The 57,247-nt window shown below is 69.3% G+C and carries 50 protein-coding genes and 2 pseudogenes (1 of these 52 cut by a window edge); 39 read left to right on the top strand and 13 right to left on the bottom strand.

Features of this window, described 5'->3' with window-relative positions; all coding sequences use genetic code 11:
* A protein-coding gene (locus IE260_RS37270; protein ID WP_189880229.1) for an MFS transporter crosses the window boundary here: on the bottom strand, window positions 1-1,173 show its 5' portion. 171 nt of this gene lie to the left of the window's left edge; the window shows 1,173 of its 1,344 coding nt (coding positions 1-1,173); its start codon is at window positions 1,171-1,173; its stop codon lies beyond the left edge, outside the window.
* A gap of 179 nt (window positions 1,174-1,352) precedes the next feature.
* On the opposite strand from IE260_RS37270, the gene IE260_RS37265 reads away from it, so the two are divergent.
* Window positions 1,353-2,114, top strand: coding sequence for a nitroreductase (locus tag IE260_RS37265; protein WP_229881698.1), 762 nt, complete (start codon window positions 1,353-1,355; stop codon window positions 2,112-2,114).
* A 114-nt stretch (window positions 2,115-2,228) separates the two neighbouring features.
* On the top strand, window positions 2,229-3,659 hold the full coding sequence (locus IE260_RS37260; protein ID WP_189880227.1) for an MmgE/PrpD family protein: 1,431 nt from the start codon (window positions 2,229-2,231) through the stop codon (window positions 3,657-3,659).
* Between the two features lie 89 nt (window positions 3,660-3,748).
* On the opposite strand, the gene IE260_RS37255 is transcribed toward IE260_RS37260, so the two are convergent.
* Window positions 3,749-4,738 carry an AraC family transcriptional regulator gene (locus tag IE260_RS37255; protein ID WP_229881697.1) on the bottom strand — a complete coding sequence of 330 codons (990 nt, stop codon included), beginning with the start codon at window positions 4,736-4,738 and terminating at the stop codon, window positions 3,749-3,751.
* A 206-nt stretch (window positions 4,739-4,944) separates the two neighbouring features.
* Here IE260_RS37255 and IE260_RS37250 point away from each other — a divergent pair, with 206 nt between their 5' ends.
* From IE260_RS37250 to IE260_RS37205, 11 genes are all read left to right on the top strand, one after another.
* Window positions 4,945-6,411 (top strand): aldehyde dehydrogenase, encoded by a 1,467-nt coding sequence (locus IE260_RS37250; RefSeq protein WP_189880225.1) that lies wholly within the window; start codon window positions 4,945-4,947, stop codon window positions 6,409-6,411.
* Between the two features lie 45 nt (window positions 6,412-6,456).
* Window positions 6,457-7,506, top strand: a complete 1,050-nt coding sequence (locus IE260_RS37245) for a zinc-dependent alcohol dehydrogenase family protein (protein WP_189880223.1) — start codon at window positions 6,457-6,459, stop codon at window positions 7,504-7,506.
* 111 nt (window positions 7,507-7,617) lie between these two features.
* Window positions 7,618-8,628, top strand: coding sequence for an ABC transporter permease (locus tag IE260_RS37240; protein ID WP_189880221.1), 1,011 nt, complete (start codon window positions 7,618-7,620; stop codon window positions 8,626-8,628).
* 68 nt (window positions 8,629-8,696) lie between these two features.
* A complete protein-coding gene (locus IE260_RS37235; protein WP_189880219.1) occupies window positions 8,697-9,773 on the top strand; it encodes a sugar ABC transporter substrate-binding protein in 1,077 nt (358 codons plus the stop codon).
* A gap of 11 nt (window positions 9,774-9,784) precedes the next feature.
* Complete coding sequence (locus IE260_RS37230; protein WP_189880217.1) at window positions 9,785-11,950, top strand: ABC transporter permease; 2,166 nt, start codon at window positions 9,785-9,787, stop codon at window positions 11,948-11,950.
* Window positions 11,947-13,047, top strand: a complete 1,101-nt coding sequence (locus IE260_RS42245) for a hypothetical protein (protein WP_229881696.1) — start codon at window positions 11,947-11,949, stop codon at window positions 13,045-13,047. Before IE260_RS37230 ends, IE260_RS42245 begins: the two co-directional genes overlap by 4 nt.
* An 8-nt stretch (window positions 13,048-13,055) precedes the next feature.
* Window positions 13,056-14,573, top strand: coding sequence for a sugar ABC transporter ATP-binding protein (locus tag IE260_RS37225; protein ID WP_229881695.1), 1,518 nt, complete (start codon window positions 13,056-13,058; stop codon window positions 14,571-14,573).
* A gap of 79 nt (window positions 14,574-14,652) precedes the next feature.
* Window positions 14,653-15,849 carry an acetyl-CoA C-acetyltransferase gene (locus tag IE260_RS37220; protein ID WP_189880213.1) on the top strand — a complete coding sequence of 399 codons (1,197 nt, stop codon included), beginning with the start codon at window positions 14,653-14,655 and terminating at the stop codon, window positions 15,847-15,849.
* A 28-nt stretch (window positions 15,850-15,877) separates the two neighbouring features.
* Complete coding sequence (locus IE260_RS37215) at window positions 15,878-16,333, top strand: MaoC family dehydratase (protein ID WP_189880211.1); 456 nt, start codon at window positions 15,878-15,880, stop codon at window positions 16,331-16,333.
* Window positions 16,334-16,374: 41 nt separating this feature from the next.
* Window positions 16,375-17,145, top strand: a complete 771-nt coding sequence (fabG, locus tag IE260_RS37210; RefSeq protein WP_189880209.1) for a 3-oxoacyl-ACP reductase FabG — start codon at window positions 16,375-16,377, stop codon at window positions 17,143-17,145.
* 54 nt (window positions 17,146-17,199) lie between these two features.
* Window positions 17,200-18,237: an MBL fold metallo-hydrolase gene (locus IE260_RS37205; protein ID WP_189880207.1), complete on the top strand. Its 1,038-nt coding sequence runs from the start codon at window positions 17,200-17,202 to the stop codon at window positions 18,235-18,237.
* A 31-nt stretch (window positions 18,238-18,268) separates the two neighbouring features.
* Here IE260_RS37205 and IE260_RS37200 read toward each other — a convergent pair whose 3' ends face one another.
* Window positions 18,269-18,610: a nuclear transport factor 2-like protein gene (locus tag IE260_RS37200; RefSeq protein WP_189880205.1), complete on the bottom strand. Its 342-nt coding sequence runs from the start codon at window positions 18,608-18,610 to the stop codon at window positions 18,269-18,271.
* A 172-nt stretch (window positions 18,611-18,782) separates the two neighbouring features.
* Between IE260_RS37200 and IE260_RS37195 the strand changes: the two genes are divergently transcribed.
* A complete protein-coding gene (locus IE260_RS37195; protein WP_189880245.1) occupies window positions 18,783-21,182 on the top strand; it encodes a SpoIIE family protein phosphatase in 2,400 nt (799 codons plus the stop codon).
* 328 nt (window positions 21,183-21,510) lie between these two features.
* On the opposite strand, the gene IE260_RS37190 is transcribed toward IE260_RS37195, so the two are convergent.
* Window positions 21,511-22,380 carry a helix-turn-helix domain-containing protein gene (locus IE260_RS37190; protein ID WP_189880203.1) on the bottom strand — a complete coding sequence of 290 codons (870 nt, stop codon included), beginning with the start codon at window positions 22,378-22,380 and terminating at the stop codon, window positions 21,511-21,513.
* A 230-nt stretch (window positions 22,381-22,610) separates the two neighbouring features.
* On the opposite strand from IE260_RS37190, the gene IE260_RS37185 reads away from it, so the two are divergent.
* Window positions 22,611-23,525: an alpha/beta hydrolase gene (locus IE260_RS37185; RefSeq protein ID WP_189880201.1), complete on the top strand. Its 915-nt coding sequence runs from the start codon at window positions 22,611-22,613 to the stop codon at window positions 23,523-23,525.
* Window positions 23,526-23,549: 24 nt separating this feature from the next.
* Here the strand turns inward: IE260_RS37185 and IE260_RS37180 are convergent, their stop codons facing one another.
* Window positions 23,550-24,536 (bottom strand): AraC family transcriptional regulator, encoded by a 987-nt coding sequence (locus IE260_RS37180; RefSeq protein ID WP_189880198.1) that lies wholly within the window; start codon window positions 24,534-24,536, stop codon window positions 23,550-23,552.
* Between the two features lie 248 nt (window positions 24,537-24,784).
* On the opposite strand from IE260_RS37180, the gene IE260_RS37175 reads away from it, so the two are divergent.
* The 5 genes from IE260_RS37175 to IE260_RS37155 all read left to right on the top strand — a co-directional run bounded on the left by IE260_RS37175 (window position 24,785) and on the right by IE260_RS37155 (window position 32,083).
* On the top strand, window positions 24,785-25,006 hold the full coding sequence (locus tag IE260_RS37175; RefSeq protein WP_189880196.1) for a hypothetical protein: 222 nt from the start codon (window positions 24,785-24,787) through the stop codon (window positions 25,004-25,006).
* 13 nt (window positions 25,007-25,019) lie between these two features.
* Entirely contained in the window at window positions 25,020-27,065 is a 2,046-nt protein-coding gene (locus tag IE260_RS37170) for a hydantoinase/oxoprolinase family protein (RefSeq protein WP_189880194.1), read from the top strand.
* Window positions 27,066-27,070: 5 nt separating this feature from the next.
* Window positions 27,071-29,029, top strand: coding sequence for a hydantoinase B/oxoprolinase family protein (locus IE260_RS37165; RefSeq protein WP_229881694.1), 1,959 nt, complete (start codon window positions 27,071-27,073; stop codon window positions 29,027-29,029).
* Window positions 29,030-29,130: 101 nt separating this feature from the next.
* Window positions 29,131-30,525 (top strand): MmgE/PrpD family protein, encoded by a 1,395-nt coding sequence (locus IE260_RS37160; RefSeq protein WP_189880190.1) that lies wholly within the window; start codon window positions 29,131-29,133, stop codon window positions 30,523-30,525.
* Window positions 30,526-30,595: 70 nt separating this feature from the next.
* Window positions 30,596-32,083: an aldehyde dehydrogenase family protein gene (locus IE260_RS37155; protein ID WP_189880188.1), complete on the top strand. Its 1,488-nt coding sequence runs from the start codon at window positions 30,596-30,598 to the stop codon at window positions 32,081-32,083.
* Between the two features lie 19 nt (window positions 32,084-32,102).
* Here IE260_RS37155 and IE260_RS37150 read toward each other — a convergent pair whose 3' ends face one another.
* Window positions 32,103-32,750 carry a TetR/AcrR family transcriptional regulator gene (locus tag IE260_RS37150; RefSeq protein WP_189880186.1) on the bottom strand — a complete coding sequence of 216 codons (648 nt, stop codon included), beginning with the start codon at window positions 32,748-32,750 and terminating at the stop codon, window positions 32,103-32,105.
* Window positions 32,751-32,777: 27 nt separating this feature from the next.
* The gene (locus IE260_RS37145; RefSeq protein ID WP_229881693.1) at window positions 32,778-34,247 is read right to left on the bottom strand and encodes an MFS transporter; all 1,470 of its coding nucleotides are present in this window, start codon (window positions 34,245-34,247) and stop codon (window positions 32,778-32,780) included.
* A gap of 174 nt (window positions 34,248-34,421) precedes the next feature.
* Here IE260_RS37145 and IE260_RS37140 point away from each other — a divergent pair, with 174 nt between their 5' ends.
* Window positions 34,422-35,408 (top strand): quinone oxidoreductase family protein, encoded by a 987-nt coding sequence (locus IE260_RS37140; protein ID WP_189880182.1) that lies wholly within the window; start codon window positions 34,422-34,424, stop codon window positions 35,406-35,408.
* A gap of 16 nt (window positions 35,409-35,424) precedes the next feature.
* Here IE260_RS37140 and IE260_RS37135 read toward each other — a convergent pair whose 3' ends face one another.
* The gene (locus IE260_RS37135) at window positions 35,425-36,813 is read right to left on the bottom strand and encodes an MFS transporter (protein WP_189880180.1); all 1,389 of its coding nucleotides are present in this window, start codon (window positions 36,811-36,813) and stop codon (window positions 35,425-35,427) included.
* 177 nt (window positions 36,814-36,990) lie between these two features.
* Here IE260_RS37135 and IE260_RS37130 point away from each other — a divergent pair, with 177 nt between their 5' ends.
* Window positions 36,991-37,518 carry a cupin domain-containing protein gene (locus IE260_RS37130; RefSeq protein WP_189880178.1) on the top strand — a complete coding sequence of 176 codons (528 nt, stop codon included), beginning with the start codon at window positions 36,991-36,993 and terminating at the stop codon, window positions 37,516-37,518.
* Window positions 37,519-37,534: 16 nt separating this feature from the next.
* Window positions 37,535-38,302 carry an SDR family NAD(P)-dependent oxidoreductase gene (locus tag IE260_RS37125; protein WP_189880175.1) on the top strand — a complete coding sequence of 256 codons (768 nt, stop codon included), beginning with the start codon at window positions 37,535-37,537 and terminating at the stop codon, window positions 38,300-38,302.
* A 71-nt stretch (window positions 38,303-38,373) separates the two neighbouring features.
* Here the strand turns inward: IE260_RS37125 and IE260_RS37120 are convergent, their stop codons facing one another.
* Window positions 38,374-39,297 carry an alpha/beta hydrolase gene (locus IE260_RS37120; protein ID WP_189880173.1) on the bottom strand — a complete coding sequence of 308 codons (924 nt, stop codon included), beginning with the start codon at window positions 39,295-39,297 and terminating at the stop codon, window positions 38,374-38,376.
* Between the two features lie 227 nt (window positions 39,298-39,524).
* Here IE260_RS37120 and IE260_RS43265 point away from each other — a divergent pair.
* Window positions 39,525-39,848, top strand: a pseudogene (locus IE260_RS43265) (SDR family oxidoreductase); the annotation flags it as partial.
* Window positions 39,849-39,859: 11 nt separating this feature from the next.
* On the opposite strand, the gene IE260_RS37110 reads toward IE260_RS43265, so the two are convergent.
* The 3 genes from IE260_RS37110 to IE260_RS37100 form a co-directional block, all read right to left on the bottom strand.
* A complete protein-coding gene (locus tag IE260_RS37110; protein WP_189880171.1) occupies window positions 39,860-41,482 on the bottom strand; it encodes an AMP-binding protein in 1,623 nt (540 codons plus the stop codon).
* A 206-nt stretch (window positions 41,483-41,688) separates the two neighbouring features.
* Window positions 41,689-42,825: an LLM class flavin-dependent oxidoreductase gene (locus IE260_RS37105; protein WP_189880169.1), complete on the bottom strand. Its 1,137-nt coding sequence runs from the start codon at window positions 42,823-42,825 to the stop codon at window positions 41,689-41,691.
* A 210-nt stretch (window positions 42,826-43,035) separates the two neighbouring features.
* On the bottom strand, window positions 43,036-43,419 hold the full coding sequence (locus tag IE260_RS37100; RefSeq protein WP_189880167.1) for a RidA family protein: 384 nt from the start codon (window positions 43,417-43,419) through the stop codon (window positions 43,036-43,038).
* Between the two features lie 200 nt (window positions 43,420-43,619).
* On the opposite strand from IE260_RS37100, the gene IE260_RS42240 reads away from it, so the two are divergent.
* The 15 genes from IE260_RS42240 to IE260_RS37025 all read left to right on the top strand — a co-directional run bounded on the left by IE260_RS42240 (window position 43,620) and on the right by IE260_RS37025 (window position 57,134).
* On the top strand, window positions 43,620-44,786 hold the full coding sequence (locus IE260_RS42240) for a flavin reductase family protein (protein ID WP_229881692.1): 1,167 nt from the start codon (window positions 43,620-43,622) through the stop codon (window positions 44,784-44,786).
* A gap of 105 nt (window positions 44,787-44,891) precedes the next feature.
* Window positions 44,892-45,224 (top strand): RidA family protein, encoded by a 333-nt coding sequence (locus tag IE260_RS37090; RefSeq protein WP_189880165.1) that lies wholly within the window; start codon window positions 44,892-44,894, stop codon window positions 45,222-45,224.
* A gap of 95 nt (window positions 45,225-45,319) precedes the next feature.
* Complete coding sequence (locus IE260_RS37085; protein ID WP_229881691.1) at window positions 45,320-45,763, top strand: NUDIX domain-containing protein; 444 nt, start codon at window positions 45,320-45,322, stop codon at window positions 45,761-45,763.
* A gap of 125 nt (window positions 45,764-45,888) precedes the next feature.
* Window positions 45,889-47,007 carry an LLM class flavin-dependent oxidoreductase gene (locus IE260_RS37080; protein ID WP_189880161.1) on the top strand — a complete coding sequence of 373 codons (1,119 nt, stop codon included), beginning with the start codon at window positions 45,889-45,891 and terminating at the stop codon, window positions 47,005-47,007.
* Between the two features lie 70 nt (window positions 47,008-47,077).
* Window positions 47,078-48,538, top strand: a complete 1,461-nt coding sequence (gene mmsA / locus IE260_RS37075) for a CoA-acylating methylmalonate-semialdehyde dehydrogenase (protein WP_189880159.1) — start codon at window positions 47,078-47,080, stop codon at window positions 48,536-48,538.
* A gap of 71 nt (window positions 48,539-48,609) precedes the next feature.
* Window positions 48,610-48,996, top strand: a complete 387-nt coding sequence (locus IE260_RS37070; protein WP_189880151.1) for a RidA family protein — start codon at window positions 48,610-48,612, stop codon at window positions 48,994-48,996.
* A 13-nt stretch (window positions 48,997-49,009) separates the two neighbouring features.
* Window positions 49,010-49,462 carry a MaoC/PaaZ C-terminal domain-containing protein gene (locus IE260_RS37065; RefSeq protein ID WP_189880149.1) on the top strand — a complete coding sequence of 151 codons (453 nt, stop codon included), beginning with the start codon at window positions 49,010-49,012 and terminating at the stop codon, window positions 49,460-49,462.
* A complete protein-coding gene (locus IE260_RS37060) occupies window positions 49,459-49,908 on the top strand; it encodes a hypothetical protein (RefSeq protein ID WP_189880147.1) in 450 nt (149 codons plus the stop codon). Before IE260_RS37065 ends, IE260_RS37060 begins: the two co-directional genes overlap by 4 nt.
* Window positions 49,905-50,603, top strand: coding sequence for an SDR family oxidoreductase (locus IE260_RS37055; protein ID WP_189880145.1), 699 nt, complete (start codon window positions 49,905-49,907; stop codon window positions 50,601-50,603). Before IE260_RS37060 ends, IE260_RS37055 begins: the two co-directional genes overlap by 4 nt.
* Window positions 50,604-50,689: 86 nt before the next feature.
* Window positions 50,690-51,454 carry an alpha/beta fold hydrolase gene (locus tag IE260_RS37050; RefSeq protein WP_189880143.1) on the top strand — a complete coding sequence of 255 codons (765 nt, stop codon included), beginning with the start codon at window positions 50,690-50,692 and terminating at the stop codon, window positions 51,452-51,454.
* Window positions 51,455-51,574: 120 nt separating this feature from the next.
* Entirely contained in the window at window positions 51,575-52,318 is a 744-nt protein-coding gene (locus IE260_RS37045) for an enoyl-CoA hydratase-related protein (RefSeq protein WP_189880141.1), read from the top strand.
* A gap of 131 nt (window positions 52,319-52,449) precedes the next feature.
* A complete protein-coding gene (locus IE260_RS37040; protein WP_189880139.1) occupies window positions 52,450-53,715 on the top strand; it encodes an LLM class flavin-dependent oxidoreductase in 1,266 nt (421 codons plus the stop codon).
* 242 nt (window positions 53,716-53,957) lie between these two features.
* Entirely contained in the window at window positions 53,958-54,548 is a 591-nt protein-coding gene (locus IE260_RS37035) for a TetR/AcrR family transcriptional regulator (protein ID WP_229881689.1), read from the top strand.
* A gap of 191 nt (window positions 54,549-54,739) precedes the next feature.
* The gene (locus IE260_RS37030) at window positions 54,740-55,900 is read left to right on the top strand and encodes an LLM class flavin-dependent oxidoreductase (protein ID WP_189880137.1); all 1,161 of its coding nucleotides are present in this window, start codon (window positions 54,740-54,742) and stop codon (window positions 55,898-55,900) included.
* A 49-nt stretch (window positions 55,901-55,949) separates the two neighbouring features.
* Window positions 55,950-57,134, top strand: coding sequence for a thiolase family protein (locus tag IE260_RS37025; RefSeq protein WP_189880135.1), 1,185 nt, complete (start codon window positions 55,950-55,952; stop codon window positions 57,132-57,134).
* Window positions 57,135-57,140: 6 nt separating this feature from the next.
* On the opposite strand, the pseudogene IE260_RS37020 reads toward IE260_RS37025, so the two are convergent.
* Window positions 57,141-57,247 (bottom strand): annotated as a pseudogene (locus IE260_RS37020) (IS5/IS1182 family transposase); the annotation flags it as partial.

The following is a 57,247-nucleotide window of genomic DNA, read 5'->3' as shown; positions in this document are numbered from 1 at the left end:
GAGGATGTTCGCGAGCTGGTTCCCGAGCGAGGATCCGGAATAGCGCATACCGGCAGGGAAGGCTTCGGCCAGCAGTGCGGTCCCGGGCCCGAACATGCCTCCGCATGCGAGCAGCCCGACGGACGCGCTGACCAGGATCAGCGGGAAACTGCGAGTCTCCACCAGCGGGAACATGGCGAAGGCCCACGCGCCGAAGAAGAGGGCGTTGCCCGCGTAGACCTTCCGGCGATCCAGAACATCGGACAGCCACGCGAAACCGATCGTGCCCGCCGTGAACGCGATCATCGAGAGCATGACCACCGTGAGCATCGTGTCCTTGGAGATCTTCAGATCGTCCGTCGCGTAGTGGAGGAGGCCTGCGACGATGCCGTAGAAGGAGATCGTGGCCGGAAGGAAGGTGAAGGCGACCAGCAGGAGCTGCTTGGGGCGGCGCAGTACCTGCAGCACGGACGATCGGGGCACGGAGCCCTTGCGGGCCGACGCGTTGGCCTCGGCCTGGTGGTACTCCTGTGTGTCCTCGACGTAGCGGTGCACGAAGTAGGCGACCGGGAACATCACGATGCTGAGCAGGAACGGGATCCGCCAGCCCCATGACGAGAACTGGTCGTCCGTGGTGAGGCTGCTGACGAGCAGGAAGACGAGGGTGCCGGTGATCATGCCGACGGCCACTCCGATCTGGGGCAGCGCGCCGAAGAGACCGCGCCGGTTCGGCGGCGCGCTCTCCAGCGCCAGCAGTGTGGCACCGCCGAAGTGCCCGCCCACCGAGATCCCCTGGGCGATGCGCAGCACCACCAGGAGGATCGGTGCCCCCATGCCGATGGTTCCGTAGGTGGGCAGCAGGCCGATGAGCGTCGAGGACACGGCCATCAACAGCATGGCCGCCAGCAGTGCGGGCTTGCGGCCGAACTTGTCGCCGAAGTGGCCGAAGAGCGCGGCACCGATCGGCCGGCCGGCGAAGCCGACCGCGAACGTGGCGAACGAGGCGAGGGTGCTGGCCAGTGTGCTTTCAGAAGGGAAGAAGAGGGTGTTGAGGATCAGCGAAGCAGCCGTGCCGTAGATCAGGAAGTCGTAGTACTCGATCGACTGGGCGGCGACGGCGGCGAAGAGGACGCGGCCTCGACGCGCGGTGGCCGCCGGCGTGGCGGTCGCCTGAGTACCTGTTTCTGTGCTCATTTGTTCCTCGTTCTGCATCAGCGTTGCGGGTATGCGTTGTGCGGCGTGTCGCCATGAGGAGTCGGGTCGTCGCACGCCGTGATCGGAGAGGTGCAACCGAGCGCAGGATTGTATATAAAATTTGATATGTCTAGGGTGTAGGCAAGTTCATTTCACCGTCGTCGGAGCGGAGGCCTCCTGTGAGCACGCCAGAAGCCCCTGAGAGTCAGGTGCGCAATGTGGATGACCGTGCAGGTCGTCCCCTGAAGACGGGGGTGCCCGTCGGCTTCGAGAGGCTGATCGGCGAACGGTGGAGCTGTCGCGCCTATCTCCCGGACCAGGTTCCCGATGACGTGATCGCGGAGATGTTCGCGATCGCCCAGCGGACCGCATCCTGGTGCAACACCCAGCCGTGGCAGGTCTACCTGACGAAGGGCGAGGCGACTCGGCGGTTCGCCGAGAGTCTGACCGGTCACGCGCGTACCCACGATCAGGTGTCCGACTTCGAGATGCCCGCGGAGTACCGCGGTGTCTACAAGGAGCGCCGGCGTGGGGCGGGGCACGCGCTCTACGCGAGTCTGGGGATCGCGCGGGAGGACTGGGAGGCTCGCGAGGAGCAGCGCCTGAAGAACTTCGACTTCTTCGGCGCTCCTCATGTCGCCGTCGTCACCACCGACCGCGGCCAGGGTGTGTACGGTGCGGTCGACTGCGGCGGGTACGTCGCGAACCTCATCAACGCCGCGTCGTCGCTGGGTGTCGCGACGATTCCGCAGGCGGCGATCGCCATGCACTCGGACCACGTTCGTGAGTACTTCCGGATCCCGCCGGACCGGCTCGTCGTGTGCGCGGTCTCCTTCGGTTATGCCGATAACGCGCACCCGGTCAACCGGTTCCGCACCACGCGCGCGGACGTGGGGGACGCGGTGGTGGTGTTCGGCGGTCGGGGTGATCGGGTTTGGTGACTCCGCGGATTGTCACGGACTGGTGTCGTTGGTCATGACACATTGCCGACAAGTAAATATTATCCATCATGCATGAATCCCTGTGCTCCGATCGTCGTCCGAGAGGACTGTGCAATGACCGAGAAGACCCTCGTCGAGCAGTTGGCGGGCTTCACCCTCGACAGCGAGTTCGACCAGCTTCCCCCCGACGTGGTCGACGAGTGCAAGCGGATCGTGCTGGACTCGATCGGCTGCGCCCTAGGGGCCATCAACGAGCCGAAGGGCCGCATAGGCATCGAGTACGGGCGCATGACCGGCGGATCGGGCGGCGACGCGACGATCATCGGCACCGGTGACCGGGTGTCGGTTTTCGGTGCCGCGTTCGCCAACGGCGAGCTGATCAACACGCTCGACGCCGACGCGGTGCTGCCGCCGGGGCACGTCACACCGTACGTGCTGCCGGGCGCGCTGGCCGTCGGCGAGAGCATGGGCGCTTCGGGCAAGGAACTCATCACCGCGGTGGCCGTCGCCCATGAGATGTCTTACCGGATCGGCAAGGCCATGGACTACCTGAGGGACGTGAAGGACGGCAAGGTGTCCCCGCCACCGGTCTACGGGTACAGCAGTACCGTCTTCGGCGCCACTGCGGCCGTCGCTCGGGTGAAGGGGCTCAACAAGAGCGTTCTGTCCCATGCGCTGGGCATCGCCGGCAGCATCGCGCCGGTCAACTCCTTCCGTTCCTGGAGCGAGCACGCCCCGACCTCCACGATCAAGTACCTGATGGCCGGCGCCCTGACCCAGGCGGCGCTGACGGCGGCGCACATGGGCGAGTTGGGCCACCGCGGTGACCTGCGGGTGCTGGACGACCGGGAGTACGGGTTCCCGCGCTTCATAGGGACGCGCCGGTGGGAGCCGGAGGTCATCACCGACGGGCTCGGGAGCGACTGGCGGTTCCCCGCCGAGCAGTCCTACAAGCCGTACCCGCACTGCCGCATTCTCCACGCGCTGCTCGACTCCCTGACGGAGATCGTGGAGGCGAACGACATCAAGCCGACGGAGATCGACGGCATCAAGGCGTGGGTCGAAGGCTTCGTGGAGCAGCCCCTCTGGGTCAATCGCCGCATCGAACATGTCCACGACGCGCAGTTCAGCATCGCCCACGGTCTCGCGGTCGGGGCGCACCGGGTGCCGCCCACCAAGGCGTGGCAGGACCCCGATCTCGTTTTCGGAGACTCGGTCATGGGCCTCATGGACCGAGTGACGTACGAGGTCCACCCCGACTACGTGGAGCTGATCTCCGGCCACGCGGCCAGCCGTCCCGCCAAGATCGAGGTCTCGGCGCGGGGCAGGACCTTCGTCGGAGAGCGGCGGTACCCCAAGGGCAGCAAGTCGCCGGAGCCCGAGACCACCATGACGACGGACGAACTGGTCGCCAAGTTCCGCGGGCACGCCGAAGGCGTCATCTCGGCCTCGGACATCGACCACGTGGTGGACGCCGTCCTGAAACTCGAAACGGTCGACGACCTCGGCACCATCATGAGCCGGCTGGGCAGGTCGGACGGCTGAAAAGTGCCCATACCGCGCTGACCGGGGTGTCGGCACGCGCCATGGCCCGGTCCATGCCTCGCAAGGGCGGGGACCGGGCCATGCAGCCTTCATGACCGTGTGCCGCGGGCCGTCTCGGAGGGGAGGAGGCCGAATCGCTGCCGGTACTGGCGGGCGAAGCGGCTGGGATGGAAGAAGCCCCACCGTGCGGCCACTTCCGTCACCGAGCCGCCGGTGCCCAACGAGAGTTCCAGGTGGGCCCGGTCGAGCCGGACCCCGCGCAGGTAGGCGGTCGGGGACATGCCCACGGCCTCCTGAAAACCCAGCTGCAGGGCGCGTGCGCTGACCCCCACCATGGCCGCGAGATCCGCCGTGCTCGTCGCCGCCGCCGGGTGCTCGTCGATGAACTCCATGACCGCGCGGATCTTCGAACGCCTGGTGGGCGCCGGACTGCCGTACAGCACGGGGCTCAACTGGTTCGGTACGGCCATGAGCAACTGCGTCATGAGGAGTGCCTCCAGTTCCCGGCAGGCGGTGGGCATGGCGGCGAGCCCGCCAGGCCGGGTCAGTTCGGCGTACATGAACCCGGCGGTGGCGACGAGCGCCTGCCCCGGTCCGCCCCTGAGGTCGAAGGTCAGGTCGAACCGGATCCCCTCGCTGGAACGCAGCCCGGCGAGCTTCGCCGCGTGGGACTCCAGCAGCTCCCTGGGAAACCTGATCACGTACTGCCGCGCGTCCTGGCTCCAGCGGACCCGCAGCGGAACGTCCGGCAGGAAGGCGACACCGGCCGTGCCCGCGCCCGAGTCGCCGCGGGTGCCGTTCTGCTCGACGGAACTCCTCCCGCTCAGGGGGAGGTTCACGTGGTAGCACAGCCGCATGGGCGGCACGATGAGCCTCGCGTCGGCCCCGTAGCTCAACCGGCCCAGTGTGACGCGTGGTGACGGGGCGAGGTCGAGCCGGAAATCGAGCTCGTGGCCGAGCGCCAGTTGCATGTCGTGCTCCGCGAAGCTCCTGCTGCCCTGCTCGCGCGCGACGTCCAGATCGCGGGTGCTGATGTGCAGCGGACGCCCGGCCGCGGTCCGGTCCTGGTTCTCGGGCAACTGTGCCTCCTCGCACCCTCGTCGCCGACTACCTGAGCGCGGGATGACCCGCTGGCAAATATTAAATATCCGAGCGTCGGCTCCCGAAAGACTCGTGGGGCTGAAAGCTCCTTCGCTTTCCGGCTGTTTCCGCGCGGCCGACGGATAGTGACCGGCCTCATGCCGGCCCTACCGTCCCGGTCGACATCAGCGGAAGGAGCAATGCCATGGTCTGGCAAGGCAACTACTCGAAGCTCTACATCGGTGGTCGATGGGTGAGTCCCGCCACCGACGAAACGATCGACGTCGTGTCGCCTTTCACCGAGCAGGCAGTGGCGCGCGTACCCGCCGCGTCCAGGGCGGACGTCGACCAGGCGGTGGCGGCCGCGCGGGAGGCGTTCGAGCACGGTCCCTGGCCGCGGATGCAGCTTCAGGAGCGGCTGGAGGTCCTGCGCCGGCTCAGTGTGGCGCTGGGGGACCGGCACGAGCAGACGGCGACCCTCGTCTCTCAGGAGATGGGGTGCCCGATCTCGCTGTCGCGGACGATGCAGACCACCGGCGCCCGGTTGCTGCTCGACAGCTTCCTCGACCTCGCGCCGCAGTACCCGTGGAGTACGGTGCGCCGCTCGAACACCGGCAACGCGCTCGTGACCCGTGAACCGGTCGGCGTGGTGGCGGCCGTCGTGCCCTGGAATGCGCCGCTGCTGGTGACGATGCTCAAGTTGGCGCCGGCGCTCCTGACCGGATGCACGGTGATCCTCAAGCCCTCACCCGAAGCCCCCCTGAACTCCTACTTGTTCGCCGAGATGCTGCAGGACGCCGGTCTGCCCGGGGGCGTGGTCAACATCGTTCCCGCACACCGGGACGTCAGCGAGTACCTCGTGACCCACCGGGACGTGGACAAGGTGTCGTTCACCGGCTCCACGGCGGCCGGCCGGCGCATCGCCTCCCTGTGCGGTCAGGACCTGCGACGGGTGACGCTGGAGCTCGGCGGCAAGTCCGCGGCCGTCATCCTCGACGACGCCGACCTCGACGTGGCCGTCGAATCGATCCGGGCGCTGTCGCTTCGCAACAACGGCCAGGCGTGCAGCAACAAGACGAGGATCGTCGTGTCGCGGACACGACACGCCGAACTACTCGACCGGCTGACCGCGATGGTGGGGTCCATGCCGGTCGGGGACCCCGCCGACCCGGCCACGCAGGTCGGCCCCGTGGTGAGTGCACCCCAGCGCGAGCGCGTGGAGGGCTACATCGACCTGGGCCGCAAGGAGGGGGCCAAGGTCCTGGTGGGCGGTGGCCGCCCCGCCGGGCTCGAACACGGGTGGTTCGTCGAGCCGACGGTCTTCACCGACGTCCAGCCGTCCATGCGCATCGCACAGGAGGAGATCTTCGGTCCGGTCCTCGCCGTCCTCGCCTTCGACGACGAGGAGCAGGCGGTGGCCATCGCGAACGACTCCGACTACGGGCTCAACGGCTCGGTGTTCACCTCGGACCCGGAGCACGCCCTGGCCGTCGCCCGCCGCATCCGCACCGGCACCGTCGAACTCAACGGTCATGGGGTGGGCTTCCACGCCCCGATCGGCGGGTTCAAGTGCAGCGGCATAGGCCGGGAGGCCGGCCTGGAGGGCTTCGACTCCTACGTGGAGCTCAAGTCGTACGGCCTCCCGGCAGCCCTGGCCGACGCCCTGTCCTGACAGCCGATCGAGCGCCCGGTCGCGGACCGGGACCAAGGAGGAAAGATGCGAGGAGTCGTGTTCCACGGGGACCGCGAGCTGGAGATCGTCGCCTTCGACGATCCGGCTCCCGGACCCGATGACGTCGTCCTCGAAGTCAGGGCCTCGGGCATGTGCGGCAGCGACCTCCGCTTCTACCGTGCACCGGCCGGCGAAGCCCTCGCGGCGTTCGGGCTCAAGGGCGACGACAGCGGCATCATCGCCGGACACGAACCGTGCGGGGTCGTCGCGGCCGTCGGCAGCAACGTGGACGAACGCTCCGTGCGGGTCGGCGACCGGGTCATGGTCCACCACTACGACGGGTGCGGGTTCTGTCACCTGTGCCGTACGGGCTGGACGCAGATGTGCGAGCGGGGCGCGACCATCTTCGGCGCCACCGCACACGGCGGCCACGCCGACTACCTGAAGGTGCCGGCCAGGACCCTCGTCCCCCTGCCGGACGAGGTCTCCTTCGCCGCCGGTGCGGCGATCTCCTGCGGCACCGGAACGGCCTTCGGCGCGCTGGTGCGGCTGGACCTGACCGCCCGGGACACGATCGCGGTGTTCGGCCTCGGGCCGGTCGGACAGTCGGCGGTGCAGCTCGCCTCGGCGATGGGAGCCGAAGTGATCGCCGTCGACGTCGCGAGCGAACGGATCGCACGGGCCGAAGAGTTCGGCGCGGCCCACGCGATCGACGCGGGCACGACCGACCCGGTCGAGGCGATCCGCGAACTGACCGGCGGAAGGGGAGCGACCCGGGCGCTGGACTGCTCCGGCGCCTCCGCCGCGCGGCTCGCTGCTGTCCGCGGCAGCGCGTCGTGGGGCACGGTCGCGTTCGTGGGCGAAGGCGGTGACGTCACCGTGGACGTCAGTCCGGACGTCATCCGCAAGCAGCTGACCATCCTCGGCTCGTACACCTTCTCCGTCTCCGGCCAGGCGGACTGTGCGAGCTTCGTCGCACGACATGGCGTCGACGTCGACAGGCTGTTCACCCACCGCTGGACCCTGGACGACGCCGAGCAGGCCTACCGGGAGTTCGACAAGCAGACCGGCGGCAAGGCCGTCATCGAGTTCTGAAACACCGCCACGGCGCGCCGCCCGCCACCGACTCCTGGCGTGGAGCCGCGGTGCGCCGTGGAGTTCGAGAAGCACACCCGACCCACTGGATTGGCGGTAACACTCATGGGAGTGGCTGCTGTGGACGCGAGGCCGGACCTCTCCCCACGCGACCGACTCGCCCGCGTCGAACAGGGCTTCTTCGTCCTGGGCATCACCGCCCTGCTGTGCCTGGCCGGTGCCGTGACGACGGACGGATTCCTCACCGGCGGCAACGTGGAGAACCTGCTGCGGCTGTCGGCCGCGTTCGGGATCCTCGCCGTCGGCGAGGCCGTCGTCATCCTCGCCAAGGGCATCGACCTCTCCGTCGCCGGAGTCGCGCTCGGCTGCGCGCAGGCCACGTTGGCGTTCATGGCGGACGGCATGTCGGAATGGCAGGCCATCGCCCTGCTCGCGGGCGTGGCCCTGGTCGTCGGAGTCGTGAACGGCATACTCGTGGCGTATCTCGAAGTGCCGGCGCTGTTCGCGACGCTCGCCACGGGCCTGCTGACCATCGGCGGCATCGACATCCTGCTGCTGGACCAGAACTTCTACTCCCTGCCCGCCTCGTCGGCCATCTCGGAGCTGAGCAGCGGTTCGGTCCTGGGCGTGCCCAGGGCGATCTTCGTCGCGGGAGCCGTCTTCGTGCTCGCCTGGCTGTTCGTTTCGTACACGGTGGCCGGTCGGCTCACCCGGGCCATGGGGGACAACTTCGACACCGCGCGATCCAGCGGGGCGCCGGTCCGGCCGCTCCAGGTCCTCGGCTACGTCGTCTCCGCGCTGCTGGCCCTGCTGGCCGGCTACATGACGGTCTCCGTCCAAGGCAGCGTCCAGACGACGGTGACGTCCTTCGACCCCCTGCTGTTCACGGCGCTGACCGTCACGGTGATCGGCGGAGTCTCGCTGTCCGGCGGGCGCGGCACGATCCTCGGCGTCCTCGCCGGAGCGCTGTTCGTGGGCGTACTCAACAACCTGCTGATCCTGCGCGGGCTGAGCTCGCCCCTGCAGGACCTGGTACGCGGCGGTGTGCTCATCGCGGCGATCGCACTCGACGCGTGGCTGCACCCACGGGACGAGGAGACGGCCAGGTCGGACGAGCTATGAGCACAGCTCACCCGGCGGGCGGGACGCCCGCGCGCCGGCCAACTCACGCGGACGAAGGAATCTCAGCGATGAAGAAGAAGCTCACTGCCCTGCTCACGGCGGCAGCGACCGCCATGACCCTTGCCGGCTGCACGGTGGACAGGGGCGGCTCGTCCGCGGGCGGCGGGGCCGGCGGCGGCAAGCAGACGTTCGGTCGGAACGTCCAGCTTTTCGACGCGCACAAGAAGACCCACGAGGCCATGAAGGGCAAGCGCATCGCGTTCGTCCCGATCCTCTACAAGGGATACAACCTGACCCTGAACTGGGGCAGCACGATGGAGCGGGCCTTCGGGAACCTGGGAGCGGACTTCCGGGTCTACGACCCCAACTTCGACACCGACAAGATGGTCAAGATCATCAACGATCTCGTCGCCCGGCGCGCCGTCGACGTGCTGATCCTGCACAACCCTGACGTCGGCGTCCTGACCAAGCAGATCGACGCCGCCGAGCGGGCGGGGATCCACACCGTCGTCGTGAACATGGTCTCCAGCCGGCTCGGCGACGCGTTCATCGGTGTCGACTCCGTGCACGCCGCCGAGGACATCACCAGGCGGGCCGTTCAGGACTGCGAGAAGCGAGGCGCGCCCAAGCGCATGGCGATCATCGACGGGCCGGGCAACGACGCCGCTTCGCTGATGTGGTCCAAGGGCGTGCACCACGTGCTGGATCCGGCGGGGTACGAGGTCGTCACCACCGCGCACACCCAGTGGCAGAACGCGTTGGCGCAGCAGGCGGCGGCCTCGATCACCCAGCAGCAGAAGAACAACATCTGCGCGTACATGGTGGCCTACGACCTCAACGCGATCGCCGTCGGCGACGCGGTCGCGGACGCGGCCGAGCGCGGCGTGATCCGGCCGGACTCCATCGGCGTCTACACGATGGCTGCCGACACCCGCTGGTGCGACGCGCTGCGGGCCGGCAAGGTCACGGCCTCGGCTGCCTACGACGTGCAGGGCGTGGGGGAGGCGGCGGTCGTCACGGCGCAGCAGCTCGTCCAGGGCGGTGCTCCCGCCGGCAGCACGCACACCGTCGCCTATGTCTCCCACACGGTGGTGGACCGGTCCAACGTGGACGACACCACCATCGCCTGCTACAAGGGCCGGTGAGGACCATGCCGATGAAGACGAAGGCGTTCTCCCGGGAGATCGACGCATTCCCCCTGACCGGCGGAAGCAGGCGGGACCGGCTGGCTCCCTTCCGTACCCTCTCCGAGCTGTTCGGGCAGCGATGGATGGAGGGAGCGGTCCCTCTCGGGCTGGCCGTACTGCTCAGTGTGCTCGTCACGGCCACGACCCCCGTGGGCCCGGGTGATGCTCCGCTCATCCTCGACGAGGCGACCGAGAAGGGCCTCCTCGCCATCGGACTGACCGTCGTGCTCGTGGGCGGCGGCATCGACCTGTCCATTGGCTCAATCGTGGGCCTGGCGTCCCTGGGCGCCATGGTGGCCTCACGGGCCTGGAACTGGCCGATGGCCCTCGTCGTCCCCGCGGCGATCCTCGCCGGATCCGCCCTCGGCGCCGTGAACGGGTTCCTGATCGCGCGGGTCAACATGCGGCCCTTCATCACCACGCTGGTCACTCTCGTGGCCTTCGGCGGTGCCGCAGCGGCGCTGCAGAGTGCCTACAGCTTCCAACTCGGCGTCCCCGAGCAGGACATCGTGTGGGACTTCCTCGGCGCCGGAGCGGTGGCCGGCGTGCCCACGGGGTGGGTCGTCTTCGCGGTCGTACTGATCGTCGTCCACGTGGGGCTGACCCGGTCCAGATGGGGGTGGTGGATCGCGGCCGTGGGCTCCGACCGGCGGTCGGCGCGCCGCAACGGAATCCCGGTCGCCCGGGTGGTCTTCTGCACCTACGTCCTGTCCGGTGCCCTCGCCGGCACGGCCGGGCTGCTCACCGCCGCGCGGTTGGGCCGCACCGACCCGGACGTCGGACAGGGCTGGGAACTGGTGGCGCTGACCGCGGTGGTCCTGGGCGGGGTCAGCCTCAAGGGCGGACGCGGATCGGTGCTGCGGGCGACCGTCGGCATCGTCGTGGTCCAGGTGATCCAGCAGGGCACGATCGCCACGGGTGCTGAGGGGTCCTCCTACACGGTCATCCTCGCGGCGGCCCTGCTGCTGTTCGCCGTCCTGGACCTCAAGTGGGGCAAGTACCGGCAGCGCACGGCGGAGAAGCTCAGGATCGACCCCGGCCGCATCACACTCGGCCCCCTCGTGGACGTCACCGAGCCGGGAACGGTCTGGACGGTCAACGACCGGCTGACCGACGCGTCCCCGATCGGCCTCGGCAAGATCGAGGGCGCCGAGGACTGCGCGGTGGATCGCGAGGGCAACATGTACTGCGGTGACCGGCGCGGCTGGGTGTGGCGGTTCGCCGGGCCGGACGACACCGAAGGAGAGATCTTCGCCAGGACCGGTGGCCTTCCCCTGGGACACGCCTGGGACCACGAGCGCCGGCTCCTCGTGGCGGTCGGCGGCATGGGCGTCTACCGGATCCACGCCGACGGCGAGCCGGAACTCGTCGCCGACAAGGTGAGGCGCAGCCCGTTCTCACTGCACGACGACTCAGGACTGCGTGCCGTCGACGACCTCGACGTCACTCCCGACGGCGCGATCTTCGTGTCGGACTTCTCCACCCGCACCAACGCCGCCGAATACATGGTGGAACTGGTCGAGTCCAGGCCGAACGGCCGTGTGGTAAGGGTGGATCCCGACGGCAGCACCGAGGTCGTCATCTCACACCATGTCTTTCCCAACGGCATCTGCACGGCACACGACGGCCGGTCGATCCTGGTCGCGAGTACCGGCCTGTGCCGGGTCGACCGCCTGTGGATCGCCGGACCCAAGCAGGGGCAGCTGGAGCCGGTACTGGAGAACCTGCCGGGCCACCCGGACAACATCAACCGCTCTTCCGACGGCAACTACTGGCTGCCGTTCGTGTCCATGCGGACACCGATGTCGGACCTGCTGACCAAGTACCCGGCCGTGCGGCGGCGGATGACGCAGGAGGTGCCGTTGGACAGCTGGGTCGTTCCGCAGCTCAACGTCTCGTGCGTGATGAAGTTCAACGACCGTGGGGAGGTGCTGGGCGTCATGTGGGACGCGACGCTGAGGAACCATCCGATGGTGACCGCAGTGAAGGAGCACGCCGGCCACCTGTACCTGTGCGGCGTCAGCAACAACCGCGTCGGCCGGCTGCGGCTCGAATCCGACGAGGTCGGCCCGATCGACCCGGCAAGCGTGCCCGGCACGACCACCGCGCCCTCACTGGCGGTGGTGGACCGATGAACCGCACGCTCGCGGTGATCAGGGAGTGGATCAATCCCGACTGGGCGCGCCACCGCACCGTCCCGCCCATGGAGGCGGGCCTGCGCCCCAATCGCCGTCTCGACGAGGCCCACGTGCTGCTCCCGGCTGAGGCCTACACACCCGATGACCTGGTGCTGACGGAATCGGGAACCGTCATGTTCTCCAGCGAAGAGTCGATCTTCGAGCTGCGCGGCGACGAGGTCCGCGTCGTCGCCGCGCTGGGGGGCAAGGTCGGTGTCCTGGTTCCGTCCGGCAGCGGCGTCGTCGCGGCGGTCGAGGGCGTGGGACTGGTCTCGGTCGGCGCCTCCGGCGAGACCGAGGAGCTCTGCGCGGACCGGGCCGTGTCCTCGTGCGTCACGGACGCGGCCCGGCTTCCCGACGGTTCGCTGCTCGTGACGATCGGCTCGTCGCACGAGTCTCCGGGCGGTTGGGCCCGTGCGCTGCTGCGCGGCGACCGGTCGGGACGCATCGTACGGGTGGACGGTCCGCGCGTCCGCATCGAGGCCGAAGGACTGGGATGGCCGGCCGGCATCGAGGTGGCCTCCGACACCGACGTACTGGTGTCGCTCAGTTGCGATCACCGGATCGAGCGGCGGATGACGGCCTCCCTGGGCAAGCCGTCTGCGCGCCTCGCCGCGAACCTGCCTGTCTACCCCGGGCGCATTGCCGCGACGGACGACGGCTGGTGGTTCGTGGCCCCGTACCCCCGCAACCGCTTCACCGAACTCCTCCTCGACGAACCGCAGCTGGCGTCGGAGATGATGCGGACCATCGCTCCCGAGGACTGGTTCGTCCCGCGCCTGCGCTGTACGACCCCCTACACCGACACCCTGCAGATGGGGCAGCTGCGGGTGCTCGGCGTGATCAAACCCTGGGCACCGGCGAGGTCCTACGGCCTCGCGTTCCGGCTGGACGGTTCGGGGCGTGTCGCCGAAAGCCTCCACTCCCGCGTCGACGGCGAGCGCCACGGAATTACGGGAGTGGCCGTGCGTGGTGGTCGCGTTGTGGTTGCCGCGCAGGGGTATCGGAATCTGTTGCAGCCGCAGGTTGCGAACGAGAAGGCGGTGACACAGTGAGGACACGCGTGCCGAAGGAAAGCCAAAGCCCTGCCACCGCCCGGCCGATCATCCGGCTCGACGGCGTCAGCAAGCGGTACAGCGGCACCTACGCCCTTCGGGAGATCGACTTCGATGTCCGACCCGGGGAGATCCACGCGCTCCTGGGCGAGAACGGCGCCGGCAAGTCCACTCTCGTCAAGATCGTCGCCGGCGCCGTCACGCATGACAGCGGCACACTCACCGTCGATGGCCGGGAGCGCGTGTTCTCGGCACCGAAGGAGTCCACCGAAGCCGGCATCGCGATGGTGTACCAGGAGGGTTCCCTGGTCGAGTCGATGACGGTCGCGCAGAACCTCTTCCTGGGCAACGAAAAGGCGTTCAACAACCTCTCGCACCTCAACATCGCGGCGCGTGAGCTGCTCGAATCGCACAACTTCCACATCCGGCCCGAGGCCCCCGCGGGAGCGCTGGGCATCGCCCAGAAGCAGATGGTGGAGATCGCCCGTGCGGTGCGCCGGCAGGCCAGACTCGTCATCTTGGACGAACCGACCTCATCGGTCACCCCGGAGGAGCGGTTGCAGCTGTTCCTGTCGATGCGCAGACTCAAACGCGAGGGTATCGGGGTCGTCTTCATCACCCACATGCTCGACGAGGCCCTCACCGAGGCCGACCGCATCACGGTGCTCCGGGACGGCGAAGTGCAGGGCACACTGACCAGACCGCAGTTCGACCGTGACGACGTGGTGCGGATGATGGTCGGGCGCAGCGTCGAGTACGGGCGCGTACCGCCCGGGCGGGCGCCGGACCCCGTGCCGGTACTGGAGGTCGAGGACCTGACGTTGCTGCCCGCCGTGCGCAACATGTCGTTCACCGCCCGCCCCGGCGAGATCGTCGGCATCTACGGACTCGTGGGCGCGGGCCGCAGCGAGACCGCGATGATCATCAGTGGAGTCACCAAACGGCGTCGGCTGCGCGGGGGGAAGATCCGCTTGAACGGACGCGAAGTACGCTTCCGCACTCCGCGCCATGCGCGCAGGGCCGGCGTCGTCCACATCACAGAGGACCGCAAGGCATCGGGCTTCTTCAGCCACTTCACCATCGCCGACAACATCCACCTCGGCCACATCTGCGCCGCTCCGCGACTGCCGCTCCTGGTACGGTCCAGGGAGCGCACGTCGGTGGCGCAGCGTCTCGTCGAGCGCTTCCAGGTACGCACGCTGCAGCCGCACCGGGCCAAGCTGGTCGAGCTCAGCGGCGGAAACCAGCAGAAGGTCGTCCTCGCGAAGGGACTGACCAGAAAGCCGCTGGTGGCCATCATCGATGAGCCCACCCGGGGGGTGGACCTCGGGACCATCGTGGAGATCCACGCGATGATCCGCGCACTCGCCGACGAGGGCGTCGCCGTGGTGGTCATCTCCTCGTACCTGCCGGAGATCCGGGCGCTGTCGGACCGCATTCTGGTGGCGAAGCAAGGCACCATCGCCGCCGAGTTCGACCCCGAGGAGGCGGATGAGGAGGCGTTGTTGTTCGCCGCCGTGCACTGATGCCGCCCAAGCACTCTCTTGTCCATGACCTCTACATCAGATATTTTATTTTAAGTTTTCTTAGAGGGGACATGAAGCCATGCGACGAGCAGCCATCGTCAGTCCGGTACGCACACCCGTGGGCGCTTTCGGCGGAGCCCTGCGGACGGTGCCGGTCGAGGACCTAGCCGCCACCGTCATCAAGGCGGTGGTCGAGCGGACCGGCATCGATCCGGAGCGGATCGACGACGTCGCCATGGCGCAGTCCTACGCCAATTCCGAGACACCCTGCATCGGACGCTGGGCGGCGCTGCACGCGGGGCTGCCGATCGGGGTACCGGGTTTCCAGACCGACCGCCGGTGTGGCGGGGGACTGCAGGCGCTGGTGACGGCGGCGATGATGGTGCAGACGGGCGCCTGTGACGTGGTGCTCGCCGGTGGCGTGGAGAGCATGTCGAACATCGAGCACTACACCACCTCGATGCGGTGGGGGCGGCGCGCGGGCAACGTGGAACTGTACGACCGGCTCGACCGGGGCCGGGAGCGGTCGCAGCCCGAGCATCGCTTCGGGAAGATCTCCGGCATGGTCGAGACGGCGGAGAACCTGGCGGAGCGCTACGGCATCTCCCGCGAGGCCGCTGACCGGTTCGCCGTCACCAGCCATCTGAAGGCCGCGGCGGCCTGGGAATCCGGGGTCTTCAAGGACGAGGTGGTGCCGGTCACCGTGCCGCAACGGCGTGGGGAGCCGGTCGTCGTCGACCGGGACGAGGGCGTGCGCCCGGACTCCAACGCCGAGGTCCTCGGCCGACTGCGCACCGTGATGCCCGGCGGCACCGTCACGGCCGGCAACGCCAGCCAGCAGAACGACGCCGCCGCCGCGTGCCTGATCGTCGCCGAAGACCGGCTGGAGGCCCTGGGTCTGGAGCCCATCGGCTTCCTGGAGGGTTGGGCGGCCGCGGGCTGCGACCCGGCAGTCATGGGCATCGGCCCGGTCCCGGCCGTGGCCAAGCTGTTCGCCCGCACGGGCAAGTCCTTCGACGATCTGGACCTCGTGGAGATCAACGAGGCGTTCGCCGTCCAGGTCCTCGCGGTACTGGCCGAGTGGGGCTGGCACGACCCCGACCGCATCAACGTCAACGGCTCGGGCATCTCGCTCGGCCACCCGATCGGGGCGACCGGCGTGCGGATCATGACCACGATGCTCCACGAGCTGCGGCGCCGGGGCGGCCGGTACGCGCTGGAGACCATGTGCATCGGCGGCGGCCAGGGCATGGCCGCCCTCTTCTCCGCCGCGTGAGCCCCACCCGAAAGGCGACAGACTCCCGATGACCAAGGTTTTCCCTTCCCCTGCCGCGCTGGCCGCGGCCGTAGGCACCCATGTCGGAACCAGTGAGTGGATCTCCGTCGACCAGGGCCGCATCGACCTGTTCGCCGACGCGACCGGCGACCATCAGTGGATCCACGTCGATGCCGAGCGCGCCGCGTCCGGCCCGTTCGGTGCCACGATCGCGCACGGTTTCCTGACGCTGTCCCTGATCCCCGTGCTGGTCAAAGAGGTCTACCGGACCGAGGGCGTGAAGATGGCCGTCAACTACGGCCTGAACAAGGTGCGTTTCATGAACCCGGTCCGCGTCGGCTCCAAGGTCAGGGCCTCGGTGGACGTCGTCGCGGCCGACGAGGTCCCCGGTGGCCATCAGGTGGTCCTCAAGGTGACCGTCGAGACCGAGGGCGCCGACAAGCCGGCCTGCGTCGCGGAGACGGTCACCCGCCTCTACAGCTGATCGTCCCCCTTCCTCTTCCCCTGCTGTCAAGGAGTACGAGCGTGTCCGAACCCACCGCCACCGCCCAGCGCGTCGCCGTCGTCACCGGTGCCGCCCGCGGTATCGGCGCCGCTACCGCCCGGCGTCTGGCCCGTGACGGCTTCGCCGTCGCCGTCCTCGACCTCGACGAGACGGCGTGCGCCGACACCGTCGCCGCCATCGAGAAAGAGGGCGGGCGCGCCCTCGCCGTCGGCGTCGACGTGGCCGACGCCGCACGCGTCGAGTCGGCCGTCGCGCGCGTGGCGGCCGAACTCGGCCCGCCCCTGGTGCTGGTGAACAACGCCGGCATCACGCGGGACAACCTGCTGTTCAAGATGGACGAGGCAGACTGGGACGCGGTCATCGGCGTGCACCTGCGCGGCGCATTCCTCATGAGCAAGGCCGCCCAGGCGCACATGACCAAGGCCGGCTGGGGCCGCATCATCAACCTCTCGTCCGTCTCCGCGCTCGGCAATCGCGGCCAGGTCAACTACTCCGCCGCCAAGGCAGGCATGCAGGGCTTCACCAAGACCCTCGCCATCGAACTCGGTAAGTTCGGTGTCACCGCCAACGCCGTCGCCCCCGGTTTCATCGTCACGGAGATGACCGCCGCCACCGCCGAGCGGCTCGGCGTTCCCTTCGAGGAGTTCAAGGCCAAGCGCGCGGCCGTCACCCCCGTGCCCCGGGTGGGCGAACCCGACGACATCGCCCACGCGGTCTCCTTCTTCGCCAGCGAGGGCGCCGGCTTCGTGACCGGGCAGGTTCTCTACGTCGCCGGCGGCCCGCGAGGCTGACCGCGCAGGCGTCCGGCCAGTTCCACCACGCACCACCAGCAGCAAGGGAGAGTCATGACCAAGCGGTTCGACCAGGGTTCCTGGGCAACACCGGGCGTACAGACCGTTCAGCCCGGAGTGCACCGCGTGCCGCTGCCCCTCCCGAACGACGGTCTGCACGCCGTGAACGTCTATCTGCTGGAGGACCTGGCCGAGGACGGCGGCCTGGTGATGATCGACGGCGGCTGGGCCATCCCCGAGGCACGCAAGACCCTGGAGGAGGCCCTGTCCGCCATCGGCCGCGACCTCGCGGACATCAGCCACATCCTGGTCACGCACGTCCACCGCGACCACTACACGCAGGCCGTGGAACTGCGCCGGCTGCTCGGCTCCCGCGTCTACCTCGGTGCCGGGGAACGCCGCGGCCTGGAACTGCTCAACGAGCTGCGTGGCGGACTGACCTGCTCCCTGCGCATTCTGCGACAGGCAGGCGCCGACAAACTCGCCGACCACGTACAGGCGACGTACCCCGACCTCTATCAGCCCGAGGACTGGGAGACCCCGGACCGCTGGCTGGGCGCCGAGACCCTGCGCTTCGGCGGCAGTGAACTCCAGGTCATCCCGACGCCGGGGCACACCCAGGGACACGTCGTCTTCCTGGACGAGCAGCGCGGGCTGATGTTCTCCGGCGACCACGTCCTGCCGCGCATCACGCCCTCCATCGGTTTCGAGGCGGCGGACCCCGGCGGCCGGCCGCTGGCCGCCTACCTGGACTCACTGCACCTGATGACCCAGTACGCCGACGCCCGCCTGCTGCCGGCGCACGGCCCCGTCACCGACAGCACCCACACCCGGGTCGCCGAACTGGTCGCCCACCACGACGACCGGCTGGCCAAGACCCTCGCCACCCTCGGGGACGGCACGCACGACGCCTTCAGGGTCGCCCGCGCCCTCGCCTGGACCCGCCGCGAGGTTCCGTTCGGCGAGCTCAGCGCCCTCAACCAGATGCTCGCGGTCAACGAGACGGTCGCCCACCTCGACGTCCTCGTCCTGCGGGGCCAGGCCACCGTGTCGGGCGCCGACGGAGTGAACCGGTACACGCGGCTGCGGTGAAACCACAGCCGCGTGCCGTCTGCCCTGCGTCCTAGACCGCGATGTCCATCTCGGGGCCGATGTACTCCTCCGCCGAGACGACCTTGCCGTCCTTCACCACGGCGACCTGGACGATGTGCACATTCGTACCGTCGAGTGTCGTCGACGTCTGCATGATGAAGCCCTTGTCGGTCAACGTGTAACGAGAGTTGCGGAACGGCGGCAGGCCCCCACGGCTGTGCACGGCGTCGATGGCCTCCTTGACGGTCATCCACTTGTCGTCGGAGCTGTGCCAGACCTTGCAGTCAGGCGCACAGAACTCGTAGAACACATCCACGTCGGTGAGGGCACGCAACCAGTGCTTCGCGATTTCCTCGTTCGTCTTCTCTGCCATTGGCCTCGATGCCTTCCTACTGGTGAGTAAGGGAGTGTGATCGCCTGTCAGAGACAGGTAATCACGCATCATATAAAAAATTCGTCAGCTCGGAGGGCTATAGGAAAGCGCGCACCCTCGCCTGGTGGACGTACCGTGAGGACAGGTGGCGATACCGAACCTGAGGAGTGAGATGGGCGGGTCCGCCGCTGGCGACGCGAGAGAGGTGTTTCCGTTCCCGGCTGTGGCTACAGCCGTGCTGGACGACCGTGGCACCGTGCTGCGCTGGTCCCGGGATGCGGCCGAGCTGCTGGGCCGTACCGCCGAGGAGGTCTGCGGTCGTCCGGTCCGCTCACTGCTCCACGACGGTGGCGTGGGTACGACCGACGACGCCGGCATTCCGACCGGGGGCCGGGCGCTCATGCTGCAGCGAACCGGCCGCCCGATCGATGTCAGTCTCCGCGTTCTGAGGCTGGAACCCTCCGCCGAGCTCCTCATGTTCGTCATGCCCAGCGAGCACGCGACGGAGTGGCGGCAGGGCGTGGGCACCCTTCGCGCACTGCTTGCGCAGGACCGCATCGGGGTCACTCTGCACGGTCCGGACCTGACCGTCGTACGGAGCAACCATGCCTCCGAGGTGTTCGCCGGCCCGGCACCGCCACCGGGCAGCCGCCTGCGTGACCTGCTCTCCCCACGGGACGCCAGGGTCGCCGAGGCCGCACTGCGCCGAGTTCTGGAGAAGGGCGCACCGCTGCTCGGCAGGGACCTGCAGGTGAGAGTGGGGCGGCCCCCGGAGGAGCGGCGGGTGTCGATGTCCGCCTTCCGCATGGACGACACAGAGGGGGCACCGCAGGGCCTCGTCGTGTTGTACACCGAAACCTTCGCGCAGACGCGGTCCCGTCGTGAGCGGGACCTGCTGCACGAGGCCGCCGTCCGGATCGGCGGCTCGCTCGACGCGGCACGCACCGCCCAGGCCCTCGTGGACGTCCTCGTCCCCGCCCTCGGAGACCTGGCCACCGTCGAACTCGCCGACGGAGTGCTCGACGGTGACGACCCCCCGAGAATCCACGGCGGGGGAGACCTGCACCTGCGCCGGGCCGCCGCCGCCTCGGCCACCGGCACCTGGCCGGACTACCTGCTGCAGCCGGGCCAGGCCATCCCCCCGGTGCTGAACACGGCCGACCTGTGGGAGGTGCAGCGCGGCCGGGCCGTTGTCCTCGACAGGCCGGGGGTGATCGCTCTCTTCGAAAAGGCGGGATGGCACCGGCTGGCCATACCGGAGCGCGGCCACTCGGCCATGTGGGCCCCGTTGTACGCGCGCGGTCTGGTCCTCGGCACCGTGGCCGTCTGGCGCACGGACCGACCCGAACCGTTCGACGAGGAGGACGTCGACCTGCTGACCGAGATCGCCTCCCGGGCCGCACTGAGTGTGGACAACGCCCGTCGCTACACCCGTGAGCACCGTTCCGTCCTCGCCCTCCAGCAGCGTCTGCTTCCCGAGCCCACGACCGACACACCCGCGGCCGAGACCGCCGGCCTGTACCTGCCCACCCGCAGTGGGGCCGGCATCAGCGGGGACTGGTACGACGTCATTCCGCTCCCCTCCTTCCGGGTCGCCTTCGTCGTCGGGGACGTGGCCGGACACGGCCTGTACGCCACCGCCACCATGGGCCGGCTGCGCACGGCAGTGCGCACGCTGGCCGACCTGGAACTGGATCCGACGGAACTCCTCACGCACCTGGACGACCGGGTACAGCAGCTCAGCAGGGAGGCGGACCCGGCAAGCCCAGTCGTCGCCACCTGCCTGTACGTCGTCTACGACCCCGTCGCCCGACGCTGTGCCCTGGCCAGCGCCGGTCATCCGCCGCCCGTCCTGATCAGGCCCGACGGCACCACGGAGGTGATCGGCGTTTCCCCCGGACCGCCCCTCGGCGTGGGCAGCATGCCGTTCGAGACAACCGTCGTCGACCTCGAACCCGGCAGCGTCCTGGCCCTCTACACCGACGGTCTGGTCGAGCACCGTGCCGACGACGCCGACGGCGGATGGAGCTGGCTCCAGGAGAGCCTTTCCGCGTCCTGCGACCCCGACCGCCCTCTGGGCGAATCAGGCCGCGCGCTGCTGGCCGACCTCGGCAGTGCCCCGGCTCGGGACGACATCGCGCTGCTGCTGGCCCGCACTCGGGCCGTGCCGCCGGACCACACCGTGTGCTGGGAGTTCGCCGCGGATCCGACGGTCGTGGCCACCGCGCGCCAGGCGGTGACCCGGCAACTCGCCGCCTGGGGCCTGGAGGACGTGGCCTTCACCACGGAACTCATCGTCAGCGAGCTGATCACCAACGCCGTCCGATACGCGGGCGGCCCGGTCGGACTCCGGCTGATCCGCGAGAACGCGCTCGTCTGCGAGGTCACCGACCCGAGCAACACCCAGCCGCGCCTGCGCCGGGCCCGCTGGAGCGACGAGGGAGGCCGTGGCCTGTTCCTGGTCGCTCAGCTCACCAGCCGGTGGGGGAGCCGTTACGGCCGGCAGGGAAAGACCATTTGGGCCGAGCAGCCTCTCGTGCCGACGGAAGTCGACGTCACGGCGTTCCTGTGAGCCGCGCGCCCGGGGAAGGCTGGTCGTCCGCCGGGCGCGTCGGTGTGTTCCCCGGGTCAGCCCTTGATCTTCCACCCCGGAGTGGAGGGCAAGGTGGCCGCCCCGCGCGTCCGGGAGACCGCCGTTCTGTGGGCGCTTCGCCTCGTGAGCGGCCACCACTCGCGTGGAGCGGGGGCGACCGTGAGAGGAGAACCGAGTCCAAACTTTGCCGCCAACCGCCAACCGCCAACCGCCGACCGTCTCGCGGCCGGAATGCTGGCAGGGGTACGGCGGCAACCGGGGCCCGGCTCAAGGCGGTCCGTCAACGGGGCCCAGGGAGCTCTGATCGTCAGTGTGTGGTCTCGGCCTCCGAGCCCACGCCGCTCGCGGCCCAGGAGGAGAGGAACCGCAAGCCGTCGTGGGAGGGGGTGCCCGGTTCGGCGGTCCAGGTGACGAGCTGCTGATCGGGATTGGTGGCGCAGGTGAGCGTGTCCCAGTCGAGGGTGAGGTCGCCGGCCACCGGGTGGCGGAACACCTTGGTACCCATGCCCCGGATCGCGACATGATGCGCGCCCCACCACCGGCGGAAGTCCTCGTCCCGCACCGACAGCTCGCCCACGAGGGCGGTCAGCCGCGGATCCTTGGGGTCGCGGGCCGCCTCCATGCGCAGTTGGGCCACGCAGGTGTGGGCGACGCTCTCCCATTCCGGGTACAGAGCCCGCACGGCAGGGTCGGTGAACACCAGGCGCACGTAGTTGCGCTGCTTCTCAGGGATCCGCGCAAAGTCCGTCACCAGGGCAGCGGCCATCGGATTCCATGCCAGGACGTCCATGCGGCGGCCCAGGACCATGGCGGGCACCGCGACCAGCTCGTCCAGCAGCCGTTGCAGCTGGGGATGCACCCTCTGCGTCACCCGCCGGCGAGGCCGGGTGGCCTCCTTGCCGGCCAGTTCGAACATGTATGCACGCTCGTCGTCGTCGAGCTGGAGGATCCGGGCGAGGCTGTCCAGCACCGGTTGCGATGCCTGTCGGCGGCCCTGTTCCAGGCGGGTGTAGTAGTCCGTGCTGATGGACGCGAGCAGGGCCACCTCCTCGCGTCGCAGCCCCTTCACCCGGCGCCTGCCCCCGGTGTCGGGCAGTCCGACGGCGGAGGGGCTGAGTTCCATGCGGCGGGCCTTGAGGAAGGCACCGAGTTCACTGTGGTGCGCATGACGATCCATGCCACCCAGTCTGGCAGCGCATGGGGTGTTCGTGAGGGGGCCAGTCCTGGCCCAGGACACTAGTGTCCTGGGCTGGTTCCTGCCCCTTTTTCCCAGGGACGGAGCGTGTGAATCTCAAATAGGTGGCCGCCCGGGCCGCCCGCCAGGGCCGACACCCCCCGGGCCTGGACGGCCACGACCCAGCACATCAGCGCAAAGCGCCGCTCAACCCAAGGACGCACACCCAGCACATGAAGACGAACGTCACCTTCCCCAGCGCCGGTCTCTCCCTCGCCGGCATCCTGTTCACCCCGGACTCCCACACCGGCGCACCCCTGCCGGCCGTGGTGGTCTCCCACCCGGGCGGCGGTGTGAAGGAACAGACAGCCAGCATCTACGCCGAGCGCCTGGCCCGCGAGGGCTTCGCCGCGCTCGTCTTCGACGCCGCCTACCAGGGCGAGTCCGAGGGCAGCCCGCGCGGGCTGGAGAACCCCTTCCAGCGCGCCGAGGACGTCCGCGCCGCGGTCACCTACCTCACCACCCGCAACGACATCGACCCGAACCGCATCGGCGCGCTCGGCATCTGCGCCTCCGGCGGCTACGTGCCGTTCGCCGCGCAGACCGACCACCGCATCAATGCCGTGGCCGCCGTCAGCGCCGTGGACATCCGTAGTCTGCTGGTCGACGGCCTGGGCCGCACTCAGGGCCCCGAGGTCCTGCAGGCCCTGCTCGACCAGGCGGGCGCGCTGCGCACCGCGGAGGCCAAGGGCGAGGCCCCGGCCACGCTCAACTGGGCGCCCGAGAGCCCCGAGGGCCTGGAGGAGGCGCCCACCCTGTACCGGGAGGCGCAGGACTACTACCGCACTCCGCGGGGCGGGCACTGCAACTCCACCAACGAGTGGCCGCTGCGCAGCATCGACCAGATCGCCCAGTTCGACCCCTACGCCATGGTCGAGCTGATCTCCCCGCGTCCGCTGCTGATGATCGTCGGTTCCGACTCGGACACCGCCTACTTCAGCCGTGAGGCCATTGAAAAGGCGAAGGAGCCCAAGGAACTGTTCGTCGTCGACGGCGCCACCCACATCTCGCTGTACGACAAGGACGAGCACGTCACCCCGGCGGTCGCCAAGCTCACCGACTTCTTCGGCAAGCACCTGGCTGCCTGACCGGCGACCGGTGCGCCCGGCCCGTCACCGGGCCGAGCGCACCGTGTCCGACGGAAGGACCCCGAACCGGTCCCGGTACTGCTGCGCGAACCGTCCCGGGTGGAAGAATCCCCAGCGGGCCGCGACGTCGGTGACCGATTCGGGCGTCCCCGTACTCAGCTCCAGATGGACCCGGTCGAGCCGGACCACGCGCACGTAGGCGCGGGGCGACATCCCCACCAGGTCACGGAAACCGGCCTGCAGGGACCGTTCACCGATTCCGGCCACGGCGGCGAGGTCGGCCGTGCTCAGCTCCAGGTGGGGATGTTCGTCGATGTACTCCACGACCTGCATGATCCTCGTCCGTCGGCTGTGCGCGGGCTTGCCGTGGAGGGTCTCGCTGAGCTGGCTGGGGATGGTCATGAGCAGCTGGGTCATCAGCGCCGACTCGAGTTCGTGCCGGACGGTGGGCATGGTGGCGAGGCCGTCCGGCCGGAGCAGCTCCGCGTAGAGGAAGCTCACCGTCGCATTGAGCATCTGGCCCGGTGCACTGCTGAGATCGAACTCCAGGGCGAACCGGATGCCGCCGTCGACGGGGCGGCCGGTGAGCTTCGCGGCATGGGCCTCCAGCAGCTCCTTGGGGAGCTTGATGGCGTACTGCACGCCGTCCGGGCTCCACCACATGGTCACGGGACCGTTCGGCAGCATGGCGATGCCGCTGCGGCCAGCCGTCGAGGTGCGGGTCGTGCCGTTCTGCTGGACCGTGCTGGCGCCGGAGACGGGCAGGTTGACGTGGTAGACGGACCTCATCGGAGGACCGAAGATCGTGACGTCGGTGCCGTATCCGAGCCGCGCGAGCGTCAGCCGGCCCGACGGCGTCAGATCGAGACGGCAGTCCAACGTTGCCCTGTCGCCGACCGACATGTCGTGCTCGGCGAACGTCTTCGTGACCTGTGTACGGGCGATGTCGAGATCAGTGGTGCGAAAGCGCAGCCGGGGCCCCGGCTGCGCCGTCTGCCGATCGGTACTCATTTTCCCTCGCGTGTTCCGTGCCGGCCTCCGAAGCCACTGACGGCGAGAAGTGCAAACACAATATTGGATATGCCGACCATCGGAAAGGGTGCCCGAAGGCTGGGTCACGACCGCCCAAAGCGCGGTTTCGGTTTGCGGATGCCCGCCTGCGGTCCGCGGATGGTGACGCGATTCTGCCGCGACCTAGCGTCTGCCCTCGACGCGCAGCACCTGCGCCGTCCTTGAGCCGAACAGTGGAGTCGTGCGACATGAGCGAGGAATCGCGCACCACGAACCGGCCGCTCCCCGTCGAGCGGCATCCGATGCAGGGCACCTGCCCCCGTTGCGCCGCCGAAGAGCTGCGCGGCTATCCCGTCAACTCCGAGGGAGGCTGGTTCGACGTCGTCAAGTGCCAGAGCTGCCTGCTGTCGGTCAGTCGTGACCGCGGACCGCGCCTCGGACCCATCCGGCTCCTCTCCGACCTGCTGTAGCGAAGGATCAACGATGATCGCAGTGGACGTAGGAGGCACCTTCACCGACGTGGTCGCCCTTCGGGACGGGGCCATCCACACGGCGAAGGTGTCCACGGACTACACCGACGTGACGAAGCCGGTACTTCAGGGCGCGGCCGCGCTGGGGGTCGAGGGATCCCGCGTCTTCAACCACGCCAGTACCCACGGACTCAACGCGGTGATCACCCGCCGGCTCCCGAAGATCGGGTTCCTGGCCACCGAGGGGCACCGCGACATCCTCGACATGGGCCGCGTGTGGCGGCCCGCCGAGGCGATGCTGGATCCGCACTGGCGGCGCAGCTTCGGCGACGCCTCGCGCCCGCTGGTGCCGCGCTACCTGCGGCGCGGGATCCGGGAGCGGATCACGGCCGACAGCGGAGTGCTGTTCCCCCTCGACGAGGCGCAGGCCCGGGCGGAACTGGAGGTCCTGCGCGGCTGCGGGGTCGCCGGAGTGGCGATCTGCCTGATCAACGCCTACGTCAACCGGGCCCACGAGGAGCGGCTCCGCGAGCTGGTGCACGAGGTGCTCGGCGACGTCCCATGTTCCATCTCCAGCGAGGTCTCCCCGCTCGCCAAGGAGTACACCCGCGCCTCGACGACGGTGGTCGACGCGCTGATGAAACTGATCTACGCCGACTACACCGCCACCCTCGAGAAGGGCCTCGCGGACATCGGCTTCACCGGGCAGCTCAATTTTGCGGACTGCGCGGCCACCTTGGTGCCGTCGAACCGGGCCATGGAGCAGCCGTTCAGGATCGTGTTCTCGGGTCCGGCCGCGGGCACGGTCGCGAGCGCCCACTTCGGCTCCCTCATCGGCGAACCGGAGCTGCTCTGTGCCGACGTCGGGGGCACGTCCTGCGACATCAGCGTCGTCACCGGAGGCGAGCCGTACGTCGCCACGACCTTCGAGCTGGAACACGACCTGGTCGTCAATGCGCTTGCCAACGAGGTCACCGCCATCGGTGCCGGAGGCGGGAGCCTCGTGACGATCGGGCAGTCGGGTGAGATCCAGGTGGGGCCGGGCAGCGCCGGTTCCACGCCCGGACCGGCCTGCTACGGCCGCGGCGGGACCCAGCCGACGACGACTGACACGTGTCTGATGATCGGCATCATCGATCCGGACACCTTCGCCGGCGGGAAACTGCACCTCGACGCCGAGCGGGCGCGCGCGGCCTTCGAGAACCTGCGCACGGAGTTCACGCTCGCGCAGCGGGTCCGCTACGCGTACGAGATGGCGGTGCACAACATCGCCGAGGGCGTCTTCAACGTGGCGATCAAGAACGGTGTCGACCCCCGGGACTACACCCTCATCGCCTACGGCGCGGCGGGCCCGATGCTGCTGCCTGCCGCGATGGACGCCGTGCACTGCAAGCAGGTCGTCGTCCCGCCCAACCCCGGACTGTTCTCGGCACTGGGTCTGCTGTCGGCCGACCAGGTGTTCACCGCGAACCGCAGCGCCTACACCGTCCTCACCCCCGAGGCGGCCCCGCGGATCGACGAGCTCTTCACGGACATGGAGACACAGTTGCGGGAGCGCATCGCCTCCGACGCGACCGTCACGTTCGAGCGCAGCTACGACGGCCATCTGGTCGGCCAGAGCTGGGAGACCCCGTTCGTGCCGGTCCCGGGCGGTGCCGTCGACGCCGATGCCGTCGCCGCGATGATCGCCTCGTTCCACGACACGTACCAGGAGCGCTCGGGCAACCGCTTCGACACCATGCCCGTCGAGGGCGTCACCTTCCGGGTCCGCGCCGTGCTGGACACCGAGAAGGTCGAGTATCCCGAGCTCCCGCGTCGCGGCGCGGACGAGCCGCTCACCCCGACCCGGATCGTCACGCTCCGCTACCTCGGCGACCTGGACGCGATCGACGACGAGGCCGGCCAGGAGGCCGCCGTCTACGACCGGGACGCGCTGCGCGCCGGCGACGAGATCGAGGGCCCGGTCATCGTCAACGAGGGTCTGTCGACCACCCATGTCGGTACCGGCCAGCGCCTCGTCGTCGGCCGGTACGGCGAACTCGTCATCCGGAGGAAGTGAGCAGCGTGAGCAACCTCGGCATCCCCGCCACCGCACCGACGCGCATCCGGGACCTGACCGACGAAGCCTTCAGGGCGGCGTACGGCTGCGACCGCTTCACCGCGTCCGTCATCGTGAACCGGCTGAAATACGCGGTCGGCCACATGAGCACCGCGTTCCTCCGGGAGGCGTTCTCGCCGATCATCCGGGACTGGTACGACTTCGCCTGCACGATCAGCGGACCCCCGGAGCAGGACTACCGGACGGCCGTGGTCAGCAACAGCCTCACCCCCTTCCTCGGCACCATGCCGGACGCCGTGCGCAACACCGTCGAGGAGTTCGGACCGACGGGCCTCGCCCCGGGCGACGTACTGATCTGCAACGACCCCTACCGCGGCGGCACCCACGTCAACGACGTCCTGTTCACCAGGCCCGTCTTCGTCGACGGGCGGATCGTGTCCTTCGTGAGCATGCGCGCCCACCAGCTCGACATGGGCGGCACCGTGCCCGGCGGCTTCTCGGCCACGAAGCGGGACGTCTACGAGAACGGCGTGGTCATCCCGCCCGTCCTGCTGTGGTCGAAGGACCAGCCGGTGCGCTCGACCTTCAGCCTCATCTTCGACAACACGCGCTGGGGCGCGATGCTCCTGCCCGACTTCAAGAGCATCCACCAGCAACTGCAGCTCGGCGAGCGGCTCGTGCGGGAGAACATCGAGCGCTACGGACCGGACGCCCACCTCGGCGCACTCGCCTACGCCTGCGACACCTCGGCCGAGCTGATGCGCGAGGCCGTCGCGCGCGTCCCGGACGGCGACTACACGGGAGCCGCGAGGATCGACGCGGACGGAATGGACGACACGGTCGACTACACCGTCCACGTCACGCTGCGCAAGCGCGACCACGACATCGAGGCCGATCTGTCGGGGACGTCGGCGCAGGCCAGGACCTGCATCAACTGCGGCATCTCCGACGCGAAGACCGCTCTGGGTGTCGCCCTGACGATGCTCCTCGACCCGGCGATCCCGTTCACCTCCGGCACTTGGCGCCATCTCGACCTGGTGGCGCCCCCGGGGACGCTGCTCACGGCATTGCCTCCCCAGGGAGCGCCCATGATGTTCTGGGAGGCCTCCGGGGCCCTGATCGCGGCGGTCTTCGACGCGCTGAACCCGGTCCTCGGCGAGAACGCGGTGGGCGGCGACTACGGCTCCACCAACACCCACAACGCGAACGGCGTGCGACAGGACGGCACGCCGTGGACGAGCGCCACCCAGTGCGGCGGCGAACACGGACCGTGGGGGGCCACCAAGGCGGGTGACGGCGACAGTTACACCGTCCTGTTCAACCTGAACAACCTTGACCCCGCGACCGAGACCATCGAGCACGACTCGCCCGTGGTCATGCTCCGCAAGGAGCATGCGATCGACACCGGCGGACCGGGCGCCCACCGCGGTGGTGCCGCCAACCTGAAGGACACCCTCTGGCTCACCGACGCCGACCACTACCTGTCGCCCTTCCGTACCAGGGAGCCGAGCGGTGTCGGCGCGGGCGGTGGCCAGGCGGGACCGACCGGAGCCATGTGGATCTTCCCGCCGAGGGAAGGAACCGACGGTCCCGCCGGCCTCGTGGCAACCGCCCCGGACGTCTACGCCGACAGCATTCCGGTCGCCGGCGTACTCGACCCGGAGACGAAGAGCCTCGACCCCGTGAACGGCACGTACCACCACTTCGCCAGCCGTAAGACATGGCGGACGAGGGCGGGCGCGGTACTGCGGTGCCTGACGAACGGCGGCGGAGGCTGGGGCTCGCCCTTCGCACGCGACCCCGAGAAGGTCCTCGCCGACGTGCGGGACGAGTACGTGAGCATCGACGGCGCGGCCCGCGACTACGGCGTCGTCGTGCTCGGCGACCCCCACTTCGACCCCGAGCGCCTGCGGATCGACATGGAGGCCACCACTGCCCTCCGTCGGGCGCGGAACAGGGGGTGATCGCGCTCGCTTTCGATTGACCGAACCCTAGCCAAGACGTTCACCATAAAATATATTTCATTTCTCTCCAGGTCATCTTCGCCGGAAGCGAGGCGCACGTCGTGCAGATCATCCCCCCAGTCGAGGCAGCGGTCGCGCGTTTGGTGGTCGAGCTGGATCACGACTCACTCCCGCCCGAGGCCGTGCAGGGCGCGCGGCGGCTGATGCAGGACCAGCTGGCGGTGCAGATCGGATGCGCGAGCCTGCCGTGGAGCCAGACAGTGCTGAACCTGACGCGGAACCGCCACGTTCCGGGTGCGGCGCACGTGGTCTTCGCCGGCGACACGATGAGCGCGGCGGACGCGGCCTTCGTCAACGCCACGTTCGGTCACGGCTTCGAGTACGACGACGCCCACCGCGCGAGCTCCAGCCATCCCGGGAGCTGCGTCGTCTCCACCGCCCTCGCGGTGGGAGAAGAGATCGGCGCGTCCATGCGGGACGTACTGCTCGGCATCGTCGCGGGCTATGAGGTGTACACCCGGATCGGCGTGCTCGCCGCGCCGGAACTGCTGGAGCGCGGCTTCCACCCGCACGCGCTCCTGTCGGCCTTCGGTGCCGCCGCGGTGGTCGCGAAGATGCGTGGCCTGGACCTGGAGCAGACCACCCACGCCCTGGCCATTGCGATGAGCCACTGTGCGGGGACCACCGAGTACACGTCGTCGGGCGGCTCGGTGAAGCGGGTGCACGCGGGCATCGGCACCCGGAACGGAATCCGCGCGGCCGAGATGGCCGAGGCGGGCATCACCGGACCCACGGCCTACCTCACGGGAACCAAGGGGTTCTACCGCACCTTCGTCGGACGTGAGGTGGGCCCGGACGCGGCCTCCGCGTTCGCGCTCGGTGCTCCCTTCGAGATCACCCGGGTCTGGATCAAGCCCTACTGCTGCTGCGGCATCAATCACGCCTACATCGACGGCGCGCGGCAGCTGGCCGACCGGGTGGAACTGATCGACGAGGTCGAGCTCGGCATCCAGACAGGCGGGAACGTCATCGTCGGCACCAGCAACGCCAACGCCTACGCGCCCCGGAGCATCGAGAACCTGCAGTACAGCCTGCCCTTCCAGTTCGCCCTCTCGCTCCTGGGCCTCGGCAACGGCTTCTCGACGCATCGCGCCTTCATGGACGGACGTCTCGACCTGTCCGACGGCAGCAGGGCGGCGGAACTGGCCGGCCGGGTCCGTATCACGCCCAAGCCCGAGCTCGACACCGCTCACCCCGGGAAGTGGGTCGCCGACATCACGGTCACCTACCGCGACGGCACCCGCGAGCACCTCTTCGTCGACAGCCCGCTCGGCACCTCGGAGAACCCGGTTTCGCAGGCCGACCTCGACGCCAAGTTCCGCGACCTGACGGTGGCGAGCATGGGCGAGGAACGCAGCGAGGCACTGCTGCGGGCCATCAACGACGGTGACGACGGCATGCCGGCCGAGACGATGGCCAAGCTCCTGCTGATCTGATCGCCCGCCTTCCGTGTGACCCCTCATCGAGCCGCTTCTGTTCACGGAGAACGGAAAAAGAGGAGAACGAATGCCTACCGCCCAAGGGACACCGCCTGTGGTCCCGGATTTCGTCGCCGGCCCGAAACAGCTTCTGATCGGCGGCAAGTGGGTCGAACCGACATCCGGCAAACAGATCGACGTCATCAACCCGGCGACAGGGCAGCAGCTCTGTAGCATCGCCCAGGGCGACGCCACGGACGTGGACCTCGCCGTCGCCGCGGCGCGGCGTGCCTTCGAGGGGGAGTGGAACCGCTGGACGCCGCATCAGCGCCGCAAGCTTCTGCTGAGGATCCATGACGTCGTCCTCGACCATTTTGACGAACTGGCCCTGATCGAGACCCTGGACATGGGCGCGCCCCTGTCGAGGACCAAGGGGCTCAAGGAGTGGACCTCGCAGGTCCTGCAGTTCTTCGCCTCGCAGTGCGACAGCGCGAGTGTGTCGGCGCCGCAGAACTCGCTCCCAGGGCATTTCCTGACGCTGAAGCACCTTGCCCCCGTCGGCGTGGTCGGCGGCATCATCCCCTGGAACGGTCCCCTGATCGGCCTCTGGTGGATCTTCGGCCCCGCGCTGGCCACCGGCTGCACCGCCGTCCTGAAGCCCGCCGAGGACGCTTCCCTGTCCGTACTGCGGCTGTCCGAGCTGTTGCTGGAAGCGGGAGTGCCCGACGGCGTGATCAACGTCGTGACGGGTTACGGCGCCGACGCGGGTCAGGCCCTGGCGGAGCACCAGGACGTCGACCGCATCGCGTTCACCGGCTCGGTCGGCACGGCGCGCGCGATCGTCCGGGCGTCGGCCGGCAACCTCAAGCGTCTGCAGCTGGAGCTGGGCGGCAAGTCACCCGACATCGTCTTCGCCGACGCCGACCTGGACAAGGCCGTGCCCGGCGCCGCCATGGGCGTCTACACCAACAGCGGTCAGGTCTGCGTCGCCGGTACCCGGATCCTCGTGGAGCGTTCCGTCCACGACGAGTTCGTCGAGCGCATGAGGGACTTCGCGAAGACGATCCGCGTGGGAGACGGACTCGACCCGGACACCCAGATGGGGCCGCTGATCTCTCAGCGGCAGCTCGAACGGGTCATGCACTACATCGGCGTGGGCGGCGGCGAAGCCCGGCTGGCAGGCGGCGGAAACCGCCTGGGCGGCGAACTCGCCCCGGGCTTCTTCGTCGAACCGACGATCTTCGCCGGTGCGTCCAACGACATGACCATCGCCCAGGAAGAGATCTTCGGGCCCGTCGCCTCGGTGATCCCCTTCGACGACATCGACGACGCGCTGCGCGTCGCCAACGACACCCCGTACGGCCTGGCGGGCGGGGTGTGGACACGTAACCTGTCCACCGCGCACAAGGTCTCGCAGGGGATCAACGCGGGGACGATCTGGGTCAACTGCTACGGAGTCCTGGACCCGGCCATCGGTTTCGGCGGAACCAAGATGAGCGGTTACGGCTGGAAGGGAGCGAAGGAGCACGTGGAGAGCTTCCTGTACCCGAAGGCCGTCTACATCAACCTCGACTAGCAGCCGGAGGAAGAGGTGATCAGCCGGCCGGCGGCACGTCCGCCCGGCCGGGTCTGTCGACGGCGGACGTTCCCGGGCCGTTCGCCGACGACGCCTGTGCCTGCGCGGCGGACTCGAGCATGGCGCCGATCGCCTCGGGGCTCAAGGCCGACAGGCCGTCGAAGAGGCCGCTCGACCGCAGGGCGATGACACCAACGAGGCAGGAGATCAGGACTTCGGCCCTGGCGACCGGATCCTCGGCACCGTCGGCCGCCAGCCGGGCGGCGAGCGGCGCCACCAGGCGGGTGCGCATCTCGTCGGCCGCCGAGGCCCGCACCTCCGGGGCGTTGCCCTGGGAGAGGAGCGCCTGCACCAGCGGACCCGGTGCTCCCCGCCGGTCGGCCCGGCCCAGCGCGTAGGCGGTGAATGCCGCGAGGTCGACGGTGTCGGGAGACACGGTCACCTCACGGCTGTCCTCGGCCACGGCCGACCGGTACAGGGCGGCCTTGCCGCCGAAGTACCGTGCGACCAGGGAACCGTCCGCTCCGGCGCGCTCACCGATGTCGCGAAGCGTCACCGCTTCGTATCCGTGGCGGCCGAACAGGTCGCGGGCGGCGTCGAGCAGCGCGGCACGCGTGGCGTCCGAGTCGCGTTTCCTGCTCCGCGGGCGTTCCGAACCCGAGCCCATCACTCGTCCTTTCCGGCCCGGATCCTCTCAGCGCCCGGAGCCGCGGCGGACGATACCCCACTCGGAATCCGTCGGCCGCGCGACCGGGGCCGGGGCCCGAGTCACGACTGCCTGCGACTTCGAGGTTGCGCGGCGGCGTGGCGGCACAACGACGGCGGTGACGACGCCGAGGAAGGTAGCCGCCGCGGTGACCAGGAGCGCCGTGGTGTAGGCGGAGCTGCGGGGGACGTCCCCGCCGGCCGGAGTGTGGGCGAGCATGATGGCCGAGATGGCGGCGCTGCCGACGGAGCCTCCGACCGTGCGCAGGACCTGGTTGAAGCTGGTGGCGCTGCCCGTCTCGGACGGCGGTACGTGGCGGACGATGAGCAGGGGCATGACCGCGTACGCCGCCCCCACACCCGCGCCGAGCAGGAAGGTCCCGAGGACGAGTACGGCCACGTGGTCGCGCCACAGGGCGAGCAGGAGCAGGTCGACGGTGACCACGAGGGAGCCCAGGGGCAGCACCCGGTAGGGACCGAAGCGGGACACCAGGGCCGAGGCGGCACGGTTCGCCGTCAGGCTGCCCAGGGACATCGGCAGCAGGACGAGTCCCGTGGCGGTCAGGGAGAGCTGGAAGCCGTACCCGGCCGCGGCGGGGACCTGTGTGTAGAGGTTGATCAGGGACAGCACGCCGAACATGCCGATGCCGGTGAGCAGGGCGGTCGTATTGGCTGCCAGGACCGCGCGGTTGCGTATCAGACGGATGTCGACCAGGGGATGCGGGGTTCGCAGGGCCTGGACGATCCAGAGGGCCAGCACCGCGGCTCCGGCACCGAGGCACCCGAGAGTGGCCCCCGACACCATTCCCCATGCCACACCCTGGCTCACGGCCAGGAGCACCAGGGCCAGCCCGGAGCAGAGCAACGCCGTCCCCGTCACGTCGAGCGGACGCCGCGGCACCGAGGACCCCACGGGCACCGCCCACTTCACGACCACCAGGGCGAAGGCGCTCAGCAGCGCCGCGAACCAGAACCCGGCGCGGTAGTCGAGGTGCTGGGCGATGACGCCCGTCAGGGGATACCCGATGCCCGCGCCCACCGACGTGGTGATGGACAGCGACGCGATCCCGGAGCGCATCCGCTCCGCGGGCAGATGCTCACGGGCGACGGCGATCGCCAGCGGCAACAGGCCCATCCCCATACCTTGCAGGGTGCGTCCCGCCAGGAGCCACGCGAAGCCGGGAGCGGCCGCCGCCAGGACGCTGCCGGCCAACACACCGGCCAGCGCCCCCTGGATCGCCCCGCGCCGGCGCGGCCCGTCACCGAGCCGGCCCAGGACCGGGCCGGCGACCGCTCCGGCCAGCAGGGTCGCGGTCAGAATCCACTGGGCCGCGCTGAGCGACACATGCTGCTCGCGCGCGACGGTCGGCACCATCGGCGCCCCGAGTGTGCTGATCACGGACACCGTCAGCGCCGTGAACATCAAGGACGGCAGCAGGACCCGCGATTGACCGGCCATGCCGGGTTTCCTTTCGACGGTTGTCATCAACCAATGTCATTGAACGATGACATATAATATCGATAATGGATCCGAGGCCCGTCAACATGGCGGGCAGGACCGGCGTAGGGCACGGCAGACGGTGGTCAGGCCCGCGTGCCATGGGTGGCACGGCCTGTACGTGAAGGAGCACGCATGTCCGTGACGATGACCGCGCTGTTCGGCGGCACAGGCCCCGAATGGGAGCTCCGGGAGGTCCCGGTCCCCGAGGCCGGGCCCGGCCAGGTGCTGGTGCGTGCCCGCGCCGTGGCCCTGAACCACGGGGACGGCCCGATGCTGGAGGCCGCCGACCCGACGGTCGGCGGCACGGGCCAGGAGTACCAGGCCGGGTACGAGTTCGCCGGCGAGGTCGCGGCCGTGGGTGAGGGTGTGGCGGGCCTGACGGTCGGAGCACGGGTGATGGGCACCACTCCGGGCAGTTTCGCCCAGTACGTGCTCGCCGACCACCGGCACATGGTCGCCGTCCCCGACGGCCTCGGGTACGAGGAGGCGTGCGCGCTGCCCACCGGACTGCTGACCGAGCACGGAGCACTGATGTGCGGCGGTTTCCGGGCCGGGCAGTCGGTTCTGATCACCGGCGCGACGTCGGGCATCGGCCTGATCGGTGTCCGGATCGCCAAGGCCCTCGGCGCCGCGACCGTCATCGCCTCCACCCGCACGGCCGCCAAGCGTGCTCTGATCCGGCAGGCCGGAGCGGACGAAGTCGTGAGCACCTCGGAGGAGGACCTCACGGACTCCGTCCTGAAGATCACCGGCGGTCAGGGGGTCGACCTGGTCCTCGACCATGTCGGCGGAGAGACCTTCGCCGCGTGTCTGCCCGCCACCCGCGTCGACGGGTCCGTGGTCAACATCGGACGCCTGGACCGGGCCGAGTCCACCATCGACCTGGACGCTCTGTCCTACCGTCATCTGCGGGTGGGCGGCGTGTCCTTCGGCTTCACGCGGGCGGCCGAACTCGGCGCGGTCCTGTCCGAGGCGTCGAGCCGACTGATGCCGGCCGTCGTGGACGGCCGGGTGCGTCCCGCGATCGACGGCACGTACACGTTCGACACCGCCTTCGAGGCCGTGCGGAGGCTACGCTCCCACCAGGCCCACGGAAAGATCGTCCTCACGGTGCCCTGACTCGGTGCGAACCGGATCAGTCCGCGGTCGCCCGGTGGTCGCTTCCGCGGGTGGAGCCTGCTGCTTCCGGTGCGTCCGAGAGCGGGCGGGTTCGGGCACGGACGCGGTGCTGCTGATCGAAGCACGCGCCGAGGACGACCAGCAGCGCGGAGGCCACGATCAGTAGCGAGACCCCCCAAGTGGCGTGGCTGGAAGACATGGTGACCATGGCGAGAGCCGCCATCGGAGCGAGCCCGCCGGCCGTGGCACCACTGATCTCACGTCCCGTACCGAGTCCCGACGCGCGGACCTCGGTGGGGAACTGACGGGCCATGAATGGGCTCGCCGCGACGATGATGACGGGTGCGAGGACGCCCGTCGTCAGCATCAGCAGAGCCCATATGTAGACGGGCCGTCCGGTGTCGAGGACCCAGAACATGGGGAACGCGAGCAGCAGCACACCGCAGGCTCCGCCGATGATGGCGCGGCGGACGTCGATCCGGTCGCAGAGCCGGCCGATGACCGGCACCGTGACGATCGCGACCGCGCTGGCCAGAGTGACGCCGAAGGACCCCACGTTGGCGGCCACCCCCTGAAATTCGGTCAGGTAGGACAGCGAGAAGGTCTTGAACGTGTAGGAGATCGCCGCGTAACCGCCGTAGACCGCCGCGACGACCGCCAGTCCTCGCCAGTCGGACTTCATGAGGTCGCGCAGGACGTGGAGGGTCTTGCGCTCCCTCGCATCCACGGCCACCCGTTCGAACTCGGGCGTCTCCGGCATGGTGCGGCGGATCCAGAGGCCCACTCCGACGATGGCGAAGCTCGCGACGAACGGGATCCGCCAGCCCCAGGTGTAGAGGAAATCGTCGCCGAAGCTGGTGACGGCGGTGACCGTCAAGGAGGCGGCGAGCAGGCCGATCTGAGCGCCCAGCGCGGGTAGCGCCGCGTAGCGGCCCCTCGTCCGGTCGTCGGCGTGCTCGTAGGCCACCGCGATGGCGCTGCCGAGCTCGGCGCTCGCCCCGAAGCCCTGCAGTATGCGCAGGATCACCAGCAGCACCGGGGCGGCGACTCCGATGGCCGCGTAGGAGGGAAGCAGGCCGATGAGTCCCGATGCGAGCCCCATGATCAGCAGACTGAGCGACAGCACGGCCTTACGGCCGATCCTGTCGCCCAGGACGCCGAAGAGGATTCCCCCGAGGGGGCGGGCCAGGAACCCGACGGCGAAGGTGGCGAACGCGGCCAGGGTGCTGAGGGAGGAGTCTTCCGAGGGGAAGAAGATCCGTCCGAACACCAATGCGGCCATGGAGGCGTAGAGGTAGAAGTCGAACCATTCGAGGGTGGTGCCGATGACTACCGCGGGGCCGATTCTCTGTGCGGCTCGAGGGGGCGGCGATGCGGTGCCGGGGGAATTGAGCGGATGCGTCACGGGGTGGGTCCTTACGTTCGACCGGGGGTGGCGGCTCGTGCGAGGCGGGGGTGGTCATGACCGCGGACGGGGAATGGCGGCTTCTTTCATGCACCCGGTGATCGGATGGTTGCTTCTCGTGAGAAGTATCATATAAAAAATATGGCGTCGAGAGTCGGTCTCGAAGGGAAGTGGGCGATGAGCGGAGAACACCTTGAGAAGAGAGCACGGCGGGTGGTCGCCGGAGTGGACGCGAACGGCAAGTCGACGATCGTCGAGGACGAGCTCACCGCGACGCGCGTGGCGCTGCCCGCCTTCACGGTGAACGACGTCTGGCGGCTCGACGAACTGCCCACCAGCGTGGACGCCGACGACGCGATGCGTGCGGAGGTCGAACTGGCGCCGCCGGCTCGTGGACTGGTCGTCCGGTTGGCCACCTTCCCGCCGGACAGTGAGATCGATCCCGAGGTGTACGTGCAGTCGATCGACACCCTGCACGGCGAGGACGCCCACGCCGCCGACAGCGCCGTGATGGGCCGGCACGCCACCGACACCGTGGACGTCGCCTGCATCCTCGACGGCGAGATCCACGTCGTGTACGAGACCGGTGAGACGCTGCTGCGGGCCGGCGACACCGTGATCAACCGCGGCAACAAGCACGCGTGGAGCAACCGCACGGACAAGCCCGTGACGATGGTGGCCGTGATGCTGCCGACGGCGAACTGATTCGGAGGAGCCATCCGTGGCCACCACATTCGATTATTCCGGCAAGGTCGCCTTCGTGACCGGTGCCGGATCGGGCATAGGCCGCAGCACCGCACTCGCGTTCGCCCGGGCCGGTGCCGAGGTCGCGATCGCCGACATCGACGCGGAGAGACTCGAGGAGACCGCGTCGCTCATCGCCGCGACCGGCAGCAAGGTGCAGGTGCTTCCGACCGACGTCTCCGACGCCGCTCAGGTCGAGCGGGCCGTGATGGCGACCGTGGAGACCTTCGGCCGTCTCGACGTCGCCTTCAACAACGCGGCGACCTTCGATCCGCACGCCACCGTGGACGCGGTCGAGCTGGAGGCGTGGAACCGTGTCATCGCGGTCAACCTGTCGGGTGTCTTCCACTGCCTCAAGTACCAGGCCGCGGTGATGCTCGCGCAGGGCGGTGGAGCGATCGTCAACGCCGGTTCGGTCGCGAGCGAGATCGCCTCCCTGGGGCTGACGGCGTACACCGCGTCCAAGCATGCCGTCGTGGGGCTGACCAAGAAGGCGGCACTCGACTACGCCACCCGGGGCATCCGCGTCAACGCCGTCCTCCCGGGTGCGATCGACACTCCGATGGCCGCGGAATTCAGCGGTGGCACCGACGAGGGCCGCGCCGCCATGGTGGCGCTGGAGCCCATGGGGCGCCTCGGCAACCCTGAGGAGATCGCCGACGTCGTGCTGTGGCTCGGCTCGGACGCCGCGTCGTTCGTCACCGGCCACGCCGTCGCCGTCGACGGGGGCTGGCTGGCGCGGTGACCGCCGACCAGCCTGCGACGGTCAGTCCACCCGCCGGCGGGCTGACCGTCGCAGGCCGGTGCTGTGTCGGCCTAGAGGTTCTCCTTGAAAAAGGGTGTGATCTTCTCGAACGCCTGGTCCACCGCCTCCGGCTTGTCGTACAGGTCGTAGTGGCTCGCGCCCTCGACGACCAGGATGTCCTTCTTCTCGGACCGGGCCCGGTCGAAGAGCTCGAAGCCGTCCCGGTACGAGCCGAAGCTGCCCGGCACGTCTCCCACGATGACCTGGAGCGGCTGCGTCAGCAGCACCTCGGCCAGGTGGAAGGCGTCCCAGCCCACCGCTGCCGCCAGGCCGGAGAAGCGCAGCTTGTTCGGGGAGTTGGGGTTCTGTCCCCGGGGCGTCTTGTAGTAGTCGATGGCCTGGATGATGTCGACGTCGTCGATGCCGGCCTGCTTCCGTTCCTCCTGGGAGTCGGGGATGTAGGTCGTGATCGCCGGTTCCGCGCCGCGCGCTTCGGCCGTCCGCTGCCTGCCGATCGCCTCGAGCGTGTCGACGGCCGCGGTGGGGGTCAGGTTGCCCTCGCGCATGAGCCGTCCGTAGTTGGCACCGACGACGGTGACCAGCGCCTTGATCCGGTGCTCCGTCATCGTGGCGTTGGCGGCGTAACCCCCGCCGCCGCAGACACCGAGGGCGCCGATGCGGTTCTCGTCGATGTAGTCGAGCGTCACCAGGTAGTCCACGGCGCAGCGGAAGTCCTCCACGCGGGTCGCCGGGTCTTCGAGGTACTGCGGTTCGCCACCGCTCTCACCTTGGAAGGAGGCGTCGAATGCGAGGGTCACGTATCCCTGCTCGGTGAGCCTCTCGGCGTAGATGCTCCCAGCGGTCTGTTCCTTGCAGCTGCTGATCGGATGGGCGCAGATGATCGCGGGATACTTCTTCGTGGCGTCGAAGTCCTTCGGGAGCCGCAGATCTGCCGCGACGTCCCAGGTGCGGTTCTTGAATCGCACGGATTCCATGGCTGCTCCTTGCTGTACGCGTCGCCGTGGCCGTGGGCGACGGCCTTGTGCATACAGGACGAATTCCAACAATCGAACCGGCTAACCAGGGCCAGATCGGGCCCCCCATGAGGGGTGACGTGGGCCCTTCGGGCTTGCGACAGGACTTCGTCCAGGTCCGGCTGGAGGTCCGGCTCTCCAGGTAGGCGGGCCGGCTTGACCGCAGGGCGTCGATCAGCCACTCGTTCATGTCGCGGGTGCGTCGGCCCGCGTCCCAGCTGTTGCGGTGCCGGATTGCTTCGACGACCGCTCTCACGCGCTCGGCCCGGACGGAATGGCGCCGCACGCTCGACATGAAGATCGTCAATGTCGACTCACCGGCAGATCTCACCGCCGTCCAGGGCCGCCGGAGGGCCAACGGGGCGGCCATAGCGGGCCTGGCCAGGCTCACCCGTAGCATCGCCATCGACTTCGGCAGCCGGGACATCTGGGGCAACACCGTCGCTCCCGGAGCCGCGGAGACAACGATGACCAGCGGCTTCATCCAATACCCGGTCCTGGCCGAATCCCTGCACGCCGCCGCCTATCCGTTCCGCCGGTGTCCGGCGGAGGCGGGGCTGGGGGCGCCCGCGCCGGTGAACTCGGCCCGCAACCGATGCTTGAGCACCTTGTGGCTGGCGTTGCGCGGAAGCTGCTCGACGAAGCGGATGTACCGCGGCACCTTGAAGTTCGCCATGTTGTCGCGTGCCCAGGCGACGACCTGTTCCTCCGTCAAGCGGCGGTCGGGCCTCGGAACGATGAACGCGCACCCCACCTCGCCCAGGCGAAGGTCGGGGACGCCGACGACCGAGACCTGCTCCACTGACTCGCAGGTCTGCAACAGCCGTTCGACCTCGGTGGGGTAGACGTTGAACCCGCCGGATATGTACATGTCCTTGATGCGGTCGATGATCGACAGGTTGCCGTCGGCGTCCAGGCAGCCCACGTCACCGGTGTACAGCCAGCCGTGCCGGTCGATCAGTGCCGCGGTGGCGTCGGGGTCCTGCCAGTAGCCGCGTGTCATGGTGTAGCCGCGCATCACCACCTCGCCGGGCTGCCCGGGGAGCAGTACACGGCCGGTCGGGTCGACGATCCGGACCTCGACGTCGGGTATCGCACGGCCGGTGGTGCGTGCCACCGTGCGTGCGGCGTCGTCGACGCGGGTGGTGGTCACCAGTGCCGACGCCTCGGTGAGTCCGTAGGCACTCATGACCACCTCGAAGCTGAGCTCGTCGCGCATGGCGTGGATGAGGGACTCGGGAATGGTGGTGGCCCCCGTCATGGCGAAGCGGAGGGACGAGAGGTCGTAGCGGGCGCGATCCGGGCAGTCGATCAGGTCCTGGAAGAGGGTCGGGGGACCGGACAGGACGGTGACCTTCTCCTCCGAGACGAGTTCCAACGTCCGCCGAGGCTCGAAGACCGGCGCGGGGACGACTGTGACTCCGTGCAGCAGGGAAGTGAGCCAACCGGCCTTGGAACCGAAGCAGTGGAAGAACGGCGGGACGATCAGCGAGATGTCGGAGTCCTTGTAGCCGTAGGCATGCCCCAGCCAGCCGTACAGCCGCAGGGACTGGCCATGGGTCAGTATCACGCCTTTGGGATGGCCGGTAGTGCCGGAGGTGAACATGATGTCGCAGACCTGGTCCGGGGTCAGCCGGTCGATCGCGGCGTGCGCCTCCGCCTCGGCGACGGACGAGCCGGCGTCCAGGAAGTCGTCCCAGGCGAGGTCCGGCGAACCGCGCGGCCCGAGCAGCGAGACCGTTGAGCGCAGCGTGGGTACGTCCGGTGCGGTCCTGCGGAGCTCCGCGACGTAGTCGGTGCCGAGGAACTCGGCGGCGAAGAGAGCCTTGGCCGCCGACGCACGCAGGACGTAGGCGAGTTCGGCCGGTTTGAACCGGGTGTTGAGCGGCACCACGATGCCCCCAGCGCCCTGGACGCCGAGCGCGGCGACGATCCACTCGGCCGAATTCGGCGCGCAGAGGGCGACCCGGTCGCCGGGGCCTATGCCCAGGGCGAGCGCGGCGCGTACCGCGTGTGTCATCCGTTCTGCCAGCTCCCGGAAGCTCCACCGGTGAGCACCGTCGATGACGGCCGCCGCGTCGCCGAAGCGGTCGGCGGCGCGGCGGACGGCGTTCGGGATGCTCGCGTACTCCTGGTCGTGTCGCACTTCGGCTCCGTTCGGCAGCGGAAGGAGGGAAGAACCGGTGACCCGGCCCGCCGGGAGGGCATCGACTGTGCCTCCCGGCGTGCCGGGTAGGAGATCACGGAACGGGTGCCGTGACGAGACCTTGGGGGCAACTCGTCGGCGTTGCAGCACGGCCCGCCAGAGCTGGACGGCGCGGGGAATCGGTGATCCCCACAGCGGACCTTCCCTTACCGGCCGAGCGCCGCGCGCACCTTCGGCAGGACCTCATCGGCCAGTAGCCGCAGGGACCGGTCGACGTACGCGTCGTCCTCGTCCTGGTAGTGGGAGAGCAACCAGTGCTCGACGTTCTGGGTGCGAGCGATCTGGATCATCTTCTCCGCGACGGTGCCGGGGGAGCCGATGAGCAGGTGATCGCGCTCGAAGAGCAGGTCGAACGGCTTCTGCTCGCGAATGCCGGGATCGTCGGGGTTTTCGCCACGGTCGAGCCAGATCTTGCGGCCGCGCACCTTGTCGATGAAGGCGACGTTGTCGTTGATCTGGGCTTCGGTCAGTTCCCGGGCCTCGTTGTCGGTCGGGGCGATCAGGCAGCCCCGCAGGATCGCGGACGAGCGGGCGAGAGCCGGGTTCGGCTGCTCCGCGCGGTCCAGCTCCTCCTGGTATGCGGCGTTGAGGCCGTCGAGCACCCGCCGAGTGGGGAACCAGGTGATGACGTTCAGCCCTTGCTGCGCCGCGCCGACGAACCCCCCGACGGTGTCGGTGACGCTGAACAGCGGGGGGCCGCCGGGCTGGGCGGGCCGGGGCACGATGCTGAGACCGGTGACGCGGCCGTTGTCGTCGGTGTACTTCTCTCCGGCACCCGGCCACCTGGTGTCGGGATGCGGGATCCGGAACCGCTCGCTGCTCCAGGAGAACGGGTCCTGTGACCACGCGGCCCGCAGGATGTCGAGGCGTTCGGCGAAGATCTCCTTGCTGCGCCGGTCGTCGGCCCGGTCGGCCTCCGCGTTGAGGTTGATGATCTCGGCCTGCAGGATGCCGCGGCTGAGCGCGACGTCGAGGCGGCCGTCGGTCATGTGGTCGAGCATCGCGAGATCCTCGGCCAGACGAAGCGGGTGCCACAAAGGCAGGATGATCGCGGCGATGCCGATGCGGATCCGGGAGGTCCGACTGGCCAGGTCCGCCATCAGCATCGCGGGGTTGGGCGACTGGTCGATCCCGGCGTGGTCGAAGTGGTGCTCACCGAGCCAGAATCCGTCGATGCCCAGCTCGTCCGCGAGCTTGATCCGGCGTCGGGCCCGGTTCAGGACGTCCCGCCAGGGCCGGACGTTTCCTTCGTTGGAGAACGAGTGCAGAATGTCGACTCTCACGAAGCATCTCCCTCGTGGCGAACGCGTCCGTGCCGGTCGCCGCTCTTCCGGTGGTTGGGTGGCCGCCGACGGCGAACGCTCGGGGCGCGGGCGTTCACTCGCACGACGGGATGATCTGCTGGAGAGGGTGTCCGGCAAGGTCTGCGCGGCGCCTGTCGGCGGCGGTCCGGCTCTCCTTGAGTGCCACGGGCGCCGCGGGCTCAGGCCCGCTTACGACCTCGCCGCGACCGCTTCGATCGCGACGCGGCAGTCGCCGGGGATGCCGGCCCGCAGCGTGACGCGCGCGGGGTACACGCCCGGTACGCATTCGGCCAGGTACGCCTCGATGAACTCCGTCCGGTACGCGTCGTCGCTCACCCAGCAGGTCGTCTTGAGCAGGTCGGAGCGGGTGAGGCCGGCCTGGCGCAGGACTTCGTCGAGGGAGGCGAAGCAGTGGCGGATCTCGTCGCGGATCGTGACGGCCGAAGCGGCGCGCCGACCCGTGACCGGATCGAGGGCCGAGACCCCCGCGAAGGTGAAGTCCCCTACGGTGACGCCGGACGCGCGACGCGGGTGCGTTTCGTTCTGGGACTCAGCGCTGATGAAGGTAGGCATGGTCCTCCTCGGTTGACGGCACGGGTCGGTCTCGTCGGCTTGCAGACTAAAGACCGTTCGGTCTGATAGTCAATGCTTGGGACAGCCGGTCGACAGAGCCAAGAAGGGCTGATGATGGGCCGTTGCCGGGCTATTGCTCCGAGTCTGGGACTACGCGTAGCATACCAACTCGTCGGTACGTACGGACAGGGGAGATGGCAATGCGCGAACCCTCCGACTCGCGGTGGTTCCGTGAGGTGCTCGGGCAGTACCCGACCGGAGTCTGTGTGGTCACGGCGGTGCAGGCGGACGGCTCGCGTGCGGGCTTCGTGGTGGGATCCTTCACCTCGGTGTCGCTCGATCCGCCACTCGTGGCGTTCTTCCCCGACAAGGGGTCGACGAGCTGGCCCAAGATCGAGAAGGCCGGACGTTTCTGTGTGAACATCCTCAGCGCCGACCAGGAGCACCTGTGTCGGCAGTTCGCCTCGAAGGCCGAGGACAAGTTCCAGGGCGTCGCCGTCCGTGCGGCCGGTTCGGGGTCGCCCGTCATCGAGGGCGTCGTTGCGTGGATCGACTGCGACCTCGAGTCGGTCCAGGAGGCCGGCGATCACTACATCGTACTCGGCCGGGTGCGGGAACTCGACGTCGAGGACCCCCAGCTGCCGCTGCTGTTCTTCCAGGGCGGCTACGGCCGCTTCGCCCCGCTGTCGCTGGCCGCCCCCGGCCATCGGGGCGCTCTGACCGAGCAACTGCGCAAGGTGGATCTGGTGCGCCCGGCCATGGAGAGTCTCGCCGCGGACCTCTCGGCGCGCTGCATCGCGACCGCGGTCGTCGACGACGAACTCGTCGTCCTGGCGAGTTCCGGCAGCCCCGACGCGGGCGCGCGGGCGACGCTGGTGGGTGTACACCTCCCCTTCGCACCGCCCAACGGCTCGGCGCTCGCCGCGTCGTACGACGAGGGTCGCGTCGAGGCGTGGCTGAAGACGCTGCCCGAGGGCACCGACCGCGACGAGCACCGGCGCCGGCTCGACCGGGTCCGTGAGCGCGGCTACTCGGTGGGCCTGCTCAACGAGGCGCAGCGCAAGTTCGCCAGTGTTCTGGACCGCCTGGCGGCCGATCCGCGCTCGATGAAGACCGAGAACCTGCGCTCTCTGGTCACACGGCTCAACTACGACCCGGCCGATCTGTCGTCCGACGCCAAGAGGGCCATCCGGGTGATCGCCGTGCCCGTACCCGGCGTCAACGGCGAGGCGGACCTCGCCTTCACGCTGTACGGCTTCTCGAAGCCCGATGCCAACGGCGGCATCGACGCCTACATCGACCGTGTCAGAGAGGCGGGCCGACAGGCGGCATCCTCCCTGAACGGTCACGCGCCGGCGGGTGTCTGAGCCGTGTCCCGGACCGAGCCGTGCCGTTCCCTGGCCCGGCAGTCGTCGTACCTTCGCGTGCGAAGGGAAGCGCCCCGCACGCGCCCGAACCGAAGGAGACTCCCCATGAGCACCGCCGTCGCCAAGACCCCGTTCGTCTACGCTTCGAGCCTCGCCATCGACGTGGCCACGATGAAGCTCGTGCCCGAGGCCGACACCATCGCCAACGAGACGCGCGTGGTCTTCGAGCGCATCTCGGCCCGGCTCGCCCACAGCGGCCTGACGCTTCGCGACGTGGTCAAGACGACGTGCTACCTCAGCGACGAGTCGCACCTGGAGGAGTTCGTCGAGGCGTACGAGGCTGTGTTCGCCCCCGGTCCGTACCCGGTGACCAGCACGCTGTTCCTCGGCATCGCCGGCAACTGCCGGGTCCAGGTTGAAGTCGTCGCGGCGAGCTGAGTGGGCGAGCCGCGGCCCGAGACACCGCGGGAGGCATCGGAAGGCCGGCGGCCCGGTTCGTGTGACGCCGGCCGACGGGTCTGGGGGTTGATGGCATGGTTGTTCCGGTACGGCGGCCGACCGGGCGTGCGGTGGTCGCAGTCGTGCTCGGCCGGCGGGGGCGCATCGCCCTGTTCCGGCGCAGCGCGCTGGTGGGCTCGGAACGAGGGCGCTGGCACTGCGTCACCGGATTCATGGAATCGGGCTCGCCGCTGCTCGACGCGGTGCGGGAGTTGTACGAGGAGACCGGTCTCGGCGTCGCCGATCTGGTCAGGATCAGCACGGGCCCCGTCCTGTCGCTGCCGGACCGCGCGGACTCCGTCTGGACGGTCCACACCTTCTGGGCCGAGACTGAGCGCCGCCGGCTGGCACTCAACTGGGAGCACGACGCGTACTGCTGGATCGCCCCGGGATTGCTGCCGAGCGTCGACGGTCAGGTCGACTGGCTCGCTGCCGTGCTGTCGTCGATGCCGCAGGTGCGGGAAGCGGGCTGCTCCTGAGACGCGGAGCGCCTATCGAGGGGCTTGCCACTGAGCAGGGCACTCGCTAATGTCCCAACAGACCAACCGGTCGGAATGAGTCGCTGCTGGGTGGCTCGTGCCCCGGACGACGAGCTGAGGCAGGCATGCATACCGGGCTTACGCTGATCTTCCAGAACCTCGGACGCGCGAGGAAGGACGCGGACGTCTACCGGAACGAACTGCGGTACGCCACGCGGGCCGAGGAACTGGGTTTCGACTCGGTGTGGTCGCCGGAGCACCACTTCACCGACTACGAGCTCACACCGAACGTCCCGCAGTTCCTGTCCTGGCTCGCCGGCCGCACCTCGCGGATCCGGCTCGGCACGATGGTCTCGGTGCTGCCCTGGCACGACCCGGTCCGCGTCGCCGAGAGCTTCAGCATGCTCGACCATCTCTCCGACGGTCGCGCGATCCTCGGCATGGGACGGGGGCTCGGCCGCATCGAGTTCGAGGGCTTCCGGGTCGACATGGCGGATTCCCGCCGGATGTTCGGCGAGTATGCCGAGTTCGTGATGTCGGCCCTGGAGACCGGCGTGATGGAGTACGACGGCGAGATGCTCCGGCAGCCTCGCGTCGATCTGCGGCCCGAGCCGTACGCCGGCTACCGCGGCCGCACCTTCGCCTCGGCGGTCTCGCCGCAGTCGATCGACCTGATGGCCCGCCTGGGCGTCGGCCTCATGGTGATCGCCCAGAAGCCCTGGGACACCGTGGAGCAGGAGCTGCAGGACTACCGCGAACGCTTCGTCGAGGTGAACGGTGCCGAGCCGCCCAAGCCGATCATCTGCGTCTTCACCGCCGTCTCCGAAACGGCGGCCGGCGCACAGGAGATGCGGGAGAAGTACCTGCAGCGGTACGCCCTGTCGACCGTCGAGCACTACGAATTCGACAACGTCGGCTTCGCCCGGATCGAGGGCTACGAGTACTACGCCGGCCTGAGCCGGAACATCCAGAAGCACGGTATCGACGGCTTCGCCGGCTTCCTGGCCGATCTGCAGGTCTGGGGGACGCCGGAGCAGGTGGTGGAGCGTCTGCTCGACTACGTGGAGCGACTGGACGCCGGCGGAATCCTGCTCGTGCCGGCGTTCGGCGGCATGCCGGAGCCGGTCGCCGACGCCAACTTCGACCTGATCGCCCGCAAGATCCTGCCGGCCCTCAAGGCGCACGACGTCGGCGGGGACCTCGGCGTCACCTACGACGGCAGCACCCCCACCGCCAACGACTGATCCACGAACCGCCGGGGGCACGCACCGAGTGCCTCGCCCCCGTACCCGCCGAGAAAGGGACCCCAAGAGCATGCCCGACACAGTCAAGTCGCCGCAGCACCTGATCAACGGCGAATGGCAGACCGGTTCCGGCACGGACGGGATCGCCGTCCACGACCCGTCCCGGGGGGAGCAGGTCGCCGAGCTGACCGCGGCCATCCCGGACGAGGTCGACGCGGCGGTCGCCGCCGCATCCGCCGCCTTCGGCACCTGGAGCGAGATGTCGCTGCAGCGGCGCGTGCAGTACCTCTACAGGATGCGCCAGCAGCTCGCCGACAACGCCGAGGACCTGGCCCGCACCATCACCCTCGACCAGGGCAAGACCCTCGACGAGGCCCGTGGTGAAGTGCTGCGGGCCGGCGAGTTCATCGAGACCGCGATCGCCGCGCCGATGCTCTACCACACGAAGGCGGGCAACATCGCCGGCGGTATCGACGCGCACCAGGTCCGCGAGCCCCTGGGCGTGTGCGTCGCGATCACGCCATTCAACTTCCCTGTGATGAACCCCAGTCAGTTCTCCGCCTGGGCGCTGGTCACCGGCAACACCCTCGTCGTCAAGCCGTCCGAGCAGGACCCGCTGGCCTCGACCGCGGTGATCCGGCTGCTGCAGCAGGCGGGCCTGCCGGACGGTGTGCTCAACCTCGTCCACGGCCGGGCTGACGTCGCGCAGCGCCTGATCGACCACCCGGAGGTCGTGGCGGTCTCCTGCATCACGTCCTCGCCGGTCGCGAAGGCCGTGCACGAGCGGGCCTCGGCGCTCGGCAAGCGCGTCCAGGCCAACGGCGGAGCCAAGAACCCCATCGTCGTCGCCGCGGACGCCGACCTCGACCTGGCGGCCGAGGGCATCGTCGCCTCCGCCTTCGGCATGGCCGGCCAGCGCTGCCTCGCGGGCACCCGCGTCGTCGCGGTCGACGAGGTCTACGACCAGCTCGTGGAGAAGGTCGCCGCCCTGAGCGACAAGCTGGTGGTGGGCAGCGGGTTCGACACCGGCACCACCCTCGGCCCGGTGGTCAGCGCGGCCGCCAGGCAGCGGCTGGAAGACCTCGTCGAGCGGGCGCTCACCGCCGGCGCGACCGCGGTGCGCGACGGCCGCGGCGCTGTTCCCCAGGGCCCCTCGGCGACCGCCGACGGCTACTTCTTCGGCCCCACCGTCCTCACCGGCCTCCGCCACACCGATCCGGTCGAGCAGGAGGAGACCTTCGGCCCGGTCATCGCCGTGCACCGGACGGCATTCCTGGAGGACGCGATCGCGATCTCCAACGACACCCCCTTCGGTAACGCGGCGACGATCTACACCCGTTCCGGCTCCACCGCCCGCGCGTTCACCAAGCGCGTTCGTTCCGGCAACATCGGCGTCAACTCGTTCCCGGCCCCGCCGGCGAACTTCCCCATGGGCGGCCTCGGCGACTCCTTCTTCGGCGAGACCCACATCTGCGGCGACGCCCCGCTGCGCTTCTACACCGAGGACAAACTCGTCGTCTCCCGCTGGTGACAGCACCTGCGGCCCACACCCGTTCCACCGCCGGCGGGCCACCCGGTGGCCCCGTTTCCCAGGAAGGTCTCATGAACCGGTTCATCAACGAGGCGGGCTCCGACCCGTCGAAGTACGGCCTGTCGTCGGGCGCCGTCGCCGGCAACATGGTCTTCGCGGCCGCGATGGCCCTCGACGGCGAGACCATGCAGCGTGACGCCGCCGCCGTCACCATCGCCGACGAGACGCGCATCTGCCTGGAGCAGCTGGAGGGCGTCCTCAAGGAGGCCGGCTGCGGTCTCAAGGACATTGTCAAAATCAACTGCTATCTCACCCGCGACGAGGACCGCGCCGAGTTCTGGCAGACGTACGACGAGATCTTCGCGACCATCGACACCCAGGCGGTCCGCATCACCCAGGTCGTGGGCATCGCCTGCGGCTGCCGCGTGGAGCTCGACGCCGTCGCCGTCGCGCCGTAGGGACCCGGTCGGCATGGACTCGATCTGGTTCGACGACGCACGCGTCGGCATGCGGTTCCGCACCGCCGCGCGCACCATCACCGAGACCGATGTCGTCAACTTCGCCGGTGTCTCGGGCGACTTCAACGAGCTGCACATGAACGCCGAGCGGATGCGCGACAGCGGCTTCGGCGAGCGCATCGCGCACGGAGCGCTGGTGCTCTCGATCGTCACCGGACTACGCGGTCAGCTCGGCATCTTCGACGAGTCGATCATCGCCTTCGCCGAGATCCGGGGATGGCGCTTCCTCGCCCCGGTGTTCATCGGCGACACCGTCCACGCGATGAACGAGATCACCGAGCTGCGGGAGACCTCCAAGCCCGACCGGGGAGTCGTGGTCCAGCGGGTCGACGTCGCGAACCAGAAGGGTGACGTCGTACAGACAGGAGAGATGGTCACGATGCTCAAGCGACGCGGTGCGGCATGAGGACGCGCATCGGGGACCCGGTGGACCGCCACGCCCTGCGACGGATCGGTGGTCCGGACGGCGACATCGCAGGTGGCCTGGTGTTCGCACCGGCGCGTGACCTGGGGGAGTGGCGGCAGGTCGAGGACGAGCTGACCGAGGCGTTCCTGCTCAGCCGTGAGGCGATGGCCGTCGAGGCACCCGTGGTCTACCTGCTGCGCTCGCCGGCGATCCTGGGCCGGTCCGGTCCGCTCGACTCCGCCGTCGCGGCCGGACTGGTCGGCGGCGCACGCGCGCTCGCCTTCGAGGGCCGGCGGCGCGGTCGCTACGCCACCGTCATCGGCGTCGACGGCGACGAACCGCCGGACAGGGTCGCCGAGGCGGTGACGTTCGCCCTCACCACCAGAGCAGCAGCCGGTCAGGTCGTCATGCTCGGCCACGAACACCTGGGAGCGATGCTGCCGTGAGTCTTGCCGTAGTCACCGGAGCCGCGCGAGGCATCGGACGCGCCGTCGCCGAAAGGCTCGTCACCCGGCACAGCCTCCTCCTGGTGGACATGAGCCAGGCCGTGCACGAGACGGCCGCGCAGCTCGGCGCGGTCGCCGTGCAGGCGGACATCACGCAGCCCGAGGGGATCGCGGCGATCGTCGCGGCGGTGGACGGCGCGTCCGAGCCGCCGGCCATGCTGGTGAACAACGCCGGCATCACGCGTGACGCGCTCATCCACAAGATGGAGGAGGCCGTCTTCCGTGCCGTCGTTCGGGTCAACCTCGGCGGGACGTACGCGCTGACCGAGGCCCTCGCTGGCCGCATCGTCGACGGCGGCTCGGTCGTCAATCTCAGTTCGCGGGCGCAGTTGGGCAACGTGGGACAGTTCAACTACGCGGTCTCCAAGACCGGGGTCATCGGCTGCACCCGGGCCCTCGCCCTCGCGCTCGCGCCCCGCCTGCGCGTCAACGCCGTGGCACCGGGGTTCGTCGAGTCGGACATGACCAGGGCGATGCCGGCCCGGGTGCGTGAGCGCGTGGTGAGCGCTGTCCCACTGGCCCGCGCCGGACAGCCGGAGGACATCGCCGACGCCGTGGCCTGGTTGGGCTCGGAGGCGGCCGGTTACCTCACCGGCCAGGTCCTCTACGTATGTGGCGGACGCAGCTTCGGCTGACCGGGCGCGCCGCAGCAGGAAGGCGTCGATGGGCGCGTAGACGCCGACAGCGATCACCGCGGCCGCGGTGGGGGAGGGACAGCACGATGATCCTGGAACGATACGAGTGGGGCGACGCCTCCGCACCGCCGCTGGTCCTCATCCACGGGGTCGGCTCCCGGGCCGAGTCCTTCCGTCGCGTGGCCGAGGAGGAGTGGGGCAGGCATTTCCGCGTCATCGCCTTCGACCTGCGCGGGCACAACCGGTCGGGCTGGGAGCCGCCGTGGACCCACGCGACGTACGTCGCCGACCTCGTGGAGTCGGTCAAGGCGCTCGGCATCGACCGCGCGCACTGGGCCGGCTACTCCTTCGGCGGCAGGCTGCTGCTCGACCTGGCGGCGGCGGAGCCCGCACTCATCGAACGGGCCGTGCTGTTGGAGCCCGTCATCCGGATCTCCCCGGAGCTGGCGATGCGCCGGGCCACCGAGGAACTCACCGGCGACGTCTGGGACTCCGTGGAGGCGTTCCTCCGGGGGCATGGGGCCACCGGCGCGATCTCGCCGGAACAGCTCGCGGAGGCCGCCGCCTATTTCGACGCGCTCCCCGACGGCCGTGTGCGGCGCCGCACCTGCCAGGCCGCGATCGTCTCCGTCTTCAGTGAGTTCGCCGCGCACGCGCCGGCACCGGAAACCCTGACGATGCCGACCATGCTGCTCTACGCTCCCGCCTTCGAGCTCGTGACGCCCGACCAGCGGGCCGCCTACGCGCCGTACGTGGACACGATCGTCGAGGTCCCCGGCATGCACGACATCTTCGCCACCGCCTACGAGCAGACGGCGTCGTCGGTCACCCGCTTCCTGCTGGCGCAGTGACGCCGGGCACCGGAGCCGGCCGTCGGAGGGGGACGGCCGTGATGCGGGTGCGGGTCCCGAGACCCGATGCCCACGTACTCTGGCGCGGCTGAAGCCGTGCCGGTCCTTGAGGAGGATGCAATGTCCCGTTCGAAAACCGAGGCCACCCTGGAGGTGCGGGACGGTGTGGCCGTCCTGACGCTGGACGCCCCGGAGCGATACAACGCGCTCACCCTGCCGATGTGCGGCGAGATGGTCGAGGCCATGGAGGAAGTCGACCGCACACCGGGGATCGGTGCCCTCGTGGTCCGCGGGGCGGGCAAGGCGTTCTGTTCCGGCGCAGATCTGTCGACGCTGAGCGATGCCGGCAAGGACCCCCTGGACGCTTCCGCGTTCGCGGATCTCGGCACGCTCTACGAGACGTTCATGCGACTGGGCCGGGTCACCGTTCCGACGCTCGCGGCCGTCCGGGGGCCCGCCGTGGGAGCCGGCATGAACCTCATGCTGGCCGCCGACCTGCGCATCGTCGCCCGGGACGCCCGGCTGATCAGCGGTTTCCTCAAGCGGGGGCTGCACCCGGGCGGCGGTCACTTCACCTTGCTCGACCGCGTCGCCGGGCGCGAGCTGACAGCCGCGATGGCGCTGTTCGGCGAGGAGATCAACGGAGAACAGGCCGTACGGGCCGGACTCGCCTGGGATGCCGTCGACGCGGAGCAGCTGGACGACCGCGCGCTGGAGCTGGCCCGGCGCGTCGCCAAGGATCCGGAGCTGGCCCGCGCGGCGGTGGCCAACTTCCGGCGCGAGACGGGAGCCACACCGATGTCCTGGGACGTGGCCCTCCAGTTCGAGCGGACCACCCAGATGTGGTCGATGCGTCGGGGGTAGCTGTCGGACGCGGCGCCGAGCGCGCTGCCCGCGGACAGACTCCCGACACCGCACCGACGAGCAGCCTCATCGACCAACCGGTCCGTATGCAGGCCGGATCGCACCGCATCGCATCAAAGGAGCGCACTCCCATGCCCAGTCGTCCCGCCGGTGCCCGCCCGGGTGCGAAGGCCCCGACCCTGCGCGGTCCCTTCGACCCGGGTGGTCAGCCGCAACTGACGATCGACAACCATCTGCACATCTCCCTGTTCGCCTGGAACGTCTCCAGCGGTCTCTCGGCGAGCAAGGCCGTTCTCTCGGACGTCGAGCGACACCGCGACTTCTGGAAGTGGCCGACCGCGTCGAAGCTCATGCGGGCCGTCGAGGAGGCCGGCTTCGACAGCCAGCTCCAGTACGGCATGTGGAGCGGGTACGGCGGCGACACCGGGTGGAACGACGCCGGTCTGGACTTCGCCACCGCCGCCACCGCTTCCGCGGCCGTGACGGAGCGGATCGGCATCTACTCCACGATCCACGTCGGCTACAACATATCGCCGCTCCTCATCGCGAAGGTCTTCTCCGACATAGACCACATCTCCGGTGGCCGCCTGGGCGTCAACGTCGTCGCCGGGCAGAACGCGGTCGACTACGCCCAGTTCGGCCTGGTGGGGCCGCCGTCGCAGGAGATCCGTTACGCGATCGCCGACGAGATGACCACCGCGCTGAAGCTGCTGTGGACATCGGACGAGCCCGTCGACTTCGAGGGCGAGTACTTCCAGATGTACGGCGCCCGGATCAACCCGCGCGCCACCAGCCGTCCGCGTCCGCTGCTGATCTGCGCGGCGGCTTCCGACATCGGTCTGGACTATGCCACCCGTCAGTGCGACGCGCTCTTCGTCACCGCCGACGACAACACCGTCGACGGCTACCGCAAGAAGGCCGCGAGGATCCACGGCATGGCCGCCGAGCACGGCCGGCAGGTCCGCATCGCCGCTATGTGCTACGTGGTCATGGACGACACCGACGCGAAGGCGCTCGAAACGGTGGAGTGGATGCGCGGCCAGATCGACCGGGGGGCGATCGAGACCTGGCTCACGCGGAGCGGCCACATCCTCAACAGCGAGGCCCGGACGGTCTCCGACGAGGTTGTCGGTGACGCGCGAGTCTCCTCAGGCGCCACACAGGACCCCTACCTCGGCATCGGCAAGGAACACTATGAGGGCCTGGGAATGGGCATGGGAGCCTATCAGCTGTTCGGCTCCTATGAGACGGTCGCCGACCAGCTGATCGCCCTCTACGAAGCGGGCGTCGGTCAGTTCGCGCTCTCCTTCTTCGACCCGCAGCGCGGTGTCCAGCAGATGCGCGATCACGTCCTGCCGATCCTGCGTGAACGCGGCTACAACCAGATACAGGTCTGAGGTCCGGTTCCCGCCCACAAGGTACCAACCGGTCGGATGATGTGGACCTGACGAACGCCTACCGACCCTGCGAGGCCGCTGTCTGTGCGGGTTCCATCCCGCTTCGCGACCTCGGCGGAGGGGCGCCTGTTAAGATACTCCTTGGTCGGTTGGATGGAGCGGTACACGAAGTGGGCCCGCTCGGGTTTTGGAGAGGTGACGTGGTGGACCAGGCTTCCAGGAGTCGGAGCAGGCGCAAAGTCGTGCGCGACCCGGAGGGCGCCCGCCGGGCACTTCTGACGAGCGCCATCCAGCTTTTTGAGAAGCACGGGTACGCCGGAACGACGGTGCAGAGCATCATCGACGGGGCGAACCTGACCAAAGGCGCTTTCTATCACCACTTCAACACCAAGGAAGACCTGCTCGTCCAGGTGCACGACCAGTTCATCGACTATCAGCTCTACCGGGCCCGTAAGGTGGTCGCGGACACGAAGCTCTCGAGCGACGAGGTCCTTCGCCGGTTGATCGTCGAGGCGCTGCTCGAACCCATGGCGATCTACAAGTCTGAGATCACCGTCTACCTCCAGGAGCACAGGTTCCTGTCCGGCGAGGTCTTCGCGGGGATCCGCGAGAAGCGCGACGAGTTCGAGCGCTATTTCCTCGACGTCATCGAGCGTGGGATCGAGGAGGGCGTCTTCCGCCCCGTCGGCCCGCCGCGCATCATGGCGTTCGGCATCATCGGGATGGGTGCCTGGACGTATTCGTGGCTCGACACCGGGGGTCCGGTCTCTCCCACGGACATCGGCAAGACCTACGCGGAGATGATCGTCAATGGCCTGAGGGCGGGCGACTGACGCAGCCGGCTGCCGATCGGGCGGACGCCCGGGCCCTGCCCGGGCGTCCGACGTCTTTCTGCCGGGGCGCGAATGAGGCCCACACTGCATGGTTGGCAGTGGCTCGGTCATACGCGTAAGATACCAACTAGTCGGTACTTAGCCGACCACCGGTCGGTTCGATAAACCTGCCCGAAGGGGGCGAGAACGCGATGCATACCGGTCTGACGCTTCTGTTCCAGAACCTTGATGGTGTGCGATCCGACGAGGAGGTGGTCCGGGACGAGCTGTCGCTGGCGGAGCGAGCGGAAGGCGCGGGCTTCGACTCGGTCTGGACGCCCGAGCACCACTTCACGGGGTACGGGATGACTCCCATGGTGCCTCAGTTCCTGTCCTGGCTGGCGGGCAGGACCTCGTCGATCAAGCTGGGCACCATGGTGTCGGTCCTGCCCTGGCAGGACCCGGTCCGCACGGCGGAGAGCTTCTGCGTGCTGGACCACTTGTCCCAGGGGCGGGCCGTGATGGGCGTCGGCCGGGGACTCGGGCGGGTGGAGTTCGACGGGTTCCGTCTGGAGATGGGGGAGTCCCGGGATCTGTTCCGCGAGTACAGCGAGGCGATCGTGCAGGCCCTCGAGTCGGGTGTGATGGAGTACGACGGCGACTTCTACCGGCAGCCGTCCGTCCCGCTGCGCCCCAAGCCGTACGCCTCGTTCCGCGGCCGGACGTTCGCCTCGGCGGTGTCGCCGGAGTCGATCGACCTGATGGCCCAGCTGGGTATCGGCGTGATGGTGATCGCGCAGAAGCCCTGGGACAAGGTCGAGGAGGAGCTGCGGTCCTTCCGGGCGCGCTTCAGGGAGATCAACGGGCACGAGGCACCGAAGCCCGTCATCTGCGTGTTCGTCGGCGCCGCACGGACCCGTGCGGGGGCGGACCGGATGCGGCAGGTGTACCTGCAGCGCTACGCGGAATCCACGGTCGAGCACTACGAGTTCGACAACGTGGGCTTCGCGAAGATCCCGGGCTACGAGTACTACGCCGGTCTGAGCCGCAACATCGAGAAGCACGGCGTCGAGGGGTTCTGCAACTTCCTCGCCGACCTTCAGGTCTGGGGAACCCCGGACGAGGTGGTGGAGCGGCTCCTCGGCTACGTCGAGCGTCTCGACGCCGGCGGGGTGCTGCTGGCTCCGTCGTTCGGAGGGATGCCGCCGGAGGTCGCCAGGGCCAACTTCGAACTGCTCGCCGAGGAGGTCCTTCCCCGCCTGCAGGCCCACGACGTCGGGGGCGACCTGGGTGTCCTCCACGGAGCTCCGGGTGCCGCGGCCACGGGGGACAGGGCAGAGGCCACCGCACTCGCGGCAGGGGCACAGTCGTGACGACGCCCGCCGTCCACGGCACCGGCGAAGACGGAGGAGGCGGGGGATCATGAACCAGGCGGTGGTGATCGACGCGGTCCGCTCCCCGATGGGCCGCGCCCGGCCCGACGGAGCCCTGGCCGGACTCCACCCGGTCGAGCTCCTCTCCCAGGTCATCGGCGCGCTGCTCGAACGCACCGGCGTGGATCCCGGAACGGTCGACGACGTACTCGTCGGATGTGTCACCCAGTCCTCCGAGCAGTCGGGGAACGTCGGCCGGATGGCCTGGCTCGCGGCCGGCTACCCGGAACACGTGCCCGCCGTGACCGTCGAGCGCAAATGCGGCTCGAGTCAGCAGGCGCTGCAGTTCGCCGCGCAAGGAGTCATGGCAGGCGGGTACGACCTGGTCGTCGTCGCCGGCGTGGAATCCATGAGCCGCGTCCCCATCGGCTCCAACCGGCAGGGCGCGGACATCCACGGACCCTCGGTCGAGGAGCGCTATGCGCCCGGCCTGATCCCGCAGGGCGTATCGGCAGAACTCATCGCCCGGCGATGGAAGTTGACCAGGCGGCAGCTCGACGAGTTCGCAGCCCGGTCCCACCGGCTGGCGTCGGAGGCGGCGGCTGCCGGCGCGTTCAAGCGCGAGATCGTACCGATCCGGGTGCCGGGCGCACCGGCACCCGTCGAGGCCGACGAGACGATCAGGCCGGGCACCACGGCCGAGACGATCGCCGCGTTGCGCCCGGCCTTCCGCACCGACGAGTTCGCCGCGCGGTTCCCCGAGCTGGACTGGCGGATCACACCCGCCACCTCCTCCCAGCTGACCGACGGCGCGAGCGCCGTACTGATCGCCAGTGAGCGGACGGCCCGGAGGCTGAATCTGCCGGCCCGCGCCCGCTTCCGTGGCTTCCACGCCTGCGGTGACGATCCGCTGCTGATGCTCACCGGCCCGATCGGGGCCACTCGGCAGATCCTTTCCCGCACGGGACTGACGCTCCGGCAGATGGACCATGTCGAGGTGAACGAGGCCTTCGCCTCGGTGCCCCTCGCCTGGCAGGCCGAACTGGACGCGGTGCAGGACACACTCAACCCCCGCGGCGGCGCCATCGCCCTCGGCCATCCGCTCGGCGCCACCGGGTGCCGCCTGCTGACGACGATGCTCCACGCCATGGAGGACGCCGATCAGCGCTACGGGCTGCAGACCGTCTGCGAAGCGGGCGGCATGGCCAATGCCCTGATCCTGGAACGGGACTAAGAGGTCCTAACAAAGGCGTTGGACGTGGCGGTGCGTGATCAGGCAGACGGCGAGCCCCAGGAACGCTTCGTGGATGTCGTCGCGACGTTCCCATCGGATCCGAAGCCGGCGGA

Source organism: Streptomyces viridiviolaceus, assembly GCF_014650995.1.
Taxonomy (GTDB): Bacteria; Actinomycetota; Actinomycetes; order Streptomycetales; family Streptomycetaceae; genus Streptomyces; species Streptomyces viridiviolaceus.
This window is presented reverse-complemented; position numbering and strand designations above follow the sequence as displayed.

What these genes read in the sequence shown, in the direction of transcription:
- IE260_RS37200 (WP_189880205.1), bottom strand. Translation starts at nt 18,610, where the DNA reads ATGGCAGAGAAGACGAACGAGGAAATCGCGAAGCACTGGTTGCGTGCC.
- IE260_RS37060 (WP_189880147.1), top strand. Translation starts at nt 49,459, where the DNA reads ATGAGGACGCGCATCGGGGACCCGGTGGACCGCCACGCCCTGCGACGG.
- mmsA (WP_189880159.1), top strand. Translation starts at nt 47,078, where the DNA reads ATGCCCGACACAGTCAAGTCGCCGCAGCACCTGATCAACGGCGAATGG.
- IE260_RS37230 (WP_189880217.1), top strand. Translation starts at nt 9,785, where the DNA reads ATGAAGACGAAGGCGTTCTCCCGGGAGATCGACGCATTCCCCCTGACC.
- IE260_RS37180 (WP_189880198.1), bottom strand. Translation starts at nt 24,536, where the DNA reads ATGAGTACCGATCGGCAGACGGCGCAGCCGGGGCCCCGGCTGCGCTTT.
- IE260_RS37090 (WP_189880165.1), top strand. Translation starts at nt 44,892, where the DNA reads ATGAGCACCGCCGTCGCCAAGACCCCGTTCGTCTACGCTTCGAGCCTC.
- IE260_RS37250 (WP_189880225.1), top strand. Translation starts at nt 4,945, where the DNA reads ATGGTCTGGCAAGGCAACTACTCGAAGCTCTACATCGGTGGTCGATGG.
- IE260_RS42240 (WP_229881692.1), top strand. Translation starts at nt 43,620, where the DNA reads ATGCGCGAACCCTCCGACTCGCGGTGGTTCCGTGAGGTGCTCGGGCAG.
- IE260_RS37030 (WP_189880137.1), top strand. Translation starts at nt 54,740, where the DNA reads ATGCATACCGGTCTGACGCTTCTGTTCCAGAACCTTGATGGTGTGCGA.
- IE260_RS37045 (WP_189880141.1), top strand. Translation starts at nt 51,575, where the DNA reads ATGTCCCGTTCGAAAACCGAGGCCACCCTGGAGGTGCGGGACGGTGTG.
- IE260_RS37175 (WP_189880196.1), top strand. Translation starts at nt 24,785, where the DNA reads ATGAGCGAGGAATCGCGCACCACGAACCGGCCGCTCCCCGTCGAGCGG.
- IE260_RS37260 (WP_189880227.1), top strand. Translation starts at nt 2,229, where the DNA reads ATGACCGAGAAGACCCTCGTCGAGCAGTTGGCGGGCTTCACCCTCGAC.
- IE260_RS37215 (WP_189880211.1), top strand. Translation starts at nt 15,878, where the DNA reads ATGACCAAGGTTTTCCCTTCCCCTGCCGCGCTGGCCGCGGCCGTAGGC.
- IE260_RS37185 (WP_189880201.1), top strand. Translation starts at nt 22,611, where the DNA reads ATGAAGACGAACGTCACCTTCCCCAGCGCCGGTCTCTCCCTCGCCGGC.
- IE260_RS37080 (WP_189880161.1), top strand. Translation starts at nt 45,889, where the DNA reads ATGCATACCGGGCTTACGCTGATCTTCCAGAACCTCGGACGCGCGAGG.
- IE260_RS37150 (WP_189880186.1), bottom strand. Translation starts at nt 32,750, where the DNA reads ATGGGCTCGGGTTCGGAACGCCCGCGGAGCAGGAAACGCGACTCGGAC.
- IE260_RS37100 (WP_189880167.1), bottom strand. Translation starts at nt 43,419, where the DNA reads ATGCCTACCTTCATCAGCGCTGAGTCCCAGAACGAAACGCACCCGCGT.
- IE260_RS37145 (WP_229881693.1), bottom strand. Translation starts at nt 34,247, where the DNA reads ATGGCCGGTCAATCGCGGGTCCTGCTGCCGTCCTTGATGTTCACGGCG.
- IE260_RS37170 (WP_189880194.1), top strand. Translation starts at nt 25,020, where the DNA reads ATGATCGCAGTGGACGTAGGAGGCACCTTCACCGACGTGGTCGCCCTT.
- IE260_RS37235 (WP_189880219.1), top strand. Translation starts at nt 8,697, where the DNA reads ATGAAGAAGAAGCTCACTGCCCTGCTCACGGCGGCAGCGACCGCCATG.
- IE260_RS37155 (WP_189880188.1), top strand. Translation starts at nt 30,596, where the DNA reads ATGCCTACCGCCCAAGGGACACCGCCTGTGGTCCCGGATTTCGTCGCC.
- IE260_RS42245 (WP_229881696.1), top strand. Translation starts at nt 11,947, where the DNA reads ATGAACCGCACGCTCGCGGTGATCAGGGAGTGGATCAATCCCGACTGG.
- IE260_RS37195 (WP_189880245.1), top strand. Translation starts at nt 18,783, where the DNA reads ATGGGCGGGTCCGCCGCTGGCGACGCGAGAGAGGTGTTTCCGTTCCCG.
- IE260_RS37065 (WP_189880149.1), top strand. Translation starts at nt 49,010, where the DNA reads ATGGACTCGATCTGGTTCGACGACGCACGCGTCGGCATGCGGTTCCGC.
- IE260_RS37040 (WP_189880139.1), top strand. Translation starts at nt 52,450, where the DNA reads ATGCCCAGTCGTCCCGCCGGTGCCCGCCCGGGTGCGAAGGCCCCGACC.
- IE260_RS37220 (WP_189880213.1), top strand. Translation starts at nt 14,653, where the DNA reads ATGCGACGAGCAGCCATCGTCAGTCCGGTACGCACACCCGTGGGCGCT.
- IE260_RS37245 (WP_189880223.1), top strand. Translation starts at nt 6,457, where the DNA reads ATGCGAGGAGTCGTGTTCCACGGGGACCGCGAGCTGGAGATCGTCGCC.
- IE260_RS37025 (WP_189880135.1), top strand. Translation starts at nt 55,950, where the DNA reads ATGAACCAGGCGGTGGTGATCGACGCGGTCCGCTCCCCGATGGGCCGC.
- IE260_RS37050 (WP_189880143.1), top strand. Translation starts at nt 50,690, where the DNA reads ATGATCCTGGAACGATACGAGTGGGGCGACGCCTCCGCACCGCCGCTG.
- IE260_RS37120 (WP_189880173.1), bottom strand. Translation starts at nt 39,297, where the DNA reads ATGGAATCCGTGCGATTCAAGAACCGCACCTGGGACGTCGCGGCAGAT.
- IE260_RS37130 (WP_189880178.1), top strand. Translation starts at nt 36,991, where the DNA reads ATGAGCGGAGAACACCTTGAGAAGAGAGCACGGCGGGTGGTCGCCGGA.
- IE260_RS37205 (WP_189880207.1), top strand. Translation starts at nt 17,200, where the DNA reads ATGACCAAGCGGTTCGACCAGGGTTCCTGGGCAACACCGGGCGTACAG.
- IE260_RS37070 (WP_189880151.1), top strand. Translation starts at nt 48,610, where the DNA reads ATGAACCGGTTCATCAACGAGGCGGGCTCCGACCCGTCGAAGTACGGC.
- IE260_RS37140 (WP_189880182.1), top strand. Translation starts at nt 34,422, where the DNA reads ATGTCCGTGACGATGACCGCGCTGTTCGGCGGCACAGGCCCCGAATGG.
- IE260_RS37190 (WP_189880203.1), bottom strand. Translation starts at nt 22,380, where the DNA reads ATGGATCGTCATGCGCACCACAGTGAACTCGGTGCCTTCCTCAAGGCC.
- IE260_RS37085 (WP_229881691.1), top strand. Translation starts at nt 45,320, where the DNA reads ATGGTTGTTCCGGTACGGCGGCCGACCGGGCGTGCGGTGGTCGCAGTC.